40 protein-coding genes and 1 tRNA gene (1 of these 41 only partly in view) are annotated in these 41,627 nt (G+C 40.6%); 21 read left to right on the plus strand and 20 right to left on the minus strand.

Annotation, left to right across the window (positions count from 1 at the left end):
- The 4 genes from HGG78_RS09135 to ohr all read right to left on the minus strand — a co-directional run.
- A protein-coding gene (locus tag HGG78_RS09135) for a PBPRA1643 family SWIM/SEC-C metal-binding motif protein (protein WP_172532702.1) crosses the window boundary here: on the minus strand, positions 1–320 show its 5' portion. The gene continues 13 nt to the left of window position 1, outside the view; 320 of the gene's 333 nt are visible here — the first part of the coding sequence; its start codon is at positions 318–320; the stop codon falls past the left edge of the window.
- Positions 321–478: 158 nt separating this feature from the next.
- Complete coding sequence (locus HGG78_RS09140) at positions 479–2,083, minus strand: ABC-F family ATPase (RefSeq protein WP_420918601.1); 1,605 nt, start codon at positions 2,081–2,083, stop codon at positions 479–481.
- A gap of 202 nt (positions 2,084–2,285) precedes the next feature.
- Complete coding sequence (locus HGG78_RS09145; RefSeq protein WP_172532703.1) at positions 2,286–2,882, minus strand: hypothetical protein; 597 nt, start codon at positions 2,880–2,882, stop codon at positions 2,286–2,288.
- Between the two features lie 234 nt (positions 2,883–3,116).
- Positions 3,117–3,539 (minus strand): organic hydroperoxide reductase Ohr, encoded by a 423-nt coding sequence (ohr, locus tag HGG78_RS09150; protein ID WP_053312065.1) that lies wholly within the window; start codon positions 3,537–3,539, stop codon positions 3,117–3,119.
- Positions 3,540–3,685: 146 nt separating this feature from the next.
- Between ohr and ohrR the strand changes: the two genes are divergently transcribed.
- From ohrR to HGG78_RS09165, 3 genes are all read left to right on the plus strand, one after another.
- Positions 3,686–4,129 (plus strand): transcriptional regulator OhrR, encoded by a 444-nt coding sequence (gene ohrR, locus HGG78_RS09155; protein WP_053312066.1) that lies wholly within the window; start codon positions 3,686–3,688, stop codon positions 4,127–4,129.
- A gap of 129 nt (positions 4,130–4,258) precedes the next feature.
- Positions 4,259–4,774 (plus strand): lipocalin family protein, encoded by a 516-nt coding sequence (locus HGG78_RS09160; protein ID WP_053312067.1) that lies wholly within the window; start codon positions 4,259–4,261, stop codon positions 4,772–4,774.
- A 142-nt stretch (positions 4,775–4,916) separates the two neighbouring features.
- Positions 4,917–5,678, plus strand: a complete 762-nt coding sequence (locus HGG78_RS09165) for an EAL domain-containing protein (RefSeq protein ID WP_172532704.1) — start codon at positions 4,917–4,919, stop codon at positions 5,676–5,678.
- A gap of 400 nt (positions 5,679–6,078) precedes the next feature.
- On the opposite strand, the gene HGG78_RS09170 is transcribed toward HGG78_RS09165, so the two are convergent.
- Together HGG78_RS09170 and HGG78_RS09175 are read right to left on the minus strand one after the other, a co-directional pair.
- Entirely contained in the window at positions 6,079–6,471 is a 393-nt protein-coding gene (locus tag HGG78_RS09170; RefSeq protein ID WP_053312069.1) for a PPC domain-containing DNA-binding protein, read from the minus strand.
- Positions 6,465–7,052 (minus strand): TetR/AcrR family transcriptional regulator, encoded by a 588-nt coding sequence (locus HGG78_RS09175; RefSeq protein WP_171981143.1) that lies wholly within the window; start codon positions 7,050–7,052, stop codon positions 6,465–6,467. Before HGG78_RS09175 ends, HGG78_RS09170 begins: the two co-directional genes overlap by 7 nt.
- Positions 7,053–7,157: 105 nt before the next feature.
- Between HGG78_RS09175 and HGG78_RS09180 the strand changes: the two genes are divergently transcribed.
- Positions 7,158–7,769 (plus strand): glutathione S-transferase family protein, encoded by a 612-nt coding sequence (locus tag HGG78_RS09180; protein WP_172532705.1) that lies wholly within the window; start codon positions 7,158–7,160, stop codon positions 7,767–7,769.
- Positions 7,770–7,953: 184 nt separating this feature from the next.
- Positions 7,954–8,400 carry an RNA-binding S4 domain-containing protein gene (locus HGG78_RS09185; protein ID WP_372586259.1) on the plus strand — a complete coding sequence of 149 codons (447 nt, stop codon included), beginning with the start codon at positions 7,954–7,956 and terminating at the stop codon, positions 8,398–8,400.
- Positions 8,401–8,492: 92 nt separating this feature from the next.
- On the opposite strand, the gene HGG78_RS09190 is transcribed toward HGG78_RS09185, so the two are convergent.
- Complete coding sequence (locus HGG78_RS09190) at positions 8,493–8,663, minus strand: hypothetical protein (protein ID WP_168524685.1); 171 nt, start codon at positions 8,661–8,663, stop codon at positions 8,493–8,495.
- Between the two features lie 34 nt (positions 8,664–8,697).
- Positions 8,698–11,052 carry a fatty acid cis/trans isomerase gene (locus tag HGG78_RS09195; RefSeq protein WP_172532706.1) on the minus strand — a complete coding sequence of 785 codons (2,355 nt, stop codon included), beginning with the start codon at positions 11,050–11,052 and terminating at the stop codon, positions 8,698–8,700.
- 231 nt (positions 11,053–11,283) lie between these two features.
- Between HGG78_RS09195 and HGG78_RS09200 the strand changes: the two genes are divergently transcribed.
- Positions 11,284–11,358 (plus strand) — tRNA-Gly (locus tag HGG78_RS09200).
- Between the two features lie 254 nt (positions 11,359–11,612).
- Here the strand turns inward: HGG78_RS09200 and pncB are convergent.
- Complete coding sequence (gene pncB, locus HGG78_RS09205) at positions 11,613–12,866, minus strand: nicotinate phosphoribosyltransferase (RefSeq protein ID WP_172532707.1); 1,254 nt, start codon at positions 12,864–12,866, stop codon at positions 11,613–11,615.
- 278 nt (positions 12,867–13,144) lie between these two features.
- On the opposite strand from pncB, the gene HGG78_RS09210 reads away from it, so the two are divergent.
- A complete protein-coding gene (locus tag HGG78_RS09210; RefSeq protein ID WP_053312079.1) occupies positions 13,145–13,858 on the plus strand; it encodes an NUDIX domain-containing protein in 714 nt (237 codons plus the stop codon).
- 19 nt (positions 13,859–13,877) lie between these two features.
- Positions 13,878–14,525 (plus strand): isochorismatase family protein, encoded by a 648-nt coding sequence (locus HGG78_RS09215; RefSeq protein ID WP_053312080.1) that lies wholly within the window; start codon positions 13,878–13,880, stop codon positions 14,523–14,525.
- 142 nt (positions 14,526–14,667) lie between these two features.
- Here HGG78_RS09215 and HGG78_RS09220 read toward each other — a convergent pair whose 3' ends face one another.
- The 4 genes from HGG78_RS09220 to HGG78_RS09235 form a co-directional block, all read right to left on the minus strand.
- Entirely contained in the window at positions 14,668–15,528 is an 861-nt protein-coding gene (locus HGG78_RS09220; RefSeq protein WP_172532708.1) for a helix-turn-helix domain-containing protein, read from the minus strand.
- A gap of 267 nt (positions 15,529–15,795) precedes the next feature.
- Positions 15,796–16,944, minus strand: a complete 1,149-nt coding sequence (yiaY, locus tag HGG78_RS09225; protein ID WP_172532709.1) for an L-threonine dehydrogenase — start codon at positions 16,942–16,944, stop codon at positions 15,796–15,798.
- A gap of 386 nt (positions 16,945–17,330) precedes the next feature.
- Positions 17,331–20,399, minus strand: a complete 3,069-nt coding sequence (locus HGG78_RS09230; RefSeq protein ID WP_172532710.1) for an efflux RND transporter permease subunit — start codon at positions 20,397–20,399, stop codon at positions 17,331–17,333.
- Between the two features lie 2 nt (positions 20,400–20,401).
- Positions 20,402–21,520 (minus strand): efflux RND transporter periplasmic adaptor subunit, encoded by a 1,119-nt coding sequence (locus HGG78_RS09235; protein ID WP_053312084.1) that lies wholly within the window; start codon positions 21,518–21,520, stop codon positions 20,402–20,404.
- A 142-nt stretch (positions 21,521–21,662) separates the two neighbouring features.
- Between HGG78_RS09235 and HGG78_RS09240 the strand changes: the two genes are divergently transcribed.
- A complete protein-coding gene (locus tag HGG78_RS09240) occupies positions 21,663–22,559 on the plus strand; it encodes a LysR family transcriptional regulator (RefSeq protein WP_053312085.1) in 897 nt (298 codons plus the stop codon).
- A gap of 49 nt (positions 22,560–22,608) precedes the next feature.
- Here HGG78_RS09240 and HGG78_RS09245 read toward each other — a convergent pair whose 3' ends face one another.
- The 3 genes from HGG78_RS09245 to HGG78_RS09255 all read right to left on the minus strand — a co-directional run bounded on the left by HGG78_RS09245 (position 22,609) and on the right by HGG78_RS09255 (position 27,119).
- Positions 22,609–23,445, minus strand: a complete 837-nt coding sequence (locus HGG78_RS09245) for a beta-1,6-N-acetylglucosaminyltransferase (RefSeq protein WP_172532711.1) — start codon at positions 23,443–23,445, stop codon at positions 22,609–22,611.
- Between the two features lie 242 nt (positions 23,446–23,687).
- A complete protein-coding gene (locus HGG78_RS09250) occupies positions 23,688–25,691 on the minus strand; it encodes a peptidase U32 family protein (protein ID WP_172532712.1) in 2,004 nt (667 codons plus the stop codon).
- A gap of 159 nt (positions 25,692–25,850) precedes the next feature.
- On the minus strand, positions 25,851–27,119 hold the full coding sequence (locus HGG78_RS09255) for an O-acetylhomoserine aminocarboxypropyltransferase/cysteine synthase family protein (protein ID WP_053312133.1): 1,269 nt from the start codon (positions 27,117–27,119) through the stop codon (positions 25,851–25,853).
- A gap of 24 nt (positions 27,120–27,143) precedes the next feature.
- Between HGG78_RS09255 and HGG78_RS09260 the strand changes: the two genes are divergently transcribed.
- Together HGG78_RS09260 and HGG78_RS09265 are read left to right on the plus strand one after the other, a co-directional pair.
- Entirely contained in the window at positions 27,144–27,302 is a 159-nt protein-coding gene (locus HGG78_RS09260) for a hypothetical protein (RefSeq protein ID WP_172532713.1), read from the plus strand.
- A gap of 184 nt (positions 27,303–27,486) precedes the next feature.
- Positions 27,487–28,413, plus strand: a complete 927-nt coding sequence (locus HGG78_RS09265; protein WP_172532714.1) for a GGDEF domain-containing protein — start codon at positions 27,487–27,489, stop codon at positions 28,411–28,413.
- Between the two features lie 199 nt (positions 28,414–28,612).
- On the opposite strand, the gene cspE is transcribed toward HGG78_RS09265, so the two are convergent.
- Together cspE and HGG78_RS09275 are read right to left on the minus strand one after the other, a co-directional pair.
- The gene (gene cspE / locus HGG78_RS09270; RefSeq protein ID WP_053312090.1) at positions 28,613–28,825 is read right to left on the minus strand and encodes a transcription antiterminator/RNA stability regulator CspE; all 213 of its coding nucleotides are present in this window, start codon (positions 28,823–28,825) and stop codon (positions 28,613–28,615) included.
- Between the two features lie 185 nt (positions 28,826–29,010).
- The gene (locus HGG78_RS09275) at positions 29,011–30,246 is read right to left on the minus strand and encodes a GGDEF domain-containing protein (RefSeq protein ID WP_172532715.1); all 1,236 of its coding nucleotides are present in this window, start codon (positions 30,244–30,246) and stop codon (positions 29,011–29,013) included.
- A gap of 243 nt (positions 30,247–30,489) precedes the next feature.
- Between HGG78_RS09275 and HGG78_RS09280 the strand changes: the two genes are divergently transcribed.
- The 10 genes from HGG78_RS09280 to HGG78_RS09325 all read left to right on the plus strand — a co-directional run bounded on the left by HGG78_RS09280 (position 30,490) and on the right by HGG78_RS09325 (position 39,962).
- Positions 30,490–30,858 carry a late competence development ComFB family protein gene (locus tag HGG78_RS09280; RefSeq protein WP_053312092.1) on the plus strand — a complete coding sequence of 123 codons (369 nt, stop codon included), beginning with the start codon at positions 30,490–30,492 and terminating at the stop codon, positions 30,856–30,858.
- A 10-nt stretch (positions 30,859–30,868) separates the two neighbouring features.
- Entirely contained in the window at positions 30,869–31,150 is a 282-nt protein-coding gene (locus HGG78_RS09285) for an HlyU family transcriptional regulator (RefSeq protein ID WP_053312093.1), read from the plus strand.
- Between the two features lie 407 nt (positions 31,151–31,557).
- A complete protein-coding gene (locus HGG78_RS09290) occupies positions 31,558–33,111 on the plus strand; it encodes a Re/Si-specific NAD(P)(+) transhydrogenase subunit alpha (RefSeq protein ID WP_172532716.1) in 1,554 nt (517 codons plus the stop codon).
- Positions 33,112–33,122: 11 nt separating this feature from the next.
- Positions 33,123–34,499 carry a Re/Si-specific NAD(P)(+) transhydrogenase subunit beta gene (gene pntB, locus HGG78_RS09295; protein WP_053312095.1) on the plus strand — a complete coding sequence of 459 codons (1,377 nt, stop codon included), beginning with the start codon at positions 33,123–33,125 and terminating at the stop codon, positions 34,497–34,499.
- Positions 34,500–34,646: 147 nt separating this feature from the next.
- Complete coding sequence (gene vxrA / locus HGG78_RS09300) at positions 34,647–36,101, plus strand: sensor histidine kinase VxrA (RefSeq protein WP_338114659.1); 1,455 nt, start codon at positions 34,647–34,649, stop codon at positions 36,099–36,101.
- Positions 36,076–36,735: a response regulator transcription factor VxrB gene (vxrB, locus tag HGG78_RS09305; RefSeq protein WP_053312097.1), complete on the plus strand. Its 660-nt coding sequence runs from the start codon at positions 36,076–36,078 to the stop codon at positions 36,733–36,735. Before vxrA ends, vxrB begins: the two co-directional genes overlap by 26 nt.
- Positions 36,735–37,604, plus strand: coding sequence for a DUF2861 family protein (locus HGG78_RS09310; protein ID WP_172532717.1), 870 nt, complete (start codon positions 36,735–36,737; stop codon positions 37,602–37,604). Before vxrB ends, HGG78_RS09310 begins: the two co-directional genes overlap by 1 nt.
- Before the next feature lie 60 nt (positions 37,605–37,664).
- Positions 37,665–38,825: a conjugal transfer protein TraF gene (locus HGG78_RS09315; protein WP_172532718.1), complete on the plus strand. Its 1,161-nt coding sequence runs from the start codon at positions 37,665–37,667 to the stop codon at positions 38,823–38,825.
- 44 nt (positions 38,826–38,869) lie between these two features.
- Complete coding sequence (locus tag HGG78_RS09320) at positions 38,870–39,025, plus strand: YoaH family protein (RefSeq protein WP_080996471.1); 156 nt, start codon at positions 38,870–38,872, stop codon at positions 39,023–39,025.
- Between the two features lie 568 nt (positions 39,026–39,593).
- Positions 39,594–39,962, plus strand: coding sequence for a phage protein (locus HGG78_RS09325; RefSeq protein WP_094133202.1), 369 nt, complete (start codon positions 39,594–39,596; stop codon positions 39,960–39,962).
- A 21-nt stretch (positions 39,963–39,983) separates the two neighbouring features.
- Here the strand turns inward: HGG78_RS09325 and HGG78_RS09330 are convergent, their stop codons facing one another.
- Complete coding sequence (locus HGG78_RS09330) at positions 39,984–40,703, minus strand: hypothetical protein (RefSeq protein ID WP_172532719.1); 720 nt, start codon at positions 40,701–40,703, stop codon at positions 39,984–39,986.
- Complete coding sequence (locus HGG78_RS09335; RefSeq protein WP_172532720.1) at positions 40,693–41,523, minus strand: hypothetical protein; 831 nt, start codon at positions 41,521–41,523, stop codon at positions 40,693–40,695. The genes HGG78_RS09330 and HGG78_RS09335 overlap by 11 nt, the downstream gene beginning before the upstream one ends.
- Positions 41,524–41,627 lie beyond the last annotated feature (104 nt).

The following is a 41,627-nucleotide window of genomic DNA, read 5'->3' on the forward strand; positions in this document are numbered from 1 at the left end:
TTCTTATATTTTTTGCCACTACCACAAATACATGGATCATTACGGTTAGGGGTCTTTTCAAACGTAATCGTTTTGGGTTTATTAAGCAGTGTATCTAGCTCAACGGTATTTTCCTCTCTCCCAGTATCAACAACAATATTGGCAATAATTGAATGTTCAGAGACTAGTTTTTCAATTTCAGCTTTTCGTTCTTCAGTCTTTACTACTACAGAAATCGGAGATTCTTCAGTTCCAGCTTTAATGTCACGGTTTACATTGTAGCCAGAAAGAACATGGTTTTGACGCGTTTCTATACGACCTTTGAAAAATAATTTAGACATTGTTCACTCATTAATATTTAAGGCGATTGGCCTGATATGATGATTATATACAGTCATAGTGAGTACAGATATAAAGCATCGTACAAGATATAAGAAACGCCATTGATCTTTTATGTGGTCAATGGCGTTTTGTTAATGTTTTTAGTTAAATAGGTTACTTAGGCTACCGTCAACATTTTTAATTGATGAGAAAGGTATTCATCATATGTACCTTGAAAATGAACCAGTTGCTTGTCTTTTACATCAATAATTGAGGTAGCAAGAGATGAAACAAATTCACGGTCATGGCTGACAAAAATCAGTGTGCCTTTGTAAACTTTAAGCGCGTTATTTAGCGCTTCAATGGCTTCAATATCCATGTGGTTGGTCGGTTCATCCATGACTAGCACATTGATATCTTGCATCATTAACTTGCCAAACAATAAGCGGTTCTTTTCACCACCGGAGCAGTTCTTTGCTTTTTTATTAGCATCGTCAGCGGTGAATAGTAAGCGGCCTAAAATGCCTCGCACCATCAAGTCATCATGTTTGGCTGTGCGCCATTGTGAGATCCAATCGAAGATGCTTAAATCATTATCGAAATCAGCTGTACTATCTTGAGGACAGTAACCGATAGACGCATTGTCAGACCATTTAACTGTACCATGAGTTTGTTCTAATTCTTTAACAAGACAGCGTAACAAGGTGGTTTTACCAACACCATTTTCGCCAATTACCGCTAAACGAGTGCCAGCCTCAAGCAATAAATTTCCGTTTTCAAATAATAATTCGTCACCAAATGCATGGCCTAAATCTCGCAGTTCTAGAGCTTGGCGATACAACTTTTTACCTTCACCAAAATCGATCGATGGGCTAATTCTGCTACTTGATTTGACTTCATCGAGTTTGATTTTATCCATCTTCTTAGCACGAGAACTTGCTTGTTTTGCTTTTGATGCGTTCGCACCAAAGCGGTTGACGAAATCCTGTAGTTCATTAATTTCTGCTGTTTTTTTCGCATTGCTCGCTAACAATTGCTCACGAATCAAGCCCGATGCTTCAAGGAAATATTCGTAGTTACCTGGGTAGATACGTAACTCACCGTAATCAATATCTGCCATATGAGTGCAAACTGAATTCAAGAAGTGACGATCGTGCGAAATAATGATCATTGTACATTTACGCTGATTTAGCTCTTCTTCCAGCCAATTGATGGTATGAATATCCAAGTTGTTGGTCGGTTCATCTAACAGCAGGATATCTGGATTGGCAAAAAGTGCTTGAGCAAGCAGTACGCGCAGTTTCCAACCAGGAGCAACTTGCTGCATCAGGCCAAAATGGAACTCTTCTTCAATGCCAGCTTGCAGCAAAATATCACCCGCGCGACTTTCTGCTGTGTAGCCGTCCATTTCAGCAAATTCGCTTTCTAGTTCGGCGACTTTCATGCCATCAGCTTCACTCATTTCAGGCAGGGAGTAAATTCTGTCACGCTCTTGTTTGATTTCCCAAAGCTTACGGTCTCCCATGATCACTACATCAATTACGTTGTATTGCTCGAATGCAAATTGATCTTGGCTTAACACGCCCAATTTTAGCCCAGGAGTAATAGACACGTTACCTGAGCTTGGTGCTAACGCGCCACTAAGAATTTTCATGAACGTTGATTTACCACATCCATTGGCTCCAATTAAACCGTAACGGTTACCGTTACCAAATTTAGCAGAAATGTTTTCAAATAAAGGCTCGGCGCCGAATTGCATGGTGATGTTAGCGGTAGATATCAACGAAATATTCCTAGGCATTAAGATTGGTCTATCACGGTTTGTGTGATGCCAAATCAACAAAATTTAAAGAAAGAATGAATAGCTGGCGGATTATACAGACTTATTAAGTAAATAACAGATGTGAGATGCGGGTCACGAAAAAGTAACGACTCAAATCTTCTGCAGTTGACTCAGTTAGATCAATTTAGAGAAGGTTCGTAAATCAATGGTCAATTCTTTCCATTGGTATTGAGATTGGAGCGTCTTGATCCCTTGAATTAAGCAGCACCATTTCTTCTTGTTTATAGATCATTTTAAGTGTGTCGATTTTGCTGATTAGCGTTTCAATATCTGTTTTTAGGGATTGGTTTGATACAACGTAACGCATACTTGAATGAGCATTTATTTTTGAACCTGATTGCGCGCAGTGTTCATTCAATGAGCGCCATTGTTGTTCCTGCTGAGTAACGGCTGCATAGCCTATTTCTAACTCTAAGTGTTCCTTCGTAAGAGAGAGCTGCATATTCTGCGTAGCCAAAATATGGTTTTCTAGTTTTTCATTGAATGCAATTTTTGAGGGGTGCCAAAAAGCATATAGTTCATCTTGTGTAAACTCTTTATGCAAGAAGATGTGTTGCTTGTAAATCAGCAGTAAATTATTAAATGATTCAGCGTGTCGATTATACCAATCATCCACTCTTTGTTGTGAACTTATCGTCTGGTTCCAAACCTGTTCGCTACATAACTCACCTCTAGCATCGAAAGATATGACTAAAACGGCAAACATTGAAGTTATAACATAGGTGGTATCCCGTTGCATAAAAGTTGGCTCATGACTAACCCCAAAATGAGTATATACCCAAACAACTTGAAGTTGCAGCCAGGGAAAGTCATAGGTGATGATTTGTTAACGCTTATATGTAAGGAGGTAAAACTAAGCGCATAAAATGCGAGTGGGCTATCAGTAAAAAATGCTATACGGAGTGTATCGTTATCAAATAGAAAGAAGGCCAGAACAATATTCGGAGCCTTCTTTCTACATGTTCTCATTTAATCAAAGTGTTACGCCGTTCACCGTTAGTTGTACATCGATATTTCCACGTACCGCGTTTGAGTAAGGACAAACTTGATGAGCGGTATTAACTAAAGCGATAGCTTGTTCTTGATCTAATTCCAATTCGACAGATAGGCTAACTGTTAAGGCGAACCCCCCCTTATCGTTTGGACCAATACCAATAGTTGCGGTTGTTGGTGCTGATTTAATGGCTACTTTCATTTCACGTGCAACATGCAAGATCGCGTTTGAAAAACACGCTGAGTAACCAGCAGCAAATAACTGTTCTGGGTTAGTAGCTTCTCCAGTTCCCCCCATTTCTTTCGGGTAGCTCAAGGCCAAAGATAATTTATTGTCGTCGGTAGTAACTTGGCCGTTACGACCTGCTAATGCGGTTGCTGATGTGGTGTAAAGTGCTGCCATGGTTGTTCTTCCTTTTGTAATATTGATACATTTAAAGTTGCTGGCAATTATATTGCGCGCAATCTTTGTTGGGAGTGATACTAATTGAAAGTTTGAGAGTGTGCAAGTATATTGTGCACAATTAATATTTATTGTGAGTAATAGAGATGGATAAATCAGCACAAGACGAGTATCTAAGTTTGGATAATCAAGTCTGTTTTGCGCTTTACAGTGCTTCTAATGCAATGGGAAGGGCATATCAACCGCTACTGAAAACACTTGATCTGACATACTTGCAGTACATAGTGATGATGGTGCTCTGGGAAGAACAGTCAATCAATGTAAAACAGCTAGGTCGTAGGATACACCTAGATTCAGGGACTTTGACGCCATTGTTAAAACGTTTGGAAACTAAAGGGTATGTAAGCCGAACTCGTAGCCAAGAAGACGAACGGATTAGAATTATCTCAGTCACTGAGCTGGGTACTGAATTACGTGAAAAAGCAAAAACAATACCTGTAGAGATGATGGGGATGTCTAAGATGAATATTGAAGAACTTATAAAACTGAAAAGCGACTGCGAAAAATTACTTGCAAATCTCACTGCTTGATCTCACTTACTCACTCGTTTTCATAGTAAGTTGTTATAATCAAAAATCAAACCATCGGTAGTGTGGCAATGCAGTGGTATGTATTTAATGTTTGCTCGCTGTTAATGATACTTAATAGGAGATGGTAGCTTGAAGAAAATATTATTAATGATTAGTACACTAGTACTTAGTGGCTGCTTAGGTATGCCAGACTCGGTAAAGCCGGTGGCCAATTTTGAGCTCGATAACTATTTAGGTAAATGGTATGAGATTGCTAGGCTTGATCACTCTTTTGAAAGGGGACTGACTCAGGTAACAGCAGAGTACAGTCTTAGACGCGATGGTGGTGTCCTGGTACTGAATCGTGGATTTTCTCAAGCTAATAACGAATGGCAAGAGGCTGAAGGTAAAGCCTATTTTGTGAATAGCGATTCAGAAGGCTACCTAAAAGTCTCTTTTTTTGGACCATTTTATGGTTCATATGTTGTATTTGAATTGGATGAGAAGGATTATCAATATGCGTTCATTTCTGGACCGAATACAGATTATTTGTGGCTTTTGGCAAGAACACCATCTGTAGAACCTGAAGTGATTGAGAAATTTATCGATATGTCTCAAGAGCGTGGTTTTGATACTTCAAGCATCATTTTTGTTGAGCATAAATAGGTGAGTTTGCTCTTAAATGAGCGATGTGAAGGCTATGATAAACGGAAAGTTAAATGATTTTCTCTAAATATATCTGTTAGTTGAATAAATTAGCAGCGCCTACTAGGCTTTATTCTAATAACATAACTATAAGGTCAGTATAATGGATGAACAGCAAGTGGAATGTGAAAGAGCGTTTTGCAGTAATTGTTCTGAAGCAAGCCATTTAGGCTTTGATTTTACGATGGCTTTTCAACCAATAGTAAATTGTAGAACTCAAGCCATTTTTGGCTATGAGGCTCTGGTACGTGGATTAAATAACGAATCAGCTTATTCGGTTATTTCTCAAGTGAATGATGATAATCGCTATGTGTTTGATCAACAATGCCGAATTAAAGCGATAGCACTGGCGTCAAAGCTGGGTATTGATTCAATACTTAGTATTAATTTTCTGCCCAACGCTATCTACAAGCCTGAACGCTGTATTCGCACAACGTTGGAAGCAGCTAAACGGTATAATTTCCCAACTGAAAAAATCATGTTTGAGTTCACCGAAGTGGAAAAAATCGAAGACAGTTCTCATGTCAAACGAGTGGTAGAATACTATCAAACGCTTGGTTTTAAAACAGCGATTGATGATTTTGGCTCTGGTTATTCTGGACTTAATCTACTTGCTGATTTCCAAACGGATATTATTAAATTAGACATGGGACTGGTGCGCGATATACATCAAGATAAAACGCGTCAATCCATTGTTAAGCATTGCTTAGCAATATTCAGCGATCTAAATATAACCCCACTGGCCGAAGGTATTGAAAAAAGAGAAGAATTCGTTTGGTTAATGGAAGCTGGCGTAGATTTAATGCAAGGATACTTTTTTGCTAAACCAGGTTTTGAATCGTTACCTGAGGTAACATTTGCTTGAATTATAAAGAGGGTATGATGGTTGATGTTGCTCTCTATCATTGATGAGAAAGAACGTAGCTTACATTGTTATTTGATTCATGCAGAAAAAAGCCCAGTTGCCACCAATAGGATTGGGCTTTTTTGTCGATGAGAGAAAGTTAGTTTGTCGATGGACGAATATTTACAGCCGTTTGTGGTGACCACACTTTCTGAAACGCATCGTAGATATCAAATTCATTCAAATGGGCAATGTATCCAACTCACTCTAAGGGCTGATGTACGCTTGCTGCATATGAATAGTCATAACGATACGGTCAGTTTTGCGAGCTGCATAGTTTGTTTGATATGAGGAAGTCATCGCTTGTAACTCTTGTTGATAATGTGTCAATGATTGGTTATTTCCCTCATCAATTATTCTGTCACCTTATCACCAACTCACTGTAGTGTGTTGAGGGATCGAACTCTCTATCGAATACGAGGTTGGGATATGAATGTAATATCAATTCTGCCGTTGTATTTACAATACAACCATCTAAAAGATGACCTCCAATCATTTTTCCTTTGCTGTCTGATACCGCAATGTGCAGATGCAAATGCTCATTGGTTAGAGTGCCGCCTAATGAGATGATCTCAAATGGCTCTGCTAGATACAGGGTCGATTGGCCATCAGCTAGCCGAATTTTTAACTCAGATAAACATCCTACACATGAAGCAATATTACCTGCCTGGATCTTGTGCTCTTTCACCAATGCAGCAATAGACTGCTTGAGATCATGCCCTCGAGTTAGTCGTGATGCTGTCACTTTTAACATGCTGTATTTCCTCTTAATAGCGCTAACAACGCATCTAAAGCGTTTTCCAAATCCTCATGACGTTGCGCTTTGCCCATAACCCGCATACCTTGCATTTGTACCAGTATTAAATGCGCGATGTGTTTCGCGGGTAAGGAATGGGGGAGTTGTTGTTCATTTTGCGCATTTTTCAGGGCATTGGTAATAACCACAAGTAAGCCATCAAACAGTTCTTTGCTTTTTTGCAAAACATAATCGTCTTCGCCTGCATGCTCAATCACGGCATTTTGCATAAAGCATCCGCAGCTATTTAGCCTTTGTAAATGAGCAAAGTTTTTTAAAAACAGCTCAAGTTCTGGCATTGATGCCGTGGGTTGATTGAGCACATTGATTGGGGGAAGAGATACTGATTCTAGATACTTATCGATCGCCTCGTAATAGAGTTTTTGTTTATCTCCGTAAGTATTGTAGAGGCTAAACCGATTAATTTTCAGCGTGTCTACTAAGTCTGAAATCGCAGTATTAGCATAACCTTTTTGCCAAAACAGATGCATTGCCGCGAGCAGTTTCTCATCTCTATCAAAATTACTTTTACGTGCCATATACCACACTTCTTAAAACAAAAAACATTCTTGACTGATCGTTTATAAAACGAGTAGAGTCTAACCTAAACGAACGTTCTGAAAAAGTAATTAAAAGGATATTAGATGAAACTGTATGAGTTTGCGCCAACACCAAGCTGTCGACGAGTAAGCATATTTCTTAAAGAGTTAGGCTTAGACGTCCCTCGAGAGCAAGTGAATGTCAGAGAAGGAGATAACTTGTCTGCAGAATTCTTACAGAAGAGTGTAAACGGTAAGGTGCCATTATTAGAGCTAGATAGTGGTGAGACTATTTGCGAAAGCGTGGCGATTTGTCGATATTTTGATTCGATTAAAGAAAATGATTCATCCTTATTTGGCGACAGCGCATTAGATAAAGCCCAAGTAGAAATGTGGCACCGAGTTGTTGAATTTCAAGGCCTTTACGCAGCATTTCAAGCATTCCGTAATATATCGGGAATTTATCAAGACCGTGAAACTTGCGTATCCGAGTGGGGGTATGAAAGTAAGCATCGAGTTGCGTCATTTTTACCTATTTTAGACCAGCGTTTATCTGATTCAGATTATGTAGCGACTGAAAGATTTACTATCGTGGATATAACGGCATTTATATTCGTAGGTTTTGCAGAAAAAGCACTGGAACTTAATGTGTTAGAGACCTACCCAAACATTGCCCGTTGGTTTGAAGTGTTGAATCAGCGTCCATCCTTTCAGTAAGCGATAGAGTAATCGGATTGTGTGACATTGTCACTTTTGTGTGCGAAGGAACTTATAACCACAAGTGGTTTGGGTATGGAATATTCACTGCATTATTGCTCTCAGTGCACTTGCAAGCTGATAACAATAGTTTCTAATTTTTGGATTTACCATTACACTTTGCGAAAAACATGATTAAGAAGTTATGATGAACGAAGAGATAGAAACTTTCGATGAAGAAGAAATCGAAATAGAAGCTATTGGTATTGATGTTTCAGTGCAACCAATAGAGCTTTACAAAGTGCTTAAAATCGCCAACTTGGTCGATGGTGGAGGCCAAGCAAAGCACCTTATTAGTGATGGCTATGTCGCGGTAAATGGTGAATTGGAAACAAGAAAGCGTCGTAAAATGTACGATGGAGACTTTTTTGAATTTAACCAAGAATACTATGTTGTGATTTGTGACCAACCTGTATCAGAGCGACCATCGGAAAAAGCTGAATCAGTAGTAAGTGAAGTGCCTAAAAAGAAAACCAAATCGAAGTCAAAAAAAGAACAGAAACCAACAGTAAGCCGTAAAAAAGAGCAAAAAGAATCATCCCCAATCCATAGAGATAAAGAGAGCGGACGCAATTCAATTGATTTCTTTTGATTGGTATTACTTCAAGCTGTAGTGTCTAATTGGAAAGGTGCACTTACTGTGGCGTATATAGTAAAGGGAGCAAATGCTCCCTTTATTAATTTTCAACGCCATTTGTCATCATCCAATGGTGACTCGTCGTCGAAAGGGTGATCAGCTTTACTTAGTAGCACTTCCAATTGGTACTCTAACTGGTTAACCGTTTCGTAGTCACCTTCTGAGCATGCAACATAAATTTGCTGTTCAAGTGCTTCAATGCTATCTCGTATTGCCATCGCGCACCTCCTGTATCCACTGATTAAGCGATTTTTATCTATTCTCAAATCTATTGTAGTCAAGTAAACCAAATTCGATAGGTTGATTTTTCTTATACCAAGCATGAACTTTATCGCTAAATGGCCAAAAGTCTGGTGAGCTACGACGAATTGCAAATCTATCTAATAGCTTAACGTAATCTTCTTCATTTCGCATATTGGTTAGGCGTTCAACCAATTCAGGAATATTTTTTTCTTCCATTGACAGATAAGCCTCGGGATAACTGCCTAGAACACCTCTGACTATGGTCAAATCATCATTTGCTGGGTCGCGGTTACTTTTTTCATCGAATAAGCTCGAAATGTTAGTGTGCGCGTTATTATGTAGCAGTGTAAATAACTGTTCTTGCCCTTGCTTTGATTTGATCATTATCATGGTGACCTGAGGTATTGAAAGTAAGCCTTCTCCCTTTATCTTATTGATCCCCGAAAGTAACCATTCATTTTGTTGAGAAAAACCAGTGTTGACGATATTAAAACGATCTGACAGTACGGGTTCTAGTTTTTCTTTTAATTTATCATACAGTTCTGATTTCGGATCGTCAGAATGGTACACAACACCGGTAGGTTGATCGAATGGAGCAACATTGCGCAGTAAGTATTCGGTTAAATATCGACTTTGATTTTGATACCAGCTTGAGTGCTCTTTGTGTCGCATATCGCGTGGCAAAAGTGAGAGAAAATTACTTTCCCCTTCAAGGCGCAGAAAGTCCATGAACATTCGGGTAATGAGTTGATGACCGAAATTACCGTAAACATCAAATCCTGCCACTAATAAATAGTGAATTCGTTCGAGCAGAGCATAATCTAAAATCCAAGCTGTTTTGGGCTTTTCCCCAACTAGGCCTTGTACAACCGAGGCACTATCAAAATGACGGAACACAGTGAGCGCAGCATTAGGGTTTACACCATCACCAGTCCATAGAATGTCTGTTGTGAGATTTTCACCATTTTTGAACCACTGATTGCTTGCCTCAGATTTTGCTTGTAAGTAACGCGCTTGTTGCTTAGAAAAGTGCACCCAATTGTGGATTGGTAAGGTATTACTTTCAAGCTCACCTGGCAGGTCTAAATTGTCTTTTTGTGAACGATAAAAATCGTTAACTTCCGGCAAGTCGGCTTTTTCTGGATCAACAAAGAAAACCCAAAAGCGGTCGTTAATTACGTTGAGTGCTAACTGCCCACGACATACAGGGCCTTTTATATACGCCATCACTGTATTTTGAGCGTTATCCAACATGAATTTGAAGCGAGCTTTTACTGGCAGTGCATCAAAAGCCGTCATCGGGTTTGCCGAAACGTTGACATCGTAACTGGGTAGTTCGGCGACTTGGTAATCGGCATCAATGAACCATGTTTTCCAATCTTCAATTCGTTTTCGGTTCAGCGCAAACGGCATATGTGTTTTATCAACGATGCTGCCTTGCTCTGGTATTAAGCGATAATAAACTCGCTCAACTCCTGGGTCATCATAAGGTCTGCGAGTGCTAATACGCTTAACAGGTTGTCCGGGCGGAGTTTCTGAACGAACTAAAGAGAAGAACCTAGGTTGTCCTTCAAGCTCAGAAAAATAGAGATGCGATAAAAATAGATGCTCATAGATATAGCGAGCCGTCAGCTGGTTTTTTCTGGCACTGTAGTTCAACACCTTTTCATATTGATCAACAAGTGTGGCTTGCTCGGCGGTTAGTGGTATGTGCGCATTCATCAGCGCGCCATCTTTTAACCAAGTCAGCAACGTATTGTATTCGTGATCACTTAGGTTTGGCATACCATAAGGCATTCCCCACGTTGGGTAGTCTTTTTGGTATTGTGAATACTCTTCAATGGTTGGGCAAATTTGTTCTCTGTCTATTGAAAAATCAAACCCCTCTAACTGAGCCTGCGAAGGGAGCGGGTGAGTCTCTTTTTGCATGAGTAGCTTTGCCACTAACCCAGCTTCCATATTGGCGGTAGGGGTTTGGTCTCGCTCATTCAGCACTGGGTGAAAGCCAAAGTCTCGCCACTGTTGGGTAAATTCAGCATCTTCAAATAGACGGGTTGGCTTCGATGCGGTCAGGCGAGTGCCTTGGTAAACAAGCTCTTTGCTCGCACCGCGATCAATACCTTCCACGGAAGACATTTTCAGTTGGCAAGGCGCATCATAACAGGCGTGACAAACAACACAGCGATTATCAATAATCGGTTTGACTTGATTTAGGAAGAACTCTGCGTGTTGAGAATCCAAAGGCGTTTGCCTCGCTTGAACTTTTGGCTCACCAAACAATTGGTCATAATTAAGCCCTGCATACATTGCACAACCTGAAAACAGTGCAACAAGAGTAACAATAATAAGTCGACGAAATGGCATAGGATTAAATGTCTGAAGAATGTGTGGTTATTAAAGCAAATAATCTCAGATCACGCCACTCACCGTGTAGTATTTATACTCCATTTAGTTGCATTTAAAACACAAGTTATGTTCAATCTTTAATCGATCAAATGAGATTTGCTCGTTTAATGCCCACTTAGATGTTTTTCGTTAAAAAAAGAGTTTTCTTTTCAGTTAGATGTGGCATATTAGTCGGGTCTTCAAGACATAGCGTACTTCGTATAATGGCTATTACCTCAGCCTTCCAAGCTGATGATGCGGGTTCGATTCCCGCAGTACGCTCCAATCTTCTCGAGCTCGAAAATACCCCATAAGTTTTTAAAATAGCCGCTTAATTGCGTGCTTTGTCGTATCTGCCGTTTGATTTACTAAAGAACTCTATATTGGTTAGATTCCAAATACATCTTCGAGTACAAGTGTAAAAATCTATCAGCTGAAATGGAGCTGATAGATTTTTACGTCCAAACTGGCCAGTTACAAAAAGACTATAGTGTTTTATAACGCTTCTACTCAATAAGACAAATAATGGTAGACCAGGCTTAACTTGCTCTGTCTAACTCAACGCCCATTCCAAAGCATTGTTTTAAGTGGTTAAGAAAATGTGGGTCTTCACACATTGCTTTTTCAGGTTCGTCACTGATTTTTGCGACGGCTTTACCATTGCACTGTGCCATTTTAACCACCATCGATAATGGCTTGTATCGCTTATTATTGCTCTGCCAATCGCCCATATCATTAGCTAAGAATGTACCAATTCCAAAACTAATATTCGCTCTTTGGCTGAAGTACTGACAAATCTCTAGCGCTCTGTCGAAGTCGAGGCTATCTGTGAAAATTAATATTTTCGACATTGGATCAATACCCAAAGCTTGATAGTGAGCAATCATCTTATCGCCCCATATCAATGGGCATCCTGAATCGTGACGGACCCCAGCGTAAGCGTTGGCGCGCTGCGCGGTAAAGTCATTTAAGAACGCATCTATGCTAATTGTATCGGTAAGGGCAATGCCCAATTTGCCTTTAAAAGTTTCGTGCCATCTATCTAGTGCGATTGCTTGGGATTGAGCCGTGTCGACTAGTCGCTGGTGGGCCATAAACCATTCGTGCGCAACAGTACCAATTGGGGTCAGTTGAAATTTTTTAGCAAGGTGGTAATTGCTAGTACCAGACATCAGCTCTGGCGCATGTTGACGAAAATAGTCAACCACATCGTGCTGAACCTGAGCACTGAAGCGGCGGCGGCTACCCATCTCAGAAAACTGGAAATTAGTAATCTCGTGTCGGGCTAACTCAGTTTTTAGTTTGTTGACCTTATTTTGCAAAACATTGTGAAATTGCGCGTAGGGAATACCACTCCACAGCTCACGGTTACGCACTTCCGAGATAATACTCATCACCAAGGTTTCATACAAAATGGTTTCATGCCAAATCCCTTGTATGGAGACTTTTAATTGATTTTGACCATGCTCATCAGTGACGGATACGGTCACTTGTTGTTTTGGAGCAAATCTGAATTTCGCTAAGTAGCTCAGAAAACCTTGGTCGAGATGAGGCGCTTGGCAGTGTAAATAGTCTATTTCATCACGATTAAAATGACAGTCAGCGAGTTTGTTAATCTCTTGCTCTATTTGGTGTTTAAAACCAGTCAGGTTTTCATCTGAACGAACAATGAGTTCATAACGTACTTGAGTTTCAGGATAGAGCCGATAAGCAGCACACATCATGTTGATCTTATAAACATCAAGATCAAGCGCGCTTTGAATGATTTTGTGGTTGAAAAGCTTGGCATTCATACGGCCATCCTATCTTTTATCTGGCTCTTACTGGTTGGCACTTTAGTAATTTGCATTTGGTTTGTCAAATTACGTTATTAACCATAATTTAGCACTTTGGGTTGGATTGCGCCTATTACCTTTTAGTCTATGCTATCTAATCGGTTTATCTTATTGGCATACGCTTAAAGGTGGCCGTCTCAAAATAAATAAGGTTAGTCACGGTTAGTTACTTTCCTGTTGACCTGTAATTTGGCAGTGGTAATGTAACCAACAATTAGGGACTTAGGAAACTGACGATGATAGTGACCATTGACATGATATGTCTTCGAATTGGAACACAAGGCTTGGAGGTGTTATTGATTAAGCGCAATAACCCTGATCGGCCGCAACATGGTCTGTGGTCTATTCCCGGTGGATTCGTATTTGAGCAAGACCTTACTGAGCAAGGTGGGCAGCAAGCCGATCAAGATTTTGAAGCAGCACGTAAACGTATATGTCGGCAAAAAATTCACACCTATCCGCACTACATTAGTGAGCCTATGGTTGAGGGGAACCCCAAGCGAGACCCAGATGGTTGGAGTGTGACGATTGCGCACTATGCGCTGCTCAATAATGCCAATGTTGAGCAGATTGAAAACAGTGGGCTGTGCCAAGAGCAATTAAGATGGTTTACCCTTGAGCGCGTGCTAAAGGATGAAATTGAACTGGCTTTTGACCATGCTGAGCTCATTAAATTGGCATGGAAGAAACTAAGAGCTGCGGTTGAATATACGTCAGTGGCACTGTTTGTTTTGGAAAAAGAGTTTTTGGTGTCAGATATTATCGCTGTCTATGCAAAGTTCGGCGTCGAGGTTAATCGTATGACAGTCAAGCGTCGCTTGATTGATACTGGCGTGATTGTGAGTGCGAAGAAAATGGCGTCGACCAATAAAGGGAAGGGCGGTAAGCCGGCGCAGGTTTATAGCCTTAGTGAAAAAAGTGTGACTTATTTTCAGACCTGTCTGCGCTAAACCCAACAAGGAGTGAATCATGCAAATGCAAACCATAAAGATTGATAAAGCCAAAACAGCTTCGGTTGATGTGGACCCGCAGAAAGGTTTTAGTGAGCTATGTCCTAATGAGCTACCTGTTGCGGGGGCATTAGAGATTGTTGATGAGCTTAAACACAACCACAGTAAAGCCAGTGTAAGATTGGTGTCTCGTGATATGCACCCACCAGGTGCGGCTTGGGAAGCTCAATCACCCGATAAGATGCTGCAACCGGTAGGATTGCCAGAAGTAGACATTAAGTGGAACCCGCATTGTGTGGTAGGAACGCTTGGCGTTGAGCTGCTACCTGGCTTGCCTGCTGTTCGCGAGTACGACTTTCAACTTAACAAAGGCATTGACCCAGACGCTCATCCATACGGGGCGTTTTATCACGATCAAGCAGATACGTTGTCTACCGGTGGGATTGAATTTCTGCGAGCAAAAGCGATAGATACCGTGATTGTGGGTGGGTTAGCTTTAGATTTTTGTGTCAAGAAATCAGTCGAGCAGCTTCTTGATGCCGGTTTTCGTGTGATCCTAAACCTCGCCTCGACGCGAGCCGTTTTTCCAGAAAATGCAATCACGGTTATTGGCGAACTGGCCGACAAAGGCGTGATATTGGTCGAAAATTCGGACGCTATACAATAAGTCTGTTTAACGGTGGTTGTAGGCCATTTTTACTACGTTATTGGATTATCAAGTAGAAAACTACATTTCAAAGTTTCTACCTTGTACAAAGAACCCACAAACCGCTGCAAAGATCAGCTTGAAAGGTCAACACGCCCTAGGCTCATCGGCATGACAACTCTTGGGTCAGTTTAAATTGCTTGGGGGTGATGCCGAATTCTTTCTTAAATAATCGAATAAAGTGAGAAATATTTTCATAACCTAATTCTAAAGCGGTATCCGTCACCGACATCGAAGATAGGTAACGCTTAGCTTTAGTCAGGCGAACTTTGGTCATGAATTCTTTAGGGCTTTGAGTGGTGATCATTTTGAATTTTTGACTGAAGTTTGGCAGTGACATATTCACTTCTTCAGCAAAGTCTGAGATCGACATGACTTGCCCTTGGTTTGATTTCATCAAGCTGATCACGCGGTTAATTGGATGATTTTTATAGTGGTGTAGAATATCGTGGCAACCTTGTCGTTTTAACAGCTCATAGACTAACTCTTGGCAAGTCAAATCTAACAGGAATGTAATATTGTTATCTCTGCTTTGCAGTATTGACTGTACTCGTACATGCGTATTAAGCAATTGATCTTGTAATTGCTCGAGCTGAAATTGGTTATGGTCAAATTTGACTTCGCAGTCTACTTCAAGTTGTTCGCTCACTTGTGAACGTACGCCATCAACAATTTCGTCACTAAATTCGTAAACTAATGCCTTAGTGTACTCAGTCATCGACATATAAACTGTTGAATGCGGAGGAAGTAACACACATTGTTCTCGCTGATAACTAAATTGTTCCGCTTGATTAATCACCACCTCTTTGTGGCCCTGTAAAATAGTACAAAGACGTGGTGCATCGTATGAGCGGTATTCATCATGAAAGTGTTTTGGCAAATCGTAGTACAGGATATTTACCTTATCAGTCGAAAGTGCGTATTCGGTTTCAGCAATGCGACAAAAACTGTTGAGAGACTTCATTGATTAGCGAATGTAATTTTCTTATTCATGGGATTAATAGTAATTCTTATTGCAAGATAGAAAAGTGATCTTGGCAGTTAGTAATCAAATTAATAGATAATTAATACTTCTTTATATGCGCATTAATTGAAGTATTAAACAGAAAAGCCTATCTATCATTAGATGATAAATAGGCTAATCCTCATTACTCTGCAACCCCAAAGCTAACTGAAGTTAACGAGTTTGTTTTTGAAAAATGTGGTTGCGCAATTATATGCTCAATTTGGATTACATAGCAGCAGCAAGAATCGTAATAATTTCTTCATGTGTGGCTTGCTTTGGATTGGTAAAACCACACGCATCTTTGAGCGCATTATCGGCAAGGACAGCGAAATCTTCTTCTTTGACTCCTAATTGTGCTAAACCAGATGGGATAGCAACATCCGCGGCAAGCTGACGAATTGATTCGATGGCTGCAAAGGCCGCTTCATTTTGTGATAGGCCAAGTGTATTCACTCCTAGCGCCTTTGCTACGTCAGCTAATCGGTGTGCGGCAATACTGCTGTTGTATACTTGCACATGTGGTAGAAGGATTGCATTACATACACCGTGAGGTAAGTCGTAATAACCACCGAGCTGGTGAGCAATGGCATGCACGTAACCAAGAGATGCGTTATTAAATGCCATACCTGCCATAAATTGTGCATAAGCCATGTTATCGCGGGCAACAATATCATCACCGTTATTGACAGCTTGGCGTAAATTCGCTTGGATCATCTCAATGGCTTTAATGGCTACTGCATCAGTGATAGGAGTGGCGGCCATTGATACATAAGCTTCAATGGCGTGAGTTAGTGCATCCATACCTGTTGCGGCAGTTAAAGAAGCAGGTTTTGCAAGCATCAGCTCAGGGTCGTTAACTGACATTGTCGGCGTTACGTGCTTATCTACGATCGCCATCTTAATTTGACGTTCTTCATCCGTGATGATGCAAAAACGGGTCATCTCAGAGGCAGTACCTGCGGTGGTGTTTATTGAGATTAAAGGAAGTTGTGGCTTTGCTGAACGATCAACACCTTCGTAATCTTTTATCTCGCCACCATTTGTAGCGAGCAAGGCAATGCCTTTTGCGCAGTCGTGTGGTGAACCGCCACCCAATGAAATAACACAATCACATTTGGCTTCGGTTAAAACAGCTAAACCAGATTTAACATTGTTTACGGTTGGATTCGGTTTGGTTTGATCAAAGACGACAAAATCAACGCCAGATGCTTGCAGCAAAGCCGTTACTTTCGCTACTACACCAATCTTGTTTAATACTTGGTCAGTCACGATTAATGCTTTGCTATAACCATGGGCAGTGATAGCGGTTACGGCATCGGCCAAACAACCTGGACCCATTAGATTAATAGCTGGGATATAGAACATATTAGACATCGTTTTCTCCTCTGGCACTCGCCAAACGTTATTCTGCAATTTGTCTTAAACTCCGCTGAGACAATGACTGCTCAAAATCAGTGGTTGTAAACTAGCAAGTAGCAAAAGTCATAACTAACCCGTTTTTAAACAAAGTAGCGTAAATTTTAAAAATGCAGATTTTAAAATAGATCGAAATCAATAAAGTCTCGAACTCGTAGCGAGTTTATTTCTCACAACTAGGGGGGGGACTTCTTTATTTGTCGAACTGGTGAGTATTTAAAGAAGTGAATACTGATAGGTTAATTTAATAATTTGGAGCAAGAAAAAAAGCGCGAATACCAAAATATACAAAAATATATAGGCAGTGGATGGTATCCACGCGAAAGCTTAATTCAGCAACTCAATTATGTTTTGGGCACAGGAATTTTAAAGATCAAAGTGTAAGCTACCGGTAATACAATTAAGGTTAATACGGTTGCAACACCCAATCCAAATACGATAGTTACCGCCATTGACATAAAAAATGGGTCGGACAGGAGTGGTATCAGGCCAAGCATGGTGGTGAGTGCCGCCATACAAACGGGTCTGACACGGCTTACTGAAGAGTCATATACTGCTTGATAGGGCGATTTCCCTTCTTCCAATTCAAGGTTGATTTGGTCAACCAACACAATGCCGTTTTTGACGATCATGCCACTTAAACTTAGCATGCCAAGTATCGCCATAAAGCTAAATGGGGCATTTAAAGTGAGCAAGCCTAAAACTAGTCCAATTAATGCCAGCGGAACGTTTACCCAAATCACGAAAGCTTGTTTTACTGAATTAAATAGGGCAACCGTAATAAGGAACATCGAAAGAAACCCTAATGGTAAATAGTTACCTAAGCTTTGCTGTGCATCTGATGAGGTTTCGTATTCACCGCCCCATTCCAATTCGTATCCCTCTGGCAATTCAAGCGCTTCCACTTTTGCACGCACTTTGGCTAATACAGAATCAGCAGTTTCATCACTAGTTAAAACTGGGTCTGCAAACACTGAAATAACGCGTTTACGATCACGGCGCATGATAATGGGGTTTTCCCACTCATTTTCAAACGATGAAACCACTTGAGCCACAGGAACGAATGTATTATTTTCTGAGCTCCAAACTTGTAACTGACTGATACTTCCTGCATCTAAACGCTCTTCTTGTGGCGCTCGAGCTACAATCGGCATCAAGTCAGATTGTTCACGATATGTACCAATCGTTTGCCCATTAAAATTCATCAATAGTGCAGAATCTAAGCTTTGCTTACTAATACCGGCTTCTCTTGCTTGAGCAAGATTAAACTGTGGTCGTACGATTAAGGTTTGATTACGCCAGTTATGGCGGATATTTTCTGCGCTTGGCTCAGCATGAAAAATATCTTCGGCTTTTGCGGCTAATTTGCGCAACACCACTGGATCTTCGCCATAAAATCGAGCTTCAATTTTAGCTGCAGGAGACGGACCATTTTCAATCAGTTTAACTTTGTATTCTGCCTCTGGGTATTGGCTACGCAGATAATGGCTGATTTCGGACAAGTAGGCATTCATTTTTTCAAGACTAGTCATTTCTATGATCATTTGCCCGTATGAGCTGTAACCTTTCTCTGGTTGGTAAGGCAGAATAAATCGCTGGGCTCCTTGGCCGACAACGGTTGTGATATTTTTTAACCCAAGGTTTTCTTTGGCATCTTGAGCAACAATGTCGTTCTCAATGCGACGGATAAATTCGTCGGTAAAACGAATATCGCTGCCTTCTTCAAGCCAAACATCAACCATGAAAATGGGCGTATTAGATGGTGGGAAAAACACTTGTTTAACCAATCCCATTCCAACAATTGCAGCAATCAGAAAGCTTAATACCACTAACATGGTACTTTTTCTAAATCGCATCGCTAGGTTCAACAGGCTGCGATAAGCATTGAAAATAAAACCTTGGTAAGTATTTTCCGTTGCTGTTGACGCTTTACCGTCTTTAAATAACAGGTGGCAGAAGAAGGGCGTGATGGTCATTGCTGTAAACCAACTGATCGATAAAGAAATCAGCAAAACTTTGAACAATGATCCACAAAATTCACCCGTATCATCAGGAGACAAACCAATTGGAGCAAAGGCTAGGATACCAATCACGGTGGCGCCTAAAAGGGGCCATTGTGTTTGTGTAACGATGGTTTTTGCAGCCTGTAGGCGACTATGGCCACGCTTGATGCCAATGATGATCCCCTCTGTCACCACTATCGCGTTATCAACCAACATACCTAATGCGATGATCAATGCGCCCAGTGAGATGCTTTGTAATTGAATTCCCAATACATTCATCACGATAAATGTGCCTAATATGGTTATAAGCAAAACACAGCCCATCAATACGCCAGCTTTTAGGCCCATAAAAATTAACAGAACGACAATAACAATGGCGACCGATTCTGCAAGGTTTAACAAAAATCCGTTAACCGTTTTTTCTACGATAGAACCTTGGTTATAGACGGTATTAATTTCCATGCCAATGGGGCGTTTTGCTAATAACTGCTCCATTTCTTGTGTGATCGCGTTCGACACATCGACAACGTTAACGCCAGAGTTGAAGGATACGCCAATTGAAAGTGCGCGCTGGCCTTTATCGTGGTAAATATTTTTCGGTTCTTCAGAGGTTGTTTTGTAAATGGTGGCGATATCACCTAAATAAACTAGTGCGTTACCGTTTGGCGCATTGATGATTAAGTTCTCCATTTCACTGACTTGGCTGAATTCTCCGGTTGGGGTAATACGTACTCGGCTCGAACCAATCAACATTTTTCCGGCATTCGAAACCACATTCTGATTTTGCAATTGTTGGTAGATATAATTAGGATCCAACCCTAATGCGGCTAATTTAGCTTGGCTTATTTCAACTACAACTTGTTGCTCTGGCATTCCCTCAACCAAAACTTTCTTCACGCCATCGACTAACACTAATTCTCGTCGAATTAAGTCTGAGAATTTTTCTAATTCTTGATAGCTATAGCCTTCACCGTTGAGATTCATCAAATAGCCAAATACATCAGAAAAGTCGTCCACAATAATGGGTTGCGCGACTCCAGAAGGTAATTGACCTAGCGTATCGCTGACTTTATTTCGTAGCTCATTCCATACTTGTGGTAGACGATCTTTACCATATTGGCTTTTAACTTCGACCTCAATTTGAGACAAACCGGCACTGTTAATTGATTTCACTAATTTCACTTGCTGCATTTGTTGAATCGCATCTTCTAAAGGCAAGCTTACTTCTTCCTCGACTTGCTCGGGTGAGGCTCCCGGATAGGCGGTAATCACTAAGGCCTGTTTGATAGTGAATTCTGGTTGTTCGAGTTGTCCGAGTCCAAGAAAAGAAATGATTCCACCGATGGTCATAAGTATGATAACCATCCACGTAATGACGTTATTTTTAATGCTAAATACGGCTGGATTCATAGTTAAACTCCTCTCTCCCAACGTAAAGGAGCCACTTTGGTTTCAGAGCTAATTGCGTTAGCACCAACAGCAACCACTTGGTCACCTTGGTTTAATCCACTGAGTATTTCAGTCCCTTCGGTACGAATTTTACCGAGTTCAACGACCGACTTTTGCACGGTTTGTGTTTGTTCTTGATAAACCCAAACAAAATTTTGTTGAGTTTGTTCATCACGCACAATGGCAGTAAGCGGTAGAACCGTAACAGGCTGATTGGTACTTCTGTCATCGACAGTAACATTTGCACTCATGCCTGGTAAAATTGAAAGCTTGGCCGGTGGTGTAAATGACAAGGTCATTTGATAGGTTTGGCTGCCGTTATTAACCACGCGATTCATTTCTTTGAATGTTGCGTTTAAGGTTTCATCTACCCCATGGAATTTTACGCGGTATTGTCCTTGAGGCGCTTTTTTTGTAAAGCTGGCCCTATTAAAAACATAGGACTCAGAAACGTTGAAAGTGAGGTCAAACTCTTGATTTCCCTGTAAAGTGATGACCACTTGAGATGCTTGAACCATTTGATGGTTATCTAGATCTACTTTTGCAATCATACCAGTAAATGGAGCGATTAATGTGGTGTAACTGAGTTGATCTTGCGCAGAATTAAGCGCCGCCACGGTTGATTGCAGTTGTGCTTTTGCTGTATCAAACTCAGCTTTTGATATCAGTTTTCGCTCTAATAGCTCCTCTTTACGTGCAAAGTCTGCTTTGGCTAATTGATGATTCGCTTGTGCGTTTAATAACGCATTTTTTGCATCTCTATTATCCAATTGAGCTAATACATCACCTTTATTCACCTTCTGCCCGGCGAGTAGGTTTAATTGGGTTAATTGCCCATTAATACGAAAGGCAAGATCAACTTGTTGATTAGCTGCTACTTTGGCAGGAAATGTTTTATGAATCTGAGTACCTACGTTGCCAACCTGTATTAGTTTGACTGGACGAACACGTGAGGAAAATGTGGTCGTTGATTCAATACTCTGGGCGTAAGTTTCTGTAACGACAGAAAAAAGAGCCGCGATGGTTGTAGACGTCAGCACTATCGCGAGAGTGGTGTGTTGTAAAGGGTTATTAATGCGCATTGCTGTTACCTTCTTTAAAAAGAATGGGAGACTATACGCAAATTTTTTGTTTCATAAAACATGACAAAGTGGCACCGTGGGTTCTATAATTCAGAACATCAATCAAGAGATAATCACTTGTGTTTTATGATGAGATCAGTGCATGAAAACTGAAGATATAAAGATGTTTCACCATATTGTTGAAAGCGGTGGGTTGGTTAAAGCTTCAGAGTTACTAGATTTACCTAAATCTAATTTGAGCAGACGTTTGAAAGCATTAGAGCATGAGTTAGGCATTGACCTTTTTCATCGCCAACATAAAACGATTGTAGTGAGTGAAAACGGCCGCCGATTCTATCAAACCAGTAAAACCTTTCTTGAACAATTCGAAATAGAAATACAGGGACTGAGTAGCCAAAATTTTGAGCTGTCAGGTCATATACGCATACAGATTTTGGCATTACCTAACCTTAGAATATTGGCGAATATCATTACTGATTTCATGTCAATACACCCAAAAGTTACGATTGAAATCATTACCAGTTCGACAGAATTTGAACTAATAGAAAAGAATGTCGACATTGGTTTTCGCATTGGTTATCAGCTTGAAAGTATGGACCTTATTGCACGAAAGTTACTTTCAGTTGATCTTAGCCTTTATGCTTCACCTCAATATTTAGAGCAGTACGGTACGCCTCAAACACCGATGGATCTTGAACTGCATGAGTTTATTTTATTTCGGAAATTTGATGGTAAAATAGACCGTCGACTGAATTTTAACAATGAATCAGTGACTGTCTCAGGACGTTTAATTGTTAATGATGTGGGGTTACTGACCCAATCTTGCCTCGATCATCAAGGAATTAGCTGTATCGCTGATCATGATACACAAGAATACGTCGAAAATGGTGAATTGGTGAAGTTACTACCGAACTATCGAACGGAACAAGTTCATGGTTGGCTACTTTATCCTAGGAAGAAAACCTTATCCCGACAGGCTAAAGCGCTGATCGATTATATTCTAGAGAGGTTTCCAGAAAATAGTGAGCCCAATCTATAACAATACGATGAAGTACCCTCTATAAATTAGTGGGCACTTCAAAGATAATTTACATTGCGCTAGCTAAATGAAGTTCGATTTTATCGATAACTTCTTCATCTTGTAGCAGATCAAATTTTCTAGCGAAGAGATTTGTACTAGAAATAAGTTCAGATGCGTCACCGATATGGAACGTTCTTGGGCGAAGTTTTATATCACCATCAAGAACCCAATCAATCATACGCAAGTCATCTTGAATAACTTCACCATGGCAATCGTTATTCATCATCACTGTTTGGAAGAAACCTTCATCAGCAATAAACGTGTTCTTGTAAAACTCCTTATAAGGTTCAGAAACACGGGTGTTACAGACAAAGTCACAAAATTTGCGAGATACAATCATCCACTGAGTTCCAATGAATGGGGTGATCCCAGTCATGAATCTTCTAGATAGTTTAGGTCGATAAAGTTGTTCACCGAATTCAAAACACATATTGTGAATACGATTCATTGTTTCTGGTCGGTTTTCATTTTGATCGAGCGCCCGTATGAACTCTTTACTCGGGTTTTCTGCTAAAAAATTGTGGATGTAGGCTTGAGTTTTTAACGGAAAATCTTGGCCACTTAGATTGATAAAGTGAGTCCAGTTTTTACTGGTTTCGAGTAGTTTAGCCATGCCACGAAGCTCAATATTTACCAGACTATACCCACCCCACAATGCATTTTCAGGCTCTAGAACTTCAGCGTTAGGGTAGTCTTCTAAATAGGTCGAAATAGTATTCGATATTTCTTTACCTGAACTCTTATCAACATGCACCAAGTAGTGATTTTCAGGGTGGTATATAGCTCTAAATAGACGTTTAAATTGCTCTGGATATCGATGCACTAAAACAAGGTAAGCAACCATGACAGTATTCCTTGAGAAAGCGGGAATAGTATTTCCACGCTCCAGTTCTCTCAGTAAGGAAAAGGATATTTTTGAGGTCAAGGCGTGTTCTTGCTCACTCCTTATATTGGGGTAGATAGCCATAATGCAATGGGGTGATGACGATTAAATGAGCAATAAACTAGTTAGACGAATTACCCATTGTATGTGTGTGGCTCGCGGCAAGTTACGAGTCACACACTTTTATCTGAAGCAAAATTGTTCTAAAGACCTTTGTGATATTGCTTGTTGGTTGTTGCGGTCATTGAAGCGACTAGTTGCGCTTTTGCGTTATCATCACCGCTAAGACTGTGTTTAAACAGTGCGATTAATTCCGACTTGCTAATATTGACTTTGGTCTGTGTGGGGATATCTCTTACATCAATCATCACATCAGTAAAGGTGGTGGGTAAATCATTGAGGATATCGAGGTTCAGGAAGTTCACATCGTTATACAAGCTGTTGTGACTACTTTTTTGTTTGTTGATCATATATGACGTATCTTGAAGGTTGATGATTGACGCGTTCTTTTCGCAACGTTTCATGCAACCTTTATTCATTCGCTGTTTCTTGCAGCCTATGCTTTGAATAAACAGACATTGACGGCTAGTTAATAGGTTGATGGGGTGATAAATGCTGTAAAAAAGCTTGAACCCATTTGGTTTAACTAAACGTTTCATTTGCAGCGCATTTAATTCATTAGAGATAAAAGCACCAACTCCTTTTAGCTCTAGATCAATACACTGAAGGGCAAATGAATTGGTGATGTTCAGTTGTGGACCTGCCACCCATTGTAACCCTAGTGACTGAGCAAGTTCTGCAACGCCAAGGTTGTTGGTCACAACGAGGCGCGGCATAGTTTGCGTTAATAGTTCACGCGCGGCTTGATAGTGTTCACCAATCAAAATCGCAGGGAAAAATGGAATCAAGTCTGGATGAGACTTAAATAGAGCGATCATTTCATCCAATTGATAATTCAATGCGTCGGGTAATTGATAGAAAAAGCTAGCGTCTGGGTGACTATCTAGCAAACCTAAATCGGCGGTATCTGCAATTAAAACCGATAATGCAGACGGTTGCTGAGCACTTGCATTTGATTCGGCTTTCGGCAGTGGAATATCAATGACTTCACCACTACCTTTCAAACTGCGTGTACGACCAGTTTCAATTGGCATCGCCTGTGTAATATTGTCTACCTTACGGATGAGGTCTGTCGTTTTATCAAAAAGTGACTTTTTCACTTTCATGGTGTCATCAGCAGTACGGCATTGATACACTTTACTGAAGTGAGTAACAGTATGGCCGCGTGGGTTATCGATATACATATCACGGTGAATATCACCTTGCAGATAGCCGTTGCTAAAATCACGGTTAAAGACACTGTACAGCTCGGTCATATCATTATGAATATCACCAGTTTGACAAAAGTGATCGATTTGTTTACGCCAGTTATCGACCACAGTATAGACGTAATGAGCTTTTTTGATTCGCCCTTCAACTTTCAGAGAATAGACACCAGCTTTGGCTAGCGCTTCCATATTTGAATACGCCGAATTGTCTTTCAAATTGAGTGGATAGTTTTTTCCAGCCTCGGTAGTTTGATATTGGTCACGGCATGGCTGGCTGCAACGCCCGCGGTTGCCGGATGCGCCATTGCGCTCTGAACTGAAATAGCACAGACCAGAAAAACCAATACAGTACGAACCATGAACAAAGACTTCCATCAGCACATCATGTTTACGCCCAAACTGAGCTAAGTGGGTAATTTCATCAATGTTAAGTTCGCGAGAGAGATTGACACGACTAGAACCGAGTTTTCCTAAAAGCAATATTTGCCCTTCGTTATGCGTATTCATCTGCGTTGAGGCGTGCATATCCAAGCTAGGGAAATGGTGTTTGAGAATATATGCCAGACCAAGATCTTGAATGATCACCCCATCAATACTGGTATCAACCAACTGTTTAAGCAGACGTATGACAGCAGGAATCTCACTTTCTAAGACAACGATGTTTAAAGTCAAAAAGATTTTACAATGATGTTGATGAGCAAGCTTGAGCACGCCTTCAAGCAAATCCAACGTGATATTGGCCGCGCGATTTCGGGCGTTAAACCGTTCTAATCCACAGTAGATAGCATCTGCACCAGCTGCAATGGCCGCTTTAATGGATTCTAAGTCGCCACCTGGGGCCAATAACTCAAATTGTTCTTTTTGAAAAGCCAAGCTCATTTACTCTACATATTGCTATTTGGATTGTGGATTATATAGATCATGGTCACATTTATCGAGCCAGTTGCGATGTTTAATCTAAACGCAGATAAGAACTGGGGATGCGATAGCAATAAAAAAGCCAGCGTATCGGCTGGCTCGTTATTACTGGGAATAAGGCTATGCGTTAAGCGCTTGCTCTAAATCGGCAAGAATGTCATCAATATGCTCAATCCCCACAGAAAGTCGAATCATCTCTGGTGACACACCAGCTTGTTTTTGTTCTTGCTCATTGAGCTGTCGGTGTGTGGTTGATGCAGGGTGACAAGCGAGAGATTTAGCATCGCCAATATTGACCAGGCGTTTAAATATCTGCAATGCATCATAAAAACGAACGCCAGCATCATAGCCCGCTTTTAAACCAAACGAGAGGATGGCCGAAGGCTTACCTTTCATATACTTTTGCGCAAGAGCATAGTGTTCTGACTGTGGAAGAGCGGCGTAGTTAACCCAGCTAACTTTGTCATGTTGCTCAAGAAATTGGGCTACTTTCAGTGCATTTTCTGTGTGTCGTTCCATGCGAAGTGATAGGGTTTCTAACCCTTGCATCAACATAAAAGCATTCATTGGTGACAAGGTTGCGCCAGTATTTCGTAAAGGAACAGTACGTGCGCGTCCTATAAAGGCAGCGTCGCCAAAAGCCTCAGTATACACCACACCGTGGTAAGAAGGTTCGGGTTGGTTAAACACAGGAAAACGATCTTTATGCTGCGCCCAAGGAAATTTACCTGAATCGATAATCATGCCACCGAGCGTAGTACCATGCCCACCGACGTACTTGGTTAAAGAGTGCACCACGATGTCTGCACCAAATGAAATCGGCTTGCATAAGGCTGGAGTTGCTACGGTGTTATCAACAATCACTGGCACGCCTTGCGCGTGAGCAAGTTCTGCAACACGCTCTAAATCAATGATATTACCTGCAGGGTTACCGATACTTTCGCAATAAACGGCTTTAGTATTTTCATCAATCAGTGCAGCTAAACTCTCTGGTTGATCGTCTTTGGCGAAACGCACTTCTATGCCTTGGTTTGGTAGCATGTGAGCAAATAGGGTATACGTGCCACCATATAATTGTGGAGTCGATACAATATTATCGCCAGCTTGTGCCAACGTTAAAATGGCATAATTTATCGCTGCGCTACCCGCACTGACGGCTAGGCCTGCAATACCACCTTCTAAGGCCGCCATACGTTTTTCCAACACATCGTTGGTTGGGTTCATGATCCGCGTGTAAATATTACCTGGGACGGCAAGGTTAAATAAATCAGCGCCATGCTGTGCATTATCAAACTCATAGGCAACAGTTTGGTAGATTGGCGTTGCAACTGATTTAGTGGTTGGATCGGTTTCATAACCAAAATGTATCGAGAGTGTTTCGTCTTTCATGTATCGTCCTTGAGCCATTGAATAGTGAATGTTTTATCACCAGAAGTTGTTATTCCTTTGCTACTTGAAGCTGTTGCGGTGTTGGCTACGCTGCTCACCTTAATCACACAGTTTATCAGTGATAATGATGGTGAGCTTACTTGCCGTACAGCTACAGCGCAACTTCAAGTTGTTGTCATATAACAAAAGAAACGGCAGTTATTGTCAAGCAAAGTGAAATCTCAGTACTGTATTTATTCAGTAATAGAGGAAAAGCGGCTTGTAAAATATTTAAACCTATTTAGGAGATTTTAAATCAACATTAGGCTAACTGATAAAACCATCTCTATAATAGATACATAGCAAAATCCAATTAGGGACTGTATATATGCCGCTAATTTCTTCGCTAGATGGAGCAGACCTGTTACGTTTCTTTTCAGGAGATAATGAGCTATTGCAACTAACCATTGATGTTTTGCCGGTTCCTATCTTTTACAAAGATACTCACGGCGTCTATTTAGGGTGTAATCGCGCCTTTGAAGAATTTATTAAAATCACAAGACAGCAGTTGGTGGGGCGCAGTGTTTATGAGCTTTTTGATAAAGACCTAGCGGATGTTTACCAAAAAGCGGATATCGAATTGTTCAACGATCCTGGAATACAAGTCTATGAAAAAAAGATTCGTACTTTCGAAGGTAATGATATTTATGTGAAATTTCACAAGACCAGTTTTAATGATGTACAAGGGAATGTTGCTGGGCTTATTGGGGTGATATTTGACATTACTGAGCAAAAAATACTCGAAGAAAAGTTGCTTAAAAAAGCAGCCTATGATGAATTAACCGGTCTTTATAACCGTTGCCAAGGTTACGCAGTTGCGGAAAAACTGATCTCCCAAGTCGAAGAAGATCAGCAAGTTGCGATAATTATGATCGACGTTGACCATTTCAAACGCATAAACGATACCTTCGGTCATCTAAGCGGTGACGAGGCACTACGTCATATAGCACACACATTTCAAACGCACAAACACGAATCAGATACCGTCATACGCTGGGGCGGGGAAGAATTTCTCATACTAGTTACGCTGTCCGATGCAAGTCATTGCGTCGATAATATGGCAGCAATCGCTGAGCACTACCGCAGTGTTATAGAAAACCACCCTTTGCCAATGTACAGCGGTAAAGTAACGATCACCATCAGTGGTGGGGTCAGTTGTTATACCGGCCAAACATTGTTGGAAATGATTAATGAAGCTGATAATTTGCTGTACAAAGCGAAATCGCTAGGTAAAAACCAAATGTGTGTTCGTTGACCGTATAGGTGTGTTGAGCTATTGCCGATGGTTTTATACGGGGAGTAGGGTAATCGTCGATACTATAGAAAAATCGTTATACGCGTCAACATATCACGATTAAGGAGTAATAATAGCGGGTGGAAGTTTAAGGCACATACTTAAAACTAAAAAGGATCTAAGTGCAGATGCTTAGATCCCTTATCTTTATATTAGAAACTTAAACGGGACTGACGTTTTCCGCTTGTGGTCCTTTTTGACCAACGGTAACTGTAAAGCTTACACGTTGACCGTCAGTTAGGTTGCGGTGACCTTCACCAACAATAGCGGAAAAATGTACGAATACATCCTTGCCTCCATCCTCCGGTGTAATGAAACCAAATCCTTTATCTTGATTGAACCACTTTACCGTTCCGTTTACTTTATCACTCATAATCTTACTCTTGCTTTAGTTTGAAGGTTGCTAACCAATTGCAACGTAAACAAATTAGCGAAAGTGTCATAGACAAGCTAATGAAGTTTCTGTGAATGTGATGCTCGCATGGTTGTATATCACATTTTATGTGTTTGCTTGGTAAATAGAATGTTGGAGATATTGTTTATTGAAAAGTGACACTGTTACATTTCAGTTCGATTACGACCATTTTTTTTCGCTTTATAGAGCACTTTGTCTGCCATTTTGATAACTTCTTCTGGCTTGTTCGCTGACTGATTATCAGCCACACCAATACTGATGGTAATCGAGACTATATTTGATGAGGTTTTCTTCGCCCGTCTTTTTAAACCGGTTTTATCATCTTTCGGTCTGGCATCCGTATCGCGTATCGACATTTGATATTGTTCGATGTCATGACGTAACGCTTCTAAGTATTCGTAGGCTTGTTGGCTATCTTTGCCTTTAAAGATGACCGTGAATTCTTCACCACCGTAACGGTATACACGAGCTTTACCCTGTACAAGCAATAGACGACTGGCAACCAATTTTAAAACATCATCGCCAGTATCATGCCCATAACGGTCGTTAAACTGTTTGAAGTGATCAACATCAAGCATCGCAATTGCGTATTTACGTCCCAAATATTTCAAATCAAGATCCAAAGCATGCCGACCTGGAATATTGGTTAAGCGATCAATGAACGCCATCTGATGTCCAGCTGAAATAAGGTATAAAATCAATAAGATACCGGCCAGCGAAAATAAAGTGCTTGATATATAGTTGATGTCAAAAAAGATGAAGGTAACCGCGCAAAGCAGAATATTGGCGTATATACTTACATCCAGAATACGGTTTCGTGTCAGCACCAAAATTGCTGAAATTCCAATTAAAGCGGCAAGATATAAAACCAATAGGATTGGTAACTTCGATACTTGTGGTATCGCAACAAGAAAGGCATCGCTGAAATTTTTAAATCCACCATCACTCACGTAAAGCAAGATGATACTGACCCAAAGGATAAACAGTGCCAATATTACGATATATAGCCCGAATGTTTTACTTAAAACGGTCGCATTACTGCCAAGCGCGTGTGGAATAAAGCATGATATCGGCAGTAAAATACTGAGCAGTGATAGCTCAAGAAACGTGGTTCCTGAAGATAATGGCATCTGTAAACGCCACTGTATGATTGCGTAGCCCACTAGCATCGCCATGGAAACCATGGCTAAACGTCCTTGCTTAAATATATGCCCTAATGCTATCGCTACCGCAAATAATATGTATGGTAAGTTTTCGGCAAAACCGCTATTCGCTTGGGTGACAAGGATGACATTTTCCATTCCTAAAGAGACCATCGTCAATAAAACGATTGGGAAACCAAAACGAAACCAATGAGATGACACTAAACTCGATGACATTTAATAATACGATGCTAGCTTATAAGGCAGAATAAGAACTGGTAACAAAGTGAGTAGCATACTTTTATTTAATGAATTGCCAAGCTTTTTGCTAAACTTAGGTGATAAAAGCGAGTGTCTGAGCAAACTTTACACGCTGAAATATACGATCTGTTGGATAAAAAAGTCATCGTAGACTAAGTTATTGGTACTACAACAATTAAGGCAAAACTTAACCAGTAAAAAAATTTAAGGGGCGTAACGATGCAGATAAGTGTCGATGTTCATAACTACATGGAAACGCTAGTAGGGAGAGTGCTTGCGGAAGACTTTTATATTGAACATTTTAGCAATGAGCAATTAGCAGACTTAGCATGCTTGGCCTTAGGTCAATTACGACCAGTTTATATAAGACACGATATTGATTTTTTATCCGCACTGCCTGAAGAAAGGTTAGTCACCCTTAAGGATAATGCCCGTATTGCTGTTGAATCTGCGCAAAGCTTGATCATCAATGACCGACGCCAACATCGTGAAGATGACATTCCCGTTATTGTAGGTCAATTGAGATTTGATGACGATATTGAATTAGAATGGTTCGAGAAGCCACTTATTGAATCGAACAAACGATAGAGGAGTAGATGTGGGTTTTTTATCGCGTTTATTTGGTAGTTCCAAAAAACAAGCCGTTGAAACAGCGGCAGAGCCAATCGAATATAAAGGTTTTTTAATTTATCAAGCGGCCATTGCAGAGTCTGGACAGTATCGTGTAGCTGGTAGAATTGAGAAAGAAATCGGCGGGGAATTGCATAGCCACCGATTTATTCGTTCAGATGTACTTTCTAACCGCAATGATGCTGATGAGCTAATGTTGAAAAAATCACAAATGTTTATTGATCAAATGGGTGACAAAATCTTTTCTTAACGGGTTATACCCTTCCTATTTGAAGTTGCAGCGGTGTTGGCTACGTTCGCTCACCCCAATCACTTGCCACCTACCTGCAACTCCAAGTAGTTTGGGTATAAATCTCCGTTCAACAGTACGCAATTTGATAAAAATCATAATCATTAGAGCCATAAGTCGATATTCTTATGGCTCTTTATATATGAGAAGCATGGCTAATTTACTGTTTTCATAGAAATTTGTAACAGGTGGTTTGACCTCTGCTTTGTTGAAGTACCATTGTTTTTTGGTAGCTTAACTACGACAATCAGTGGTTTCTCACAGTTATATGTAATAACACTTTGTTTATTTATTACAAAAAGCTTGCAGTTAAGCGAGCGGTTAGATAAAAACAGAATAATCATTGTGCCAATAGTCAAGGAATAACTATGCAAATTGGTGTACCAAAAGAAACACTTGCGGGTGAAACGCGAGTTGCTGCTTCGCCGAGTTCGGTAGCGCAGTTAATAAAGTTAGGGTTTGAGGTCTTCATCGAAACACAAGCTGGTGCTTTAGCCAGTTTCGATGACGCTGCTTTTGAAGCGGCAGGAGCAAGCATTGTATCAGCACAAGATGTTTGGAATTCGGATCTTATTCTCAAAGTAAATGCCCCTATTGTTGATGCTGCAAAAGGCATTGATGAAATTGCATTACTCAAAGAAGGGACCAGTTTGATCAGTTTTATCTGGCCTGCGCAACACCCTGAATTGATGGAGCAATTATCCAGCAAGAAGATCAATGTGCTTGCGATGGACTCAGTGCCACGTATCTCTAGGGCTCAGGCGTTAGACGCACTATCATCAATGGCAAACATTGCTGGTTACCGAGCAGTGGTAGAGGCTGCACATGAGTTTGGCCGTTTCTTTACAGGTCAAATTACGGCAGCTGGTAAGGTACCACCTGCAAAAGTATTGGTAGCAGGTGCCGGTGTGGCTGGTTTGGCTGCCATTGGGGCTGCTGGTAGTCTTGGTGCTATTGTCCGTTCATTCGATGTTCGTCCAGAAGTGAAAGAGCAAGTGCAGTCAATGGGTGCTGAATTTTTGGAAGTCGATTTCCAAGAAACGTCTGGCTCAGGTGATGGCTACGCGAAAGAAATGTCTGACGAGTTCAATAAGAAAGCGGCAGAACTTTACGCAGCACAAGCTAAAGACGTTGACATCATCATTACTACCGCATTAATCCCTGGTCGCCCAGCTCCTAAGTTAATCACCAAAGAAATGGTTGATAGCATGAAAGCAGGTAGTGTTATTGTTGACCTTGCGGCAGCCAATGGTGGTAACTGCGAATACACCGTTGCAGATCAAGTGATTACTACGGCAAATGGTGTGAAAGTTGTTGGTTATACCGATATGGTCGGGCGCTTACCAACCCAGTCTTCTCAGCTCTATTCAACTAACTTGGTCAACTTACTCAAGCTACTATGTAAAGAAAAAGATGGCACTATCAACATTGATTTTGACGATGTTGTACTTCGTGGTGTTACGGTAGTGAAAGAGGGTGAAATCACCTGGCCAGCGCCACCTATTCAAGTTTCTGCACAACCTCAAGCAAAACCAGCTGCTGCAGTTAAACCAGAACCGAAAAAAGAAGAACCAACATCACCACTTAAGAAAGTCGTAGCGCTTGCTGCTGGGGTTGGGGCGTTTGCGTGGATAGCTTCAGTGGCGCCTGCTGCGTTTCTAAGCCATTTTACTGTTTTCGTTTTAGCCTGTGTTGTTGGTTATTACGTGGTATGGAACGTAACTCACTCTCTGCATACGCCATTAATGTCAGTAACCAATGCCATTTCAGGCATCATTGTGGTCGGTGCATTGTTACAGATAGGTCAGGGCAGTGGCGTTGTTACTTTCTTGTCATTTATCGCCGTTCTAATTGCAAGCATTAACATTTTTGGTGGCTTTACAGTAACCAAACGTATGCTTGAAATGTTCCGTAAAGACTAAGGGAGTAATATATGTCTGCAGGATTAGTACAAGCCGCATATATTATTGCTGCTATATTTTTCATCATGAGTTTAGCTGGTTTATCCAAGCAGGAATCGGCAAGAGCTGGTAACTACTATGGTATTACTGGTATGGCGATCGCGCTAATTGCGACTATCTTCAGCCCAGGAGCGGAAGGTTTCGCTTGGGTGATACTTGCTATGGTTATTGGTGGCGGTATTGGTATTCATTTCGCTAAGAAAGTAGAAATGACCGAAATGCCTGAGCTAGTAGCCATATTACATAGCTTTGTCGGTATGGCCGCAGTACTGGTTGGTTACAACAGTTACATCGATGCGCCAGTAGTGCTTGATCACGCTGAGCATGTTATCCACTTGGTTGAAGTCTTCCTCGGGGTATTTATTGGTGCAGTAACCTTTACAGGTTCAATTGTTGCATTTGGTAAACTTCGTGGAATCATTTCATCATCTTCACTTAATTTACCTCATAAACATAAGTTGAATTTAGCTGCCATCGTTATTTCGGCGTTGCTAATGGTCTACTTTGTTAAGCAAGACGGCAGTATGTTTGCACTATTGCTGATGACCTTGATTGCTTTTGCCTTTGGTTACCATTTAGTTGCATCGATTGGTGGTGCAGATATGCCAGTTGTGGTTTCTATGTTGAACTCATACTCTGGTTGGGCAGCAGCAGCAGCAGGCTTTATGCTAGCGAATGATCTATTGATCGTAACAGGTGCGTTGGTTGGCTCGTCTGGTGCCATTCTTTCTTACATTATGTGTAAAGCAATGAACCGCTCATTTATTAGCGTTATTGCCGGTGGTTTTGGTCAAGATGTCGTGGTAAGTGCTGACGTGGAATACGGCGAACACCGTGAAGCGAGTGCGGAAGACGTTGCTGAAATGCTCAAAAACTCTAAGTCAGTTATTATCACTCCAGGGTATGGCATGGCGGTTGCTCAAGCACAATATCCAGTTCATGAAATTACTGAAAAACTTCGCGCTCAAGGTATTAAAGTTCGTTTTGGTATTCACCCTGTCGCGGGTCGTTTACCTGGCCACATGAACGTGTTACTCGCTGAAGCAAAAGTGCCTTATGATATCGTTCTTGAAATGGATGAAATTAATGATGACTTTGCCGAAACCGACACGGTACTGGTGATCGGTGCAAACGATACAGTTAACCCAGCAGCGTTAGAAGATCCAAACAGTCCTATCGCAGGTATGCCAGTATTAGAAGTATGGAATGCACAAAACGTCATTGTCTTTAAACGTTCAATGAATACTGGTTACGCTGGCGTGCAAAACCCACTATTCTTTAAAGAGAATACGCACATGCTCTTTGGTGATGCTAAAGAGAGCGTAGACGCGATATCTAAAGCGTTGTAATCTTTAACGATGCAAAAGAAGCCAGCCTATTGCTGGCTTCTTTTGTTTAACCATTATCATTACTGACATTGATATAACATATCTAATGTATTGCTAGCAGATAATGATCTACAATTTTACCATTCAACCATTTGATGAATATACAACTTGTTTAAAGCGATCAATCAATTTTTATGGGGCATCTTCGCCCTGTTGCCAATTTATACTTATGCAGATTCGTTGCCTGAACGGATCGACCTGTTTGTATCGCTTTTTGACTACGATTCTGCCAGTGTTAGTTATGACATTCGGATCTTGCAAGCGGAATACCCGACGCGCCTTTTAACACCAGAATCTATGCTGCCCCAAACCGCTGAATACCCATTAAAAGATATTCAACTGTTATATAAATTATCACAAAGTTGTACTGGTAAATTACCTCTTAGCCCATTGATTACTGAACCTTTAGTTTTTACTCGAGCGCTTTGCAAAGGCACAAAATTGACGCAAAGGTGGTTTGCCCGCAGTGCTCTAATTCACCCTGGCGGGGGGAGTTATGCAGCACGTTATATTGGTAAACACCCTGATAGTACTGCCGATTTACAGAAATATATGCATATTCAAGAACGACCAAAAGCTAGCCATGACACTCTACTTGGTCGTTTGCAAAGCATGAATGAAGAGAGCATTACTGCACTTATTGCTGGCTCGACCATGTTCGTAGAGAACAAAGATCTCTGGCTGCGAAAAGGTGATGAATATTACATTTTCGATGAAGATATATGGTTAGATAATGCTAGTAAGGCCGGCCTTAGCTATGCCATGTCCTCACAAAGTTCTACCTGCTTTGTGCAAAGAGGGAATATCTGCTGGGATGTAGAAGATCACTCTAACATTTTACGCATAAGCATGGTGGTGCTTGTTATCGCCAATATTATGCTCGTTTTGGGGTGGTCGGCTTATCGCTGGAATTCAAAACGGCAAGAAATGAAAAGTCGCATGTTAGTGCTACAGATTCTAACTCATGAGCTGCGCACTCCTATTGCTAGTTTGTCACTAACAGTTGAAGGTTTTCGACGAGAATTTGAACAGTTACCCGCTTCTGTTTATGATGAATTTAGGCGACTTTGTGAAGATTCAAGACGTTTGAGGCAATTAGCCGAAGCAAGTAAAGATTATTTGCAGTCCGATAACAAACCTCTTGCAACAGACTGGGTTCTTTCTGTAGAAGAGTGGTTACAATATAAAGTTGAAGAAGAGTTCAAAGAAGTGATTGAGCTCGAGATAAACAAAGATATAGCAGCTAAACTGAATGTGTATTGGCTGGGGACCTGTATCGATAATTTGATCCGAAATGCCATAAAATATGGTGTTGCACCGATTAAATTGCAGGTTATAACAAATAAAAGTTCCATTACGATAAAAGTCACTGACCAAGGTCAACTGACCAATAAAGACTGGCGAAGTGTACGTAAACCATTTGTGAGTAAAAGTGGCCTTGGTTTAGGCCTCACGATTGTAGAATCCATGGTTGGTCGGATGGGTGGTAAAATGAAGCTTATTGGACCACCAACCACATTTATATTGGAGATCCCCTGTGAAACAGACATTGCTTCTCGTTGAAGATGATAAAAACCTAGCTGACGGTTTACTGGTTAGCCTTGAGCAAGCTGGGTATGACTGTTTACATGCAGAAACGATTGCAGAAGTTAAGCAGCATTGGGATAGTGCTGATCTGGTTATTTTAGATAGACAGCTACCGGATGGCGACTCTGTTCAATCACTGCCGGAATGGAAAAAGATTAAAGAGGTTCCCGTCATTTTGTTAACCGCCTTGGTTACTGTGAAAGATAAAGTGGCAGGACTCGATGCAGGAGCAAATGATTATCTAACCAAACCTTTTGCTGAAGCCGAGCTGTTTGCTCGCATCCGCGCACAACTTAGATCTCCTGAAGGTGAAGGACAAGATGATGCTAAGGTTATCACCCCAAATTTAGTTATCGATAAGTCAACTCGCGAAGTCTTTTATAAAGATGAATCGATAACCTTAACTCGCACTGAATTTGATCTGTTGTTATTTTTGGCCAGTAATTTAGGGCGTGTATTCACCCGCGACGAATTGCTTGATCACGTTTGGGGGTATAATCATTTCCCTACCACACGAACCGTGGATACGCATGTATTGCAATTAAGACAAAAGCTTCCCGGCTTAGAAATTGAAACACTACGCGGCGTCGGTTATAAGATGAAAGCGTAATGTATCAATTACGAACCGTTTTACTTGGCACACTAGCTTTTAGTGTGCCAATAACAGTGCAAAGTGATGAGTGGTTTGATAAAAACACACCACTCACGCAAGCACACCAGCACTTGCTGAACAATGATTTACAAGCCATGTTTGATGCTTTAGTCGAAGTTTGGCAGCTCGAACAAAATCGCAACATCAAGAGCCATCTTAATAATCTATTAATCCAATCATTAACTACTGATTGTGGTAAAGGTTTAGACAAGCGCCCACTACCTGAATGGCTCAAATCTATCACTATAAATCGCCAAGATATTCAAAGCCCTGGCCGAGATGCCTATCGTGTCGCCGTTGATGTTACCTCAATCAACACTCTTGATAGCGTCGAGCTAACAGAGTGGGTGGATAGACCTATTTCCAATGTCAATTCACTCGATTCATATAACAATGGCAAGGATAGGAAAGAGCTTCGCTATGTTAAACGCTACGATCTAAACAGCAAACTATACCGTCTTGATATAACCGCTAGTGATCAACAGTCTTGGAGTGCATGGGTTATTATTGGTGAGCCTAAAGCAAGACAAGTCGTCCGCTGGGCTTCAAAAGATGAGTGGCAAATTGAAAAAAAAGCGCTACTAAATCCATACTGCCCATTACCTGAGTTGAATGTATCACTCTATGATTACGTCGATGGACAGTATTCTAAGTTGTGGAGCAAAAGCTACGTGTCTGAATATCCCAATTCTTTAGAGGTGACGAATTTGTCCTCCGATAGATATGTATTGGCGGTAACAATGACCAGTCAGCGTTGGCAAGGTCCGATCACGATTGAGCAATCTCAAGTTATCAGTAAAACATATGATGTTTCTGTGGATGAATAACTAAAGATAATAGACAATAGGCCGTTATAGACTTAAAGGAATTAATACGTTTATAACACTATGAAAAAATTCATCAAAACACTGCCATTAACAATCGCGCTGACACCTTCTTTAGCAGTAGCGGCAAATTATGCCATTGAAGCCAGAGGCGATGCGATGGGTGGCGTTGGGGTTGTATCTGCTAATTTTCTAACCGCACCTTTTTATAACCCAGCTTTGGTAGCCATTTATCGCCGTAACGATGATGCAGGAATGATACTTCCAAGCATTGGTATTTCCTACAATGATGAAGACAAAATGGTGGATGATTTAGATAGCATCTCTAGTATGCTAGATAATAAAAACTATCAAGATCTTCAGAAAACCTTAGACAATTTAGCAGGTGACAGCTTAAAAGCTGAAATTGGTGGTGTTGTTGCGTTTGCCATTCCGAATCAATTTATAGCAGCTAATCTATTTGCGAAAGCGTACACTGAAACTTTTGTTACTCCTGATATCTATACCACTGGTAGTACCTCTGTCGAAAACGCAGAATTAAGCGCTGTAAATGCGGTGTCTGTTGGGGTAACTGAAATTGGGTTATCGTTAGCCAAATATCAAACATTTTTAGGTCAACATATTGCATTTGGTGTAACGCCAAAACTGCAACGAATCTACACTTATGTATATTCAGCAAGTGTGACTGATTATGATATTAAAGATGTAAGAGACAGTAGCCAAGGTGAAACCATATTCAACCTTGATGCGGGTGCATTATGGTTTTATGGACCACTTCGCGTTGGTTTCTCGGCAACCAACCTTATTAAGCGTGATATCAATACACAGTCGTATACTAAAACACTGACAAGTAAGACTTCCGGACAAACAAGAGACATTAATCTTGGCTACGCATACCAAATGCGCCCATTGTATACCGTTGGTATTGGCCTAGTTGCCGATTATGCAACATTAAGTGTTGATTACGATCTTAATGAAGAAAAACGTTATACAAACTTTGAAGATAACACGCAAATGATCCGCATTGGTGGTGAAATTGACATTTTACGTCAATTAAAACTAAGGGCAGGGTACAATAAAAATTTAGCATACGACAATTTGGATGGCACCATTACCGCAGGTATAGGAATATCACCTTTAAACCTTTTTCAGTTGGATTTGGGGGCAAGCTACACTAATGAAAATGCTATGGGTGCATACATAAATTTCCTTGCTAGTTATTAACGCAGTCTTTATAGTCAGGCTCCTCAACATCAGGAGCCTTTTTTATGTTTGACGATCTCCCTACGTTATCCCACCAAGAACAGCAAGAAGCCGTTGAAAAAATCCAGCAGTTAATGACCCAAGGTATCAGTACCGCAGAAGCGATAAAAATTGTTGCTACTGAAATCAGAGCAGAAAAAGCGGCAGAAAGTAAAGAATAACGATAACAGGGCACTTATTTAGTGCCTTTTTTTTGCGCCTATCTCAAATCCACCTCAGAAAAACCCCATCTAAAAAATCAATACAATCTATTTTCAATGTCCATATAATAAATAAAAACAATGGGTTACCAAGGAATAAAACACTGGCAAGTTATTCTGACAACTGATGAGCGTAATAAAATTACAGAAGTAAGTTCTTCCGTCATTCTAGTTAATTGCTAGGCAGTGGATAATGCCATATCGAGACACTGTCACTTTAAAAGTAAAACAAGCAATCAACTTCAAGTTATTTGGATATATACTGAAATCAGTACGCCAGAGAGTAATAAGTTGACCTTAAGTGTTGGGGTTACGTCACTTAAGGTTGATGCTGATAATATTGACAACATTCTGCACCGTGCAGATCAGCTTCTATACAAAACGAAAATCAAATAAATAACCAGTAAAGACTTTGAAGTAATTACGGGCGTTAGCGAACCATAACTATAGTGCGCATTATTTGCGGTTATGGTTAATACAGTTGCATACGCATTAATTATAATATCTCTCGTTTCTGAGAGATATCACCATGAAGTATCACGAAATGACCAAAAACTTTGTTTTTCGTGAATTTGAGTGCAAATTAAGTGAAGAAGAGACCGCAAAACTTTGTTTTAAAAGTGTGACCGTGGTCAAGGGGTGGGATAAAGGAAAAGAGATACCAAGGGAGTGTAAGCGACTAATGAGGATGGCGAAAGGACGCGAACTCAGTTCATGCACAACCTGGGAGCAATTCAAAATGCACTATAACAGAATGGAATTGCCGACAGGGCAGCTTGTAACACCCCAAGAAATTTTAGCCGGTATAGCGTTGTTAGAAATTGAGGCGGTCAACGATGTGAAAACACTATCTAAGCTGCTTAAATTCGCGAGAGCAATCAGCAAAATAAAGGAATAAATTAGCCCCGTAAGGGGCTTTTCAGTAAGAATCAATAGGTAATTTGAGTTCTTCTAAGACTGAAACTAATTCTTTGTTTTCTCTCATAAGCGTTGAGGACTTATAACTTAAAAACTGCATGCTTATGAGCAATAAACGAAGTAAAGAAAACTCAGTGAAATTAATCATAGTTTCCATATGACTTTTGCGTTCCTCCGAAGTGAAACCATTTTCATCGGATAGTTTTTGAATTATTGTCTTAGTGATAACAAAAAATACACGCTGAGTATTATAAAGCTTTTCATCAGTATCAGCCTGTAAGATCATGTCTTTGATTGCCTGATTAGATACCTTTGCATTTCTTAACTCTACCACTTTAACTTCAAGTTGGCGTACGGCCATGACTCCTGAATACGTCTGACCATCGAATGTTAACCTAAAATATTCAAAAGACTCTCTCTGAGCGCCCAATAAATTAAAGAAATGAGTTTCAAAAGACCTTAATTTCTCATTTTTTATGTTAAGCCTCGATTCTTCAAGTAGAGTATTGTTGGACTCGTTCTGTAAGTTAAGTGATTTAATCAGCATAACTAGAGAAATAAAGCTTAATAATGGACCTAAGACACCACCGACATAACCGCCGAACTGATTCCAATGATCGACATCATCGGAAAGTTTATACGAATGGAACTGAATACCATATATACCGATTACCAATAGGATACATACAACAGCGGCATAAGTGTAAAAGTTATTCTTCATTAGCTACTTCGAATCCAGAGATTAAATATTTTATGATATGCCCACTCTTTAGCCGTAGTGTGGTGGCAGTAATATCGATGTATTCCCACTTTTCAGATGGTACACCATTATTCTTATCAAGATTTTCTGAAAAACGTTTTCTAGCTGCTACACGAACTTCTTTATACGCAGATGGAAAACCGAATGCAACGGTTTCACTCTCACCCAGAATCAAAAGACGCCCATTTCCAGTGTTAATATTAAGGCGTGTAATACAGGCCCTCAAGTTGACAACCTCTTTGTTTGCTCTTGGTGTAAGATTAGTTTTGCTTTGTTGGCTAATAGTTATCACGTCACGTCTATCAAATTCACTCGTGTGCGTTTTTATTACGACATTATAGCCGTAAGTACTAGGTACTGATGTTGCATTTTGTAGCGGACTGCGTCTTAACTTCTCGATTAATTTATCTTGAGTTTCTGCTGACATTCCTCCAATCAAAGTTACAGCAATATCGGACAACGGAGGGGATTCTTGGTATAAAGCCTCGGAAATGAAATAGCTGATAACTTGACTCATGGTTTCATGACCAATTTTTCTTAATTTATCTTTTAACTCAGGATCTTCCGTACCGACTTCAAACACCAAGCCATAGGAACCTTCAAATGATTCCATCATTTTGTTGCGCACTTTAGTCGCGCTCGTATTTCTATGAGACACATGATCAGCTATCACAGCTTCCACAACGCTTCGTACTGCTTCCGAAGCTCCAGATATTGTTTCCAACCCCGTTTTCATATCTACTGCATGTTCTTCTGTTTGAATAATTAAGTCGAGTTTCATTTAGAGATCCATATTATGTGCGTCTATGCATTGCATAGAATACAAAATTTACAGTATATGAGGATATAGATAACTCATTTTTATGAATAAAGTGTGCCCTAACA

The sequence above is a fragment of the Vibrio aestuarianus genome, from assembly GCF_012395185.1.
Classification (GTDB): Bacteria; Pseudomonadota; Gammaproteobacteria; order Enterobacterales; family Vibrionaceae; genus Vibrio; species Vibrio aestuarianus.

Coding starts and splice junctions, on each gene's coding strand:
- HGG78_RS09145 (WP_172532703.1), bottom strand. CDS start 2,882: ATGCAACGGGATACCACCTATGTTATAACTTCAATGTTTGCCGTTTTA.
- ohr (WP_053312065.1), bottom strand. CDS start 3,539: ATGGCAGCACTTTACACCACATCAGCAACCGCATTAGCAGGTCGTAAC.
- ohrR (WP_053312066.1), top strand. CDS start 3,686: ATGGATAAATCAGCACAAGACGAGTATCTAAGTTTGGATAATCAAGTC.
- HGG78_RS09165 (WP_172532704.1), top strand. CDS start 4,917: ATGGATGAACAGCAAGTGGAATGTGAAAGAGCGTTTTGCAGTAATTGT.
- HGG78_RS09170 (WP_053312069.1), bottom strand. CDS start 6,471: ATGTTAAAAGTGACAGCATCACGACTAACTCGAGGGCATGATCTCAAG.
- HGG78_RS09175 (WP_171981143.1), bottom strand. CDS start 7,052: ATGGCACGTAAAAGTAATTTTGATAGAGATGAGAAACTGCTCGCGGCA.
- HGG78_RS09180 (WP_172532705.1), top strand. CDS start 7,158: ATGAAACTGTATGAGTTTGCGCCAACACCAAGCTGTCGACGAGTAAGC.
- HGG78_RS09185 (WP_372586259.1), top strand. CDS start 7,954: ATGATGAACGAAGAGATAGAAACTTTCGATGAAGAAGAAATCGAAATA.
- HGG78_RS09190 (WP_168524685.1), bottom strand. CDS start 8,663: ATGGCAATACGAGATAGCATTGAAGCACTTGAACAGCAAATTTATGTT.
- HGG78_RS09195 (WP_172532706.1), bottom strand. CDS start 11,052: ATGCCATTTCGTCGACTTATTATTGTTACTCTTGTTGCACTGTTTTCA.
- pncB (WP_172532707.1), bottom strand. CDS start 12,866: ATGAATGCCAAGCTTTTCAACCACAAAATCATTCAAAGCGCGCTTGAT.
- HGG78_RS09210 (WP_053312079.1), top strand. CDS start 13,145: ATGATAGTGACCATTGACATGATATGTCTTCGAATTGGAACACAAGGC.
- HGG78_RS09215 (WP_053312080.1), top strand. CDS start 13,878: ATGCAAATGCAAACCATAAAGATTGATAAAGCCAAAACAGCTTCGGTT.
- HGG78_RS09220 (WP_172532708.1), bottom strand. CDS start 15,528: ATGAAGTCTCTCAACAGTTTTTGTCGCATTGCTGAAACCGAATACGCA.
- yiaY (WP_172532709.1), bottom strand. CDS start 16,944: ATGTCTAATATGTTCTATATCCCAGCTATTAATCTAATGGGTCCAGGT.
- HGG78_RS09230 (WP_172532710.1), bottom strand. CDS start 20,399: ATGAATCCAGCCGTATTTAGCATTAAAAATAACGTCATTACGTGGATG.
- HGG78_RS09235 (WP_053312084.1), bottom strand. CDS start 21,520: ATGCGCATTAATAACCCTTTACAACACACCACTCTCGCGATAGTGCTG.
- HGG78_RS09240 (WP_053312085.1), top strand. CDS start 21,663: ATGAAAACTGAAGATATAAAGATGTTTCACCATATTGTTGAAAGCGGT.
- HGG78_RS09245 (WP_172532711.1), bottom strand. CDS start 23,445: ATGGTTGCTTACCTTGTTTTAGTGCATCGATATCCAGAGCAATTTAAA.
- HGG78_RS09250 (WP_172532712.1), bottom strand. CDS start 25,691: ATGAGCTTGGCTTTTCAAAAAGAACAATTTGAGTTATTGGCCCCAGGT.
- HGG78_RS09255 (WP_053312133.1), bottom strand. CDS start 27,119: ATGAAAGACGAAACACTCTCGATACATTTTGGTTATGAAACCGATCCA.
- HGG78_RS09265 (WP_172532714.1), top strand. CDS start 27,487: ATGCCGCTAATTTCTTCGCTAGATGGAGCAGACCTGTTACGTTTCTTT.
- cspE (WP_053312090.1), bottom strand. CDS start 28,825: ATGAGTGATAAAGTAAACGGAACGGTAAAGTGGTTCAATCAAGATAAA.
- HGG78_RS09275 (WP_172532715.1), bottom strand. CDS start 30,246: ATGTCATCGAGTTTAGTGTCATCTCATTGGTTTCGTTTTGGTTTCCCA.
- HGG78_RS09280 (WP_053312092.1), top strand. CDS start 30,490: ATGCAGATAAGTGTCGATGTTCATAACTACATGGAAACGCTAGTAGGG.
- HGG78_RS09290 (WP_172532716.1), top strand. CDS start 31,558: ATGCAAATTGGTGTACCAAAAGAAACACTTGCGGGTGAAACGCGAGTT.
- pntB (WP_053312095.1), top strand. CDS start 33,123: ATGTCTGCAGGATTAGTACAAGCCGCATATATTATTGCTGCTATATTT.
- HGG78_RS09310 (WP_172532717.1), top strand. CDS start 36,735: ATGTATCAATTACGAACCGTTTTACTTGGCACACTAGCTTTTAGTGTG.
- HGG78_RS09315 (WP_172532718.1), top strand. CDS start 37,665: ATGAAAAAATTCATCAAAACACTGCCATTAACAATCGCGCTGACACCT.
- HGG78_RS09320 (WP_080996471.1), top strand. CDS start 38,870: ATGTTTGACGATCTCCCTACGTTATCCCACCAAGAACAGCAAGAAGCC.
- HGG78_RS09325 (WP_094133202.1), top strand. CDS start 39,594: ATGAAGTATCACGAAATGACCAAAAACTTTGTTTTTCGTGAATTTGAG.
- HGG78_RS09330 (WP_172532719.1), bottom strand. CDS start 40,703: ATGAAGAATAACTTTTACACTTATGCCGCTGTTGTATGTATCCTATTG.
- HGG78_RS09335 (WP_172532720.1), bottom strand. CDS start 41,523: ATGAAACTCGACTTAATTATTCAAACAGAAGAACATGCAGTAGATATG.